Source organism: Fibrobacter sp. (genome assembly GCA_024398965.1).
Classification (GTDB): Bacteria; Fibrobacterota; Fibrobacteria; order Fibrobacterales; family Fibrobacteraceae; genus Fibrobacter.
The window spans coordinates 1-55,647 of sequence record JAKSIF010000018.1; the positions used below are offsets into that span (position 1 = coordinate 1).

Consider the following 55,647-nt stretch of genomic DNA (forward strand, 5'->3'; position numbering starts at 1 on the left):
TGATCTTGGCCAGAGCCTGATACACATTGTAGGTGAAAGAATCGTAGTTGTCAATTAAAACGATCATTTTGCTGCTCCTTACTTTGTACCTTCGAGGACGGCACGAACGGCACCCAGCTTTTCGTTAGTTTCTTCAAATTCGCGTTCTGCGTTGGAGGCGGCCACAATGCCACCGCCGGCCTGCAGGCTAATCTTCTTGCCCTGCTTGAGGCAGCAACGGATAGAAATGCAGAAGTCCAGGTCGCCATCGGATTCGATGTAGCCTACGGCACCAGCGTAGAAACGGCGCTTGACCTTTTCCAGGCCAGAAAGGATTTCGATGGCGCTGATTTTGGGAGCGCCGCTCACCGTACCTGCAGGGAAACTGGAACGGAGCACTTCGATAGACTTCTTGAGGGGGCTGACCTTGCCTTGGACGTCGGAAACCAGGTGGATCACATGGCTGTACTTTTCGCATTCCATGTACTTCACGGTGTCGACGGTGCCGGCAGAGCAGACGCGGCCCAGGTCGTTACGAGCCAGGTCAACCAGCATCAGGTGTTCTGCGCGTTCCTTGGGGTCGGCCTTCAGTTCCTTCATCAATTCTTCATCTTCCAGGTCGTTCTTGCCGCGGCGGCGGGTACCTGCGATGGGGTGGATGGTGGCAATACCGTCACGGACGCGGACCAGGCTTTCGGGAGATGCGCCGATAAACTGGTGGGTGCCGTAATCCAGGTAGAACATGTAGGGGGAGGGGTTCACGGAGCGGAGGCGGCGGTAAATGTCCAGAGCCTCGATGTCGCTAGTGAACTGGATGCGGCGGGAAGGCACTGCCTGAACGATGTTGCCTGCCACAATGTGCTTCTGCAGTTCCACCACCTTTTCGGTGTATTCTTCCTTGGACTTGGAAAGATCGGTAACGGTAACGCCCTTGGCCACTTCCGGTTCCGGAGCCAGGTAGCTGAAGTCCATGTCTGAAAGGCGCTTCTTCACGTTTTCGATTGCGGCAGGCAGGTCGATCTGGTGTTCTTCGTAGTTCAGGGCGAACAGGTGAAGCTTTTCGGTGTAGTGGTCGAATACGATGTAGATATGACCCACCATGAATTCGGCTTCAGGAATGTTCAGTTCATCTACCTGGGGTGCCAGGTTAATGGTATCGCAGCGGGCGCAGAATTCGTAACCCAGGTAGCCTACGCCAGAGGAGGGAATAGGAATCTGGTTAGGGGGCACGGTGTTTTCTGCGGAAATCTTCATGAGGGCGTCCAAAATGTCGCCTTCGCCTTCCTTGAGGAAAACGCTTTCCTTGCCATCGACGACGATGGACACGTCCTTTTCATTCTGGCGGAGACGGAAGCCTTCGTCCACCATCAGGGTGGAGTAACGGCTCTTGCCGTGGGCGAAAGAGGCGGATTCGAAGATAGCCTTTGCTCCCAGCTTCTTGCCGAGAGAGAAGGGTGTATAACGTTCGCCGGGGAGGGCGACGTAGATGCTGTCGGTACGAGGTTCAGTCATTTTTAATCCTTCGTTTTAAACTCGCTGGCCCGAGGGCCAAATTCTTTTTGGCGAGGCTTTACGACCCGAAACAGGGTAGTGGTTCCGACCCGGAGGATTTCAATTTGTCTTGGAAAAATTTAAGGCCTCCAGGGAGTCTGGAAGCCTTGCCGCTTTGCTCTTACGCTTTTGACGCGCGATACAATTTGCAAATACCAGACTCTATGTTAGAGTCCGCGCCACCATCGGCCGTCGAATGCAACTGTAAGAGCATAAATCATTTTCATGTCCAAAATTTATGAATATCCCTACCTGTTGGCAAGGGATTTTCCCCAAAAAGTGGGAAAAATAGCTTGGATTTTGAAACCGTTTACAAAATTGTGGTTTTCTACCGTGAGAATTTGTATGTTCAAGCTGAGTTCGAACGAACCATGTTCGTATATCCCCTGGCCGGGGGCGCTTTTTCAATAGCAAAAAAGCAAAGGCAGAACCTAAGAAGGTTTCTTGTATCTTCGACAGATTTTATTTGCAATCCTGGGGATTTTTTTCCAGGTTTCCATGGTTTTGGCCCAATCCATGGATTTTGTGGATACACCTCTGCAGGAGGTTATTCGCGCTGTTTCCCTTGCCTTTGATACGCCGATCCTTGTGGATGGAAATGTTGAACGCAAGGTGACTTTTCATTTGGATGGTCTTGGATTCCTGGAAGGGGTGACTGCCTTATGTGAGGCGAACGGGCTGGAACTGGTTCAAGATGGCAATGTTTATCGCGTTCGGAATAGGACTTGGCGGGGGGAGCATGAGTTCCGATGGATAGCCCCTCCCGAAGGAACGGCAGATTCCCTAGTGGATGTTTCTGTCAGGGAAAAGGATGTGCGGGAATTTGTCCGGGAGTATGCCCTGAACTCAGGATTGAATATCCTGATGTCGCCAGAGGTGCAGGGCCAGATTTCGGGCGAACTGCACCGGATGCAGCCCCGTAAGGCGTTTGTCAGCCTTATGCAATCCTGCGGTTTCCGTATTCGCGAGATGAACGGCTATCTGTACGTCCAAATGCCCAAAGCGAAAAATTCCAATGACGGCTCCGGGGAAGACAAGGTCCGTATCGAGCGAAATGATTCGTTGTACTCCGCCAGCATCAAGGACGCTCCCTTGATGGATGTACTGGTGGAGTTGTCCGAAGTGGCTGCCTTGAATTTGGCAATGTATGGCGATGTTCGTGAAACGGTGCGCCTGAAATTTGAGGACGTTTCCTTGCAGGTTCTGATTGAAGCCCTTTTCAAGGGGCGTGGCCTCAGTTATGCCCTGGATGGAGGAACGTTGTACGTTTCCGAAGGTGGTTCGCGGAACGCCCTTATGAGTACAAGGCTGTATCCGTTAAAACACGTTCATTCCGAGAAGGCCTTGAATTATCTGGGAAAATTTTCATCGGGGTCCAATTATGTTGCTACGGAAATCAAGGAGCAGAATGCTTTGCTTTTAGGCGGGTCCGCTGCAGAAATCCAAATGGCGGAAGCCATCTTGTCGCAGATAGATGTTCCAGCCCTGCAGGTCACGCTTTCCTGCATTATCGTGGAATTCAAGAAAGGCAATCTGTTTGAAATCGGGCTTCGTGGGGGCGCTGCTAGAAAATCTGCCGCGGGAGATTTAAACCTAAGGGGCTATCTGGATTTCTTGGGGAAGGATCGTTCCGGAGTTGGAGCTGTTGGAAAAATCGGTCTTCTGCCGGACCGCTTCGAGATGGAGCTTGCCTCCATGGAAGAACGTAACGAGGCCGAGATTCTTGCCCGCCCAAAGCTGACCACCTTGAATGGGAACAAGGCGGAACTTAATGTGACCAATACGGTTTATTACCTGGTGAGCCAAGTTTCTGCCGAGGGTTATCCCATTACGGATTATCGCTCCTTCAATGATGGCATTTCGTTGGAGTTGACCCCCTCCGTAACTCAGGAGGGGAGCATTACGCTGGAGGTTTCTCCCGAGATTAAAACAGCGGGGCGAAGCTCTGGCGATGGCCCAAGGGATATTAGCACAAGAAACTTGAAAACGATGGTGCGGCTGAAGGATGGAGAAACCCTGTGCCTAGGAGGATTGATTCGAAAGAATAAATCGGAGGTTCGTTCCGCAGTACCGTTCCTAGGGAGCCTGCCTTTTATTGGAAGACTGTTCAGCTATACTTCCGAGGAAGAGGAGACCAACGAGCTGGCCATTTTCATAACGCCCAAGGTGGAATCTCATGGTGCTCCGTAGAAGAATCAAAGGGGCGAAAGCGAAGATTTTGACTTGGGAGTGGACCACGAATTTTGACGGGATTCCGTCCCAGTCTGTACTGGAAAAGGCCTTTGCCAAGGATTTCCCCAAGACTTGCAAACGTCTGGAGAATGGCGGTAGCTATACGCTTTTACCCATGATCAGTTTCAATTCCCAGGAAGGACGAAAATTCCGCTACATGGTTATAGTCAGGGACAATGACGGAGAAACCTTAGGTGAGGAAAATTCCAGACGTATTCCTTATCAGGCCCAGGTATTCGGGGCGGCTGATTGTGCGATTCGGAATCTCGCCAAAACGGATAATACAGGAAATTATTTTGTCTGGAATCTGTTGGGCGAAGTCCTGTATCTATTGGTGTTTAGTGGTGGTCGATTGGTTCACTGGTCCGAGGAAACCTGGTTCCCGGAACAGGATGGGAGTATGCTGGAAAATAGGCTTCAACGGTTTAGGCGGTTTATGAAAAAGGATGATTTGTTATCGCGAAATGAAAGGTATGAGGAATTGGAACTTTCCCTTGAAAAGGGCACCTCTGATTTTTTGAAGATTGCGGCAAGGGATCCTTTCTGGAAAAATTGCTCAGGGAATGCCGCTAACGAAAATTTTGTAAGGACGTGGGGCTTGTGCGGTCTCCTTGCCTTGGCTTTGGGAGTAGTCGCCTGTTTCTGGAACTGGGATGGGTTCCTTAAGATTCCGGAAATCAAGGATGCAACTCCTGTGGAACTGGATCGGCCTGCCTTGATTTCGGAGCCTGGTGAGGCTGATGAACCTCGGCTTGTTGGCCAGTCTTCAGAAAAAAATTCGGCTGTGAAAAGGTTCAATCAAAGGTGTGATTCCTTGGATGTGCGGATAAGGGGGATTGTCCAGAATAGATTGATTCTAGGGTCTCTCGATGGTAGGTCGGGAAGTTGGCGTTTAGGGGATTCCTTGGGAAAGTTCAGGGTGGAAGAAATAACTAGAGACCAGGCGGTATTGGCGTGCGGATCGGAACGGATGAATTTGACGGTAAGGTAGGGGCGGCGCTGCCCATGGTTCTTGGAATCGTTCTGGCGGTATCGCTGGTGCTTACGTCCTTGACCCACTTGCCAGGAGGGGTGCGTCGGATTGCTATGCGGCTGGAACGGGAACAGCAGGAAATCTACGACGGGGAGTCCGCTTTGCTTGCCCGAATGGAACATCTGCCCGAGGGATATTTTGACAGGGAACCTTGGAACTTGAGGCTGCCGAAGGTTGCGGAAAGTAGCCGCGGCCCCTGGCGGGAACTGACCGCGGGAAGAGTCCATGTGCTAGCGGGAGCCGAACCTTACGAGATGTCCCGAAGGGAGCTTCTCCAGATGGGGGAGGACTTCTCGAAATCGCTGGACGAATCCATCTTGAACGCCCCCTTCCTGACGATAAAATCCGGAAACCGCCGGATGATGGGACCCGCTCGTAGCATGAGCCTTTACGTTCAGGATGGGGACCTGCTGGTAGATTTGGACGGTTCCGCATCCGTAGGGAACTTCAAATCCAGCGGCAGCCTGACGGTTCGCGGGACCGCGGGGTACGACACCCTGCGGCTCTATTCCTCGGGCCCAATGTCTTTGTCAGGCCATGTGACCGCCAGATGGTTGGAGGCCTATTCCGCCGACCGCATTGAGGTGCGTCAGGACTTCGCCTTCTCTGGCGTTATAATCTCTCGGGCTGGCGTCGACTTTCGGGACAAGTCCCGCGGGCTATTTCCGGCGGTAGCCTTTTCCCTCGGGCAGCCTCTTGACTCGGGGGAAGTACGTCGGGCCGGCCGCCTGCCCCAGGCGCCTTATCCGGCTTTTACGTCTGGCAACCTTCAACCCTTCGAATGGAGCATCCCGTGAAAGGCTTTACTCTGATGGAAGTACTGGTGGCCCTTGCTATCCTCAGTACCAGTTCCGTTGTATTCGGGACAATCGTAGGCTTTTTCAATCAACAGCGTTCTCTGGAAAGATCACGGGCGAACGCCTTCGTCTGTGCTGTGGAGACCATGGAGTCCCTGGTAGATAATCCGCCTTCTTGCGAAGTCAGTACGCGTCCATCCTCTCATGGCCCGGCAACATCCCGAAATGTGGATTCAGGAATACCTTGCGATTCTGCAATCGTAACCTTTAGTCCTGTTCCCGGCGTAGTTCCTCTTTCGTGGGCCCAGGTGCAGGTTTCTACGGTGTCCTTCCGGAGGCTTGTCAAATGCGTCAAGTAGTCAAGGGCTTTACCTTGCTTGAATTGATGGTAGCCATTGCGGTTTCTTCCATTCTGATGCTTGTGGCCCTTGGCGCCTTCCGCAGTTATCACAGGATGGCGATGACCTTGTATTCCAGCTATCAAAGGGAGTCTTCTTTTTTGATTGACAAGATGCACTCGGTACAGCCGTACCAGCGCACGACACTCTCGGTTGGGGATTCCCTACGACCGATGACAATAAAAAAACGCCCGCCGTGTGGCGAGCGTCTTTAAAAGTCTTGGCTTGAATTAGCCCTGGCCCTTGTCCACGTCTTCCACGTGGTGGTTTTCGTCCTTACGGGCCTTGTGGACTTCGACCAGGTTGCCCAGGTAGTGCATGAAGCTCAGCACGCCCACAGAGAGGAAACCGATGGAATAGAGGGCGAGGAACGGTCCGATGATGAACTTCTGTGCGCCGATGTATTCCAGCATACCGAAGATACAGTAGACGCCAACGCCAAGTTCCAGGATTGCCTGCCAGGGGAACTTCTGCTTGTAGTGGCTGGTAGCCTTCTTCTTCTGACCCACACCGCTCTTCGGGGTGCGGACGAAGCCGCTCTTGCGACCGGTGATGGCGGCAAACACTGCCTTTGAGTTACTTACTGCGATACCAACGCCCAGAGCCATCAAGATCGGCATGCTGAGGAGGCGAACCTTCCAACCGGTGTAGCCGGAGCAACGCTGAGCAACGAAGTAAAGGACAGAAGGAGCGATTGCAGCAAGGAAGATGAAAGTAAATCCGATGCTGTAAACCCAAGCCGGCAGGTGTGCCACGGGTTCGAAGAATGCCAGCAGGGGCCATGCGCAGAGGGCGGTAAAGAGCATGCAGGGGTGAATAGAATAATGGGTCGTATGCAGGATGGCGCCGATCTTTACGCGGGTCGGAACGTCAGCCTTGAGAACGCGGGGAAGAATCTTGATTGCGGTCTGGATAGAACCCTTAGCCCAGCGGAACTGCTGTGCCTTGAAGGAGTTGATATCGTTGGGAAGTTCTGCAGGAACGATCACGTCGAACACGAACTTCATCTTCCAACCAGCAAGCTGAGAACGGTAGGAGAGGTCCATGTCTTCGGTAAGGGTATCGCCTTCCCAGCCGCCACCGCCATAGATGGCCTGCTTGCGCCAGACACCTGCGGTACCGTTGAAGTTCATGAAGAGCTTGCCCCAGCTACGTGCGGACTGTTCCACCACGAAGTGGCCATCGATACCGATGGACTGAGCAAGAGTAAGACCGGATTCGGTGCGGTTCAAGTGGCCCCAACGACCCTGGACCAGGCCCACCTGTTCGTCCATTACCATGTAGGGGATGGTCTTCAGGAGGAAGTCCTTCTCAGGTACGAAGTCGGCGTCGAAAATGGCAAGGAAGTCGCCCTTGGCTACAGCCATGGCTTCCTTAAGTGCACCGGCCTTGAATTCCTGACGGTTGGTACGATGGATGAGCTTGATATCGTAACCCTTGGCAGCCAGTTCCTCGACCTTCTTCTTTGCAACTTCGTAGCACTCGTCGGTAGAGTCGTCCAGAACCTGGATTTCGTGCTTGTTCTTGGGGTAGTCTATGGCGCACACTGCCTCAAGGAGACGTTCTACACAGTTAGCTTCATTGAATACGGGGAGCTGGGTGGTGACCTGGGGCAGGTCGTCCATGGAATGTTCACGATAGAACTGAAGAATCTTCTTTCTGTCGGTAAGACGGGTTGTGCGGCTGTTCTTGAGGAACAAGTAGATGCTATAGTAGCAGCTGAAACCGTAAATAACGAGGCCGACACCTGCGATCACATAGACCACGAACATGATGTCTAGCAAGATTGTACTGATTGCCATAATAACCGTATAACCTATTTAAAACTCTGAGCTTGAAAAAAGCATTGGCGGCAAATATAGAAACCCTTTGTGATGTTTGCTACATTTTAATGTGATTTTTAACAAAAAAAAGACTAATTATGGCCGATGAAATGCAAAATAGCCCGATTAGGCGTTGGTTTTTTACAAATAAAGGATCCGAGGGGTTTGACGCTGCCTTGCAAAAATTGATGTCCTTTGCCTGTGCGGACTGGATTTGGCGTGAGTCCGGGGTGGTTTTGCCTCCTGAGGAAGCCTTGGCCAAGGTTGTTTCTGTAAAGATTCCAGGAATATCCCTTGGGGAATGGATGGATTCTCCCCAGGAATATCTGGACGAAATTGCTGGTTTTTGCGAAAAATCAAAGATTTTGCCGTTGCCGGAATCCCTGAAGGGTCGCTTTCCCGATGTGCTGGACCTGCGGGGTGTGGTATGCCCCCGGAATGCAGCCAGGAGCCGTCTAGTCATGGCGGGTGCTCCTGCTGGCCATAGACTACATATATATCTAGACGACGGATCTCCCATCGAAAATGTGCCCCAGGCGCTGGTGGCAGACGGCCATATTGTGGAAAATCGGCAAAAAAAAGAAGATTTTTGGGTTTTGACAGTGGTCAAACGAGATGCAAGAGTGTAGATTATGACCAGTGGAAAATCGTATACTCCTCATAGGTGACGAACTTTTTGGCGATCAGGGCGAGGCTGCTAACCGCTTCACCGAGCTTTTGCTGTGTACCGAGGCCAACCGACCTATCCAGTTTTTCATAAACGCGCCTGTCATCTTGTCTATTTCCCAGCTTACCGGCAGGGCCTCCTCCGACATTATCGGGAAAAGGGCTGGCAGAATGATTTTTGGGCTGGGTCTTCGTGAATTGAGACGGAGCGCTGATGCCAACCTGGTCTTTGAGCAGTATGCCGCCCTGGCAGACGAAGTCCTGGGCAATACTATGTCTCCTGTCCATTTTCTGACTATTCCTGCCGAGGCGCTTCCCCAGGCTCCGGAACAGGTGGGGCTGTTTAACCAGCTGGTTATGTCCCTGGAACAAAAGAACCCCAAGCGGGTCAAGGTCTTTGATTTTGCGCTCCATGCGGAGCAGTACAAGGAAAAACAGATGGAACGAGGCAAGTTCGGCCGTAGCCTCTTTACAGAAAAGGGCGCGCCCACGTCCTTGTGCAATATGCTGCTTGCCCTGTATCTGCATAACGAAGTTTTGAAAGAAATAAAATAAGGAAGGTTAATATGAGCTTAACAGACGATCATTTCGCACGTAAAATTGCCGCCCAGAGCAAGGCCTGGGAAGACACCAGCGACAAGAAGAAGGCCCGTGAGCCGCGCGAACCGGCTGTTCCCCAGATGGGTATTTGCGACAAGTGCAAGACCGAAGCCCTTCTCCGTAAGTTCCGTTTCAAGGAAACTTCTGTTTCCAATGGTGCGGCTAGCTTTGGTACAGTGGTCAAGCGCCTTTGCGAAAATTGCGCTCCCAAATCCCGCCGTGACAAGGACGCCGATGTGCCCCAGATGGATAAAAAACAGGTCAAGAGCCTGATGCGCGCCGCAAAGAAAGGCCTTTTGTAAAGCGTAAAGCGGAAAGATTAAAGCGTTAATTAGCGTAAAGCGGAAAGTTTAAAGCGTAAAGAAATATCTTTAACCTTTCTCCTTTAACCATTAACCTTTATCCTTTAACCTAAAAAATCCCCCTTAACAAGAAAGGGGGATTTTTTTAAATTTGGCGCGCTCTTTTAAGAACGGAGAAGCCCAAATGTCTAATATAAACGCCAAGGATTCTATCAAGAATTTTTTGAAGGAATCTGTAGCTACCGTTACCCCTGAACTGGTAAAATCCATCAAGAGGGGATATACCAAGCAAAATCTGATTAGCGACCTTATGTCTGGCGTTATCGTCGGCATTTTGGCCTTGCCTCTGGCAATCGCTTTCGCAATCGCTTCTGGCGTTGGTCCGGAACAGGGCCTCTACACAGCCATTATCGCTGGCTTTACCATCAGCCTTTTGGGCGGCTCCCGCTTCCAGATTGGTGGCCCTACTGGCGCCTTCATCGTGATTGTTTACGGCATTGTGAGCCAGTACGGCTACGACGGCCTGGCTTCCGCTACACTTTTGGCTGGTATCATCCTTATTGTGATGGGCCTTGCCAAGTTTGGCGCCATCATCAAGTTCATTCCTTATCCGGTGACCGTGGGCTTTACCGCAGGTATCGCCGTGATTATCGCCCTGGGCCAGGTGCCCAACTTCTTCGGTCTTCGCTTCTTGGCTAAGGACCCGGCTGATGCAGTTGGTAAGATCAAGCTGTACGCCTCCTCCATGGACACCATCAATATCTACTCCGTGATTATCGGCTTGATCGCCTTGGCTGTTTGCATTTTCTGGCCCAAGATTACCAACAAGGTTCCGGGTTCCCTTATTGCTATTATCGTTGCTACCGTCATCGTGAAGGTCCTTGGCTGGGATGATCCTGTGAACGGCCACGGTGTTGTGACCATCGGCATGAAGAACCACATTCCGTCTGGTTTCCCCACACCGCATCTGCCCAACATTAGCCTTGCCATGATGCGTGAAGTGTTCCAGCCGGCCTTGACTATCGCCATCCTCGGTGCTATTGAATCCCTGCTTTCTGCAGTGGTGGCCGACGGTATGACTTCTACCAAGCACCGCTCCAATACTGAACTTTTCGGTCAGGGTGTGGCAAACCTCCTTTCTCCGGTATTCGGTGGTATTCCTGCAACGGGCGCTATCGCACGTACTGCAACCAACATCCGTAACGGAGCTGTTTCCCCGATTTCTGGCCTCATTCACGCTGTGGTGCTTCTCCTTATTATGCTGGTTCTCGGTAAGTACGCCGAAATGATCCCCATGGCTGCCCTTGCTGCAGTGCTTTTCCAGGTATCCTTCAATATGTGTGGCTACCGCGCTGTGATCAAGATGTTCAAGCTCCCCAAGAGCGACGTGATGGTGATGCTTGTTGCCTTCTTCCTCACCGTGATTATCGACCTGACCGTTGCCATCGAAGTGGGTGTTCTCCTGGCTGCAATCCTCTTCATCAAGCGTATGAGCGAAGTTGCCGAAGTGGATGCCGTTACCGATGCAATCCGTGCTGACGACGAAGAAGTGACCCATACCGAATTTGCACGCCAGGTTCCCAAGGGTGTGGTGGTTTACGAACTTGCCGGTTCCCTGTTCTTTGGCGCTGTAGACAAGTTCAAGGAAACCCTGAACCGCATCGCTGTGAAGCCCAAGATTCTTATCCTCCGCATGCGTAGCGTTTCCAGTATCGATGCTGCCGGTATCAACATGATTGAAGACTTGCTGAACCACTGCAAGGCCGACGGTACCCAGCTGTTGCTTTCTGGTGTGCATGCCCAGCCGGTGGTTGCCTTGACTCGCGCAGGTGTCATGGCTCAGCTTGGTGAAGAAAACGCCCTGGGTAACATTGACGCTGCCCTGAACCGCGCCCGCGAACTCCTGGGCCTGCCTGTGGTCGATGTTTCTGTGGATCCGAACCCCACTGTGAGCTGGGAAAAGGGTCTCGATAAGCCTTGGCTGCCTGAAGAATCCAACGCAGCCGTGGCCGAAGGCACTCCCGAAGTCATCGCAGAGAAGGTTTCCGAGGAACCTGTCTGGAAGATTGAAGACGAAAAGAAATAGTGTTGCGCGAAAAGGGGCGCAGTCGCGCCCCTCAAAGTAACGTTTTGTTAACTGTGACGGCTGTCTCATTGTGAGAGCTGTCACTTTTTATTTGGGTGGCTTAGGGATATATTATGGACATGAAGATCACCCCGACATTCATTCTCAGCTATGCAACCGTCTTTCTGGGTGTTGCCTTGATGCTGACTTCCTTCATGTCCTAAAATCTTTCTATTTTTAGGCCTATGTTCAAGATAGGCGTAATGGCTTCCGGTGGCGGAAGTAATTTTAAGGCGATCATCGACCACATTGGTGAAGGTGATCTAGAAGCACAGTGCAAGTTCCTGATTACCAATAACGGGGGCTGTGGTGCTGTTGGTCATGCAACCACTTACGGTATCCCTGTGTACCATATTTCGGGTAAGACGCATCCCGACGAAGCCGAGTACGAGAAGGCTCTTTGTGCTGTGCTGGATGAACGCCCGGTGGACCTGCTGATTTTGGCCGGCTACATGAAGAAGTTGCCGGATTGCCTTATCGAGAAAATGCCGGACCGCATTTTGAATATTCATCCTTCGCTCTTGCCCAAGTTTGGCGGTAAGGGCTTTTGGGGACTGCACGTTCACGAAGCCGTGCTTGCCGCCGGCGAAACGGAATCTGGCCCTACAGTGCATCTGGTTTCCAACGAAATTGACAAAGGCCGCATTCTTGCCCAGCGCAAGGTGCCTGTGATGCCAGACGATACTCCCGAGGTGCTTCAGGCCCGCGTTCTGGAGCAGGAACACGACATTTACTGGCGTACGATCAAGGAGTACGGGGAAAGTTTAGTTTAAAGCGGAAAGGATAAAGGTTAAAGGGGTGAAGTTTAAACCACCTGCATTTCTTGATGGAATAGAATCTCCTGTAGAGGGGGAGGTTGCTATCCGTGGTAACTTCCCAGGAAAAATTATTGTAGGCATTGACGAAGTTGGCCGAGGCCCCCTGGCTGGCCCTGTGGTGGCTTGTGCTGCTGTTCTAAAAAGCCCCGATGCGCTTTTGACGCTGAATGACTCCAAGAAGCTGACCCGCCCTAAGCGCGAAGCCATGTTCGATGCGGTGAAGGACGCTTGTTCCTGCTATGCCATCGCCAGCGCTAGTGTTGCAGAAATCGATGAAATCAACATTCTTGAGGCTGACTTTCTTGCCATGCGTCGGGCTTTGCAGGCTCTAGGCTTGGCTGGAATCCAGGAGTCTGCGCCGGAAATTCCTGTGGAAGTAAAGGGCTCCTTTGCAGAAGCTGCAGGCCTTGGCACTGGAGAGAATCCCCAGGTTTTGATTGCTGTGGATGGAAATTTGAAAATCCGCGGAATCCCCCAGGATATCCAGATTCCTGTGGTCAAGGGTGACGGGCATATCGCAAGTATTTCTGCGGCATCCATCTTGGCGAAGGTCTTCCGTGACCGCTATATGGATGAACTTGAAAAGAAGTTCCCTGGCTACGGGTTTGATAAGCACGCTGGTTACGGCACCAAGGCTCATCTTGATGCCATCAAGAAACAGGGCTATACCCCTGAGCATCGCATGAGTTTCCATCCTAAGAGTCTCCAGACAGAACTGGATTTCTCTGCCTAAGTTTCCCTAAATTGTAAGAATAAAAACACATTGTACCCGCAAGGCGGGTATTTTTGTAGATTGTGGATACTAGGTTGAAAAACTCTTGATGAAAATATTGCTATCTTATTGTCTATCAACGAGTTACGTATTTTCGAGGACGGACCTCGGGGCGTGGCTTGACCTGGAATTAGTGGGCTTTTCTACAAGAAAACTGGGAGGTTTATCTTGAATAACTCGATTCCTTTAGTCCAAATGGTGACCCAGTCGGACATCGCTACTATCGTTGTCCTTTGCATTTTGGCAATTATGTCCCTGGGCTCCTGGGGCATTATCATTGTCAAGTACATCGTGAACAAGAAGAATCAGCGTGCAAACGTGATTTTCTTCCGTAAGTTCAGCAATGTTCAGCAGTTCGTTGAATTGCAGGCCTTGTGCGAAACTGCAGACGAAAGTGCCCTGCGTCGCCTTACCGACGAAGTTCTTAAGGAAGCCTCCAAGTTCAGTAACTTCGTGAGTTACGACTCTATCCAGCATCGTGCTTCCTTGCTGGAAGACACAATTCAGCGTTCTATCGAAGGCCTGCGCCTAACAGAAGACCGTTACCTCAGCTTCCTTGCAACTTGCTCTAACCTGGCTCCCTTCTTTGGCCTGCTTGGTACCGTGTGGGGAATTATGGTGGCCTTCTTCCAGATTGGCCAGCACGGCTCTGCAGACCTTACCGTGGTTGCTCCCGGTATCGCCATGGCCTTGATCACCACTGTTGGCGGCCTCGTGGTTGCTATTCCCGCTTCTGCCGGTTATAACTACTTTACCTCCCATAACGGACAGAACGAAATCTCCTACTATAACTTTGGTTCCCAGGTGCTGAGCTTGTTCAAGCGCGGCGACTTGCTGGCATTGGAAGAAGTAGCCGGCTAGGAGGCTTGAGTGAAGCGTAGCCGCGGAAAAGAACTTAAGCAGGAGATGAACCTGACGAACATGATCGACATCGTGTTCGCCATCTTGATCGTGTTCATCATTTCTGCACCGCTCATGAGCCAGGGCGTCAAGGTTGACTTGCCCAAGGCTGAAGCGCCCACCATGGAGCAAGAAAAGCTCCTGAAGGTGTCTATCACCAAGCAGGAAGAACTTTACATCGCCGATATGATGGTTGACTTCAAGAGTTTTAACAATGTGTTCAAGTCCTTGTGGAATGGCGAGATGGCTGTGGTCATCAATGCCGACGAGGATGTGAACTATGGCCTTGTGATGAAGGTCGTGACCCAGGTGCAAAAGCTGGGCGTGACCAAGCTTGGTTTCCTTACCATGAACCCTAAGGAACAGCCGGGTAAATAGTGGCAAAAGAAAAGGGACAGGTACAGTATTTCGCCAGTAGCGATAACGGGATGATGTTCAAGATCATCCTGTGTGCCGTACTGTTCCATGCTCTCCTAGTGGGCGTTTGCATCGGTATTCATTATATCGACTTTAAGAAGGAACCGGAGCCTATTCCCGTGTTTGAAATGGTCCAGGTCCAGCAACCTCCCAGGGTGCGTCCGACTCCGCCGAAGCCAAAGCCCCCTGAACCTAAGCCGGAGCCGCAGGAGCCCAAGCCCGATGTAAAGCCTAAGCCCACGCCGAAGCCCAAGGTGAATAAGCAGCTTCCGCCGGACATCAAGCCCGAAGAAAATAAACCGGACCCAGAACCGGAACAGCAGCCGGATCCTGAGCCGCAGCCAGAACCGGAGCCGGAACCGCAGGAACCTGTAGACGATTTTGAAATTGACGATATGGATTTGCCTACGGCTGTGGAAGCGCCTAGCTTGAATCCGGTTGGTTCTGTGGATATGGACCCCTTGATGCAAGTTTATCTGGAACGGTTGAAACAGATTATTATGGGTAATTTCAATCCGCCCAGCAACTTGAAGATCCGTAAGGATATCAAGACCACAGTTCAGTTTACGGTGGACCGCTTTGGTGGAATTACCGCGATCACGTTGAAGCGCTCCTCTGGAAACAAGACCTGGGATCATTTGTCTGTTAGAGCTGTTCAAATTTCCAAGGTTCCGGAGCTTCCGCCCAACTATCGCGCCCCTTCGTTGATTTTGCACTTTAACTTTACTCCTAACTAGGACCTGACTACCGTTTAGAGGATTCTGAATTTTATGTTGTCGAAGATTAAACAGTTGCTTTCTTTTGCATCGCTGGTGCTCTTTGCATACTTGCTGTTCTCGCCGGTAATGAGCTTTGCCGCCATTGATACCATTGCCGTAGATGTGGGTATCTCTGTGTTCAAGACCATGCCTATTGGCGTTGTTCCTTTTACTGAAACCAAGGGAATTGAATGGATTGAAGAAAAGCCTCATCAGATTGTGACCCGTGATGCGGAACTTTCTGGTCGCTTTGAAGTAATTGCCTCTGACAAGTTTAATCTTGCCTTGTTCAGCCGTAGCCGAGCCAAGCATTATATCACAGGCAAGGTGACTCCTGTTGATGGTGGCAAACTGAAGTTGGAATGCTTCTTGTATGTCTCTCAAACCAAGGACCTGCTGTTGGGCGAAGCTTATACCATTACCCAGCAGGACTTGCGCCGTGCCATGCACAAGTTCTTTGACCAGGTGATTTATCGCCTTTGGGGCGAACGTGGTGTCGCCTCCACAAAGCTAGCCTATGTTTCCAAGATGGATGGAATCAAGCAGGTTGTGATTTCTGATTATGACGGATTCCATCGTTCCCAGATTACTCGTGATACGACCATTAGCATGATGCCTGTGTGGATGACGGGTAACAAGGGCTTGATCTATGTGAACTTCAAGACTCATCGCCCGAAGCTTTATTCCAAGATGTTTGGCGGCAGTGAAAAGTCCCTGTTCCCCCAGCTGGATCAGACATACAGCCCTGCGGTGAATCCGAAAACAGGCGAATTGCTTTTCTCTTCTACGGTTGATGGAAAGACTGATTTGTATATCGGTAATCCAGCTACAGGCAAAGCCAAGAAGTTTGCATACCTTAAGAGCAACCAGACTAGCCCTGCATGGAGCCCCTATGCTACCGAAGTCCTGTTTACCAGTGACCGCGGTGGTGGTCCCCAGATTTTTGTAATGGGTAAGGACGGTAGCGATATGCGTCGAGTGACTTTCATGGGACGCTATAATGAACGTGCCAGCTGGTCTCCGGAAGGTGATCGTATTGCCTATACCTCTATGGACAATGGCAAGATGAATATCTACACCTGCGCACTCGATGGTTCTGACATTATTCAGTTGACCAATAACGCAGGCAATAATGAGCATCCTACCTGGTCTCCTGATGGCAAGCTCATCGCTTTCGCAAGCAACCGTAGTGGTACTTATCAAATTTATATCATGAGAAAGGACGGTTCCAATGTGACCCGTATTACCAATTCCGGTGAGAATACTTCTCCCACTTGGTCTTTCTTCTATGATGATGAAAATAAACAACAAACAAAAGAAGGTGCAAAATGAAAAACATCGTAAAACTCGCTTTGGTGGCATCCGCCGCTGGTCTCTTTTTTGCTGCTTGCTCCAAGCCGCAGCCTCCTGCAACAGAACCTGCTGCAGCCCCGGCTCCCGTTGCTGAAGCAGCTCCTGCAGCAGCCCCGGTTGCAGAACCTAACGCAGACTCCCTGGCTGCAGAACAGGCTCGTCTTGAAGCTGAACGCATTGCCCAGGAACGTGCTCGTCTCGAAGCAGAACGTGCTCGCCTGGAACAGCTCATCAACCAGATCATGAGCGAAGATGTGTACTTCGACTTTGACCGTTCCGAACTGACTGAAAAGGCTAAGGAATTGCTGGCTCAGGTTGGCGAACTCCTGATTAAGGAAGAACGTTTCACTGTGACTATTGAAGGTCATACCGATGCTCGCGGTACTGAAGACTACAACTTCACCCTGGGTGCAAAGCGTGCTATGAAGGTGAAGGAATTCCTGGCTGCCTACGGTATCGATGGCAAACGCATGGAATCTGTCAGCTATGGTAAGGAAGCTCCCAAGGCAGAAGGTGCTACTGAAGAAGCTTATTCTCAGAACCGTCGTGCCAACTTCCGCGTGAACATCAAGGAGTAATAAACTGGGTGTTGTGGGCAAGTTTACTTGTCCTTGACCAAGGTTGAATTCTTGAATTGCAAAACGACAACGTGATTTAATTACTGAGGCGTATATGAAACGTTTGGCTAGTGGTTTTATTTGCTTGGCTGCCATTTCCATGGCTTTGACCGGTTGTAGCAAGGTGACTATGCTTCGTACCGAGGAGATGAAGTCCGTCGGAAACGATGTGCAGACAACGGTTCAGCAGAATGCTGCCTACACTGTTGAAACTCTGAGTGCGCAGAATGATTCTTTGCGTGCAGAACTTGATTCTGTCAATGCTCGACTGAATGCTGCATCTCTTGCACAGAAGCGAATGCAGGCTGAAATCACGATGCTTTCTCGTCGCGTATCCGACGAATCCGAACGCAATGACTCTAGACAGGAAGAAATCATCTACCGTCTGGATATGCTGTTAGGCAAGTCCGACAAGATTCTTGCCAAGAAAGTGGTGGTTAGCGGTGCTCCTGCTGCTCCCATGTCCTTGGATAGTCTTGAACGCGAAGCTGAAAAGCTGGTGGAAGCCGAGGCCATGTTCAATACAGCCCGTTCAGATTATCACCGCGGTGAATACAAGCTAGCTTACTCCGGCTTCAAGCAGGTCTACGAACAGATGAAGACTGGCGAACTTGCCGAGAATTCTCTGTACTGGATGGCAATCTGCCTGATTGATGTAAATCAGATGGACAAGGCAAAGAAGGTTTTCGCTCGTATGTCTGAAGCCTTCCCGGACGGTCAGAAGACTTGCCCTGCCATGTTCAAGCTTGCTAACATCTACGGTGATGAATGCGATATCGATATGCAGAAGCAGTATCTGCAGAAGATCCTTTCCAACAAGACTTGCGAGGCATCCGGCGAATTTGAACAAGCTGCCGAAATGCTTCAGGAAATTCTTGAAAAGGAAGAAAAGAAGAATGAGGACGGTACTCCTGCCGAAGTTTGCGTTCCTAAGGAACAGCCTGCAGAACAGAATGCTACGGAAAATGCACCTGCCGCAGCACCTGCTACAGAACCGGCTCCCAATGCAAACGCAACTCCTGCAACAGAAAGTGCCGCTCCCGCTGCTGCTCCGGCTGCAGCACCGGCTACAACTTCTGCACCGGTTCCTGCAAACTAAAACCTCATAGTTTTTTCTAGAAGAGAACAAAAGTGCCGTTGGTCCTAGGATCAACGGCATTTTTATATCGATTTTGCCAGTGGCGGTATCGCGAATTATTTACGGTTCGTCAGCGTCAATGATGACGCGTTCCACCTTGGCACCAAGATTTGCCATCTTTGCTTCGAAGTCTTCATAACCGCGGTCCAGATGGTAGATTCGACTGATCTTGGTTTCGCCGTCGGCAATGAGGGCGGCAAGGACCATGGCCATGCTGGCGCGAAGGTCGGTACCCATGACTTCGGCACCTTCCAGCGGGAGGCCGCCCTTGATGGTGGCTGTATTACCGCTGATGGTTATGTTTGCTCCAAGACGTTCCAGTTCGGCCACATGCTTGAAGCGGTCGTTATAGACGGTGTCCTGGATAACGCTGTTGCCTGGGATGGAAAGAAGGGTTGCCATTAGGGGTGCCTGCATGTCCGTGGGATATCCCGGGAAGGGCAACGTCTGGATGGTGATGGGCTTCAGTTCCTGACCGCGGGCGTCCACTTCGGCCCAGTCGGCGCCTACGTTCACCTTGCAGCCCATTTCGCGGAAGGCGTCCAGGGTGGAGGCGATATGTTCGGGAATGATCTTGTTTACCTTGACGCAGCCGCGGGTAATGGCGGCGCAGCAAAGGAAGGAGCCTGCCTCGATACGGTCTGGAATAGTGTAGCCATTACCGGGGCGGAGGGTTTCGACGCCCTGCACCGTAAGGGTACGGGTGCCGCGGCCCTGGATCTTTGCGCCCATGCCGATGAGGAAGTCCACCAGGTTGTCGATTTCAGGTTCCAGAGCTGCATTTTGCAGCACGCTTGTACCCTTGGCGAGGGTTGCTGCCATCAAGACATTTACGGTGGCGCCGACGCTGGAAATAGGGAAGTGGAACGTACCGCCGGGAAGGCGTCCGTCGCAGGTTGCTTCTACGTAACCGCGGGTCAAAGTAATCTTTGCGCCGAGAGCTTCAAGGCCCTTCAGATGCAAGTCGACAGGGCGGGGGCCCCAGGCGCATCCGCCAGGAAGAGAAACGCGGCAACGGCCAAAGCGGGCCACCAGAGGTCCAAGCACATAGAAACTTGCTCTCATGGTCTTGACCAGTTCATAGGGTGCTTCAAGATGGTCGGCACCGCGAGTGTCGATCTTCAGCGTGTGGGCTTCGCCACTAATGCGGCAACCGATGACGCGAAGCACGTCGGACATTGTCTTCATGTCTTTCAGATGCGGAACATTGGTGATTTCGGAAACACCGTCTGCCAGGAGGGCTGCTGCCATTACGGCGAGCACGGCGTTCTTTGCGCCTGAAACTTCAACTTCGCCGACCAGCGGCTGCTTAACTTGGGGAACAATAAACTGGTACATTTCAAGTCTCTTTAATTTACACGCCCAAATCTAGAAATTTTACCATATCTTGCAGGCTTTGTATATGAGAATAGCAAGCTTAAAAAAGCTTGCTTATAAGGCCCCCTTTAGGGAGACTGTTTTTATGTGGGTCTTGTTCAGCCCCTATTTTAATTTTGCTTTGCTAACGGTAATGACCTTGGCTTCGTGGACAACGCGGGTTCTTGCAACAAAGTCGTGGAGAGCTCGACGCTTGGGGTCCAGAATGACAATAAGGTAGCCCAGTCCGTAGAACATCAGTGTGAACTGGGTAAAAATGCTTGCCACGTAGCGGACGATGGCGGAAAGCCAGGTCAGTTTTTCTCCGTCAAAGGTCTCGATATGAATTCTGAAAAGTCTTTTGCCGGGGGTGGAGGAGGTTAGCGCATTGAATACGATAAAGTAGATTGCCTGGACGATACCCCAGATGGTAAGGAAGAGATGCATACCGGTGGCGCCGAGCAGGTTGTTCAGGGCGGATTCGGAATTGGGGTCGGTAATGTAGGCGTTCATGGCGTCAGAAATTGCTGCCAGATCAACCAGCTGCATCTGGTTCATTACTAACAACATAACAACACCGAAGGCAGACAGGATGAAGTTGTCTACGAAGTAGGCGAGGGCTCGAGTAAGGAAGGTGGCGTAGCGCTTGCCAGTCTTATGCTGGGCAAGGATTGCCTCAAGGGCTGCCTTCACCTGTTCCTCTTCGGTCATGTTTTCTGCGGCGGCTTCCTTGGCTTCTTCGGTTTCTGCCCAGGTGACCCAGGCTTCCATTCCAGAATGCCATACCAAGGTTTCGGGCTTTATGGTGCCGGCCTTTACAAAATCCTTGATTTCATCGATAGAGAAGGGGCCTTTGCGTCGGTCGCCCTCTGTTACGGTTTCGTCTATGTAATACCAAATCATACGAACTAAATGTAGTAAAAAAGCGGCTAGGAACTGCATTGACGTAAAAGCCGAAATTTTGAAAAAAAACTAGATTTGGGGCTTATGATGAACTTTAAGGTTGGCCAACGTTACGTAAGTCAATCGGAACCTTCTCTGGGGCTTGGCATAGTCACAGAGGTGCAGGACCGTATTGTCAAGATTTCTTTCCCTGCCGTGAACGATGTGCGCATGTACCGTTCCATGGGGGCTCCCGTTGATCGTTTTGTTTTGGAAGCTGGCGAAACCGCCAAGAGTGAAAAGGGTGTTTCTTTTACCGTAGAAAAAGCGACCGAAGTGGACGGTATCATGGTCTATGAGGGCCGTGCCGGTAGATCCATGAAGGAGTCTGAGCTGAATGCAAAGATTTCCATTGCAAGGCCTGCGGACCTTTTCCGAGCTTTGACCGAGAATCGCGTATCCAATAGCGAACAGTTCCAGCGTCGCGAACAGTCCATGGACCTTTCCTGCAAGTGGATGTCCTCGACCGTACGCGGTATGATTGGACCTCGTGTCAGCAAGATTCCCCATCAGTATTACCTTTGCCAACGCGCCTGCTCCAGCTCCGCGCTGCCCCGCCTAATGCTTTCTGATGAAGTGGGGTTGGGTAAGACTATTGAGGCGGGCATGATCTGGCATGCCCTGAAGGCCCGCGGTCGCTTGACCCGAACCCTGATTATCGTTCCCGAGACTTTGAAGCACCAGTGGCTTATCGAAATGAAGCGTCGTTTCAACCACCTGTTTACCTTGGTGGACGAAGGCTACCTGAAGGGACTTTTCGTGGCCGATGACGACGATAAGCCCAATCCGTTCTCTGTGGCCAACGATATTATCTGCTCCATCGATTTCCTGATCAAACAGCCTGCCCTTATCGAAGACTTGCTGAAGACCAAGTGGGACATGGTGATTATCGATGAAGCCCACCACCTGGTTTGTGAAGATGGCTTTACCAGCCACGAGTACCTTTTGGCCAATGCGGTTATCCAGCGTTCCAAGGGTGTATTGCTCCTGACGGGTACGCCGCTGCAGTTCCATCCGGAATCCCAGTTCAATCGTCTTAAGATGCTGGACCCGGTTCGTTTTGCCGACTATAACAACTTTATCAAGGACCAGGATGCCTACCGCAAGCTGGTTAATGAACTGAACAAGCTGCCGACGGATCCTGGTCAGCAGATGAGCTGGGACGACCTGAACGAAATCGTTCCCAAGAAGTCCATGATCCGCCCCTGGCTGGAACAGGAAAGTGCCAAGTCCATGTCTGCGGACGAATGGATTCGCCGTATCGTGGACGCCGTGGGCACTGGTTCTGTGGTGTTCCGCAATACCCGTAAGGGTGTGGGCGGATTCCCCAAGCGTGTTCTCGACGAAGTTGCCCTGGAACCGGACCTTGAGTATCGCGACATGGTGAACGCTGCTGCGGAGCAGGATCTGGATATGTCTACCGACATTCAGGAAAACGGCCTGCTTTGCACGTCCTATTCCGATGCGTGGGCTAGGGACGAACGATACGTCTGGCTCAAGAAGTTCCTTAAGGAACATAAGAACGACAAGGTTCTCCTGATTTGTGAATCTATGCAGGTGGTGCTAGCTCTTGAAGCGCTCCTGACGGAATACATGGGCGAGGGCGCCTTCTCCATGTTCCATGAGAACATGACCATTATGGCCCGCGACAAGGCTGCCGCCAACTTCAGTAGACCCGATGGTGCCAACCTGTTGATCGCTTCTGAAATCGGTTCCGAAGGCCGTAACTTCCAGTTTGCCCATCATCTGATTCTCTTTGACCTGCCGTTGGACGCCTCCTTGGTGGAACAGCGTATTGGCCGTCTGGACCGTATCGGTCAGACAGAGGACATTATCATTCACGTTCCTTATGTGAAGGGCTCTGGTCAGGAAGTCATGTTCCGCTGGTACCACAACGGCTTGAACGCCTTTGGTACTCCTATGATGAGCGGTGGCGAACTGTTCATGAAGTATACCGACGAACTGATTGCCTCTTTGGCTGAACCTCAGGAACTGCTCCAGAATTTCATCGACAACGTGATTCCCAAGGTCAAGAAAGACAGCGATGCCATGCGCAAGAACATCGAGAAGGGTCGCGACCGTCTGTTGGAATTTAACTCCCGCAATCCGGCCAAGGCCAAGGAAATTACCGACGAAATTGAACGTATCGATGCCGTTCCCGATCTGCAGACCTTGGTGTTCTCCTCTTTGATGGACCGCGGTCTTGAAATTGAGAAGAGCAAGATCCCCGGCTGTTTCGTGATTACCATGGGAACCCAGGTGGAAGCTGGCTCCGTTCCGGGCATGCCTGAATCCGTGGGCGGTATTCCGGGAAGCAGCAGTGCTGGCGGTCGTGTGGTCCAGGAAGTGGGAACCTTTGACGAAGGAACCGGTGGCGGTGACGAAGATGCCCGCTACAGCGATTCCTCCAGCTTGACCGTGACTTTCGACCGTAAGGTCGCCATGATTCACGATGAAGTGGACTTTGTCAGCCTTGAACATCCCTTGTCTCAGGGTGTGATGGATTTTGAAACCACGCTGGACAATGGCGCTGTAGCTTGCAACATCTGGCCCAACTCTGGTATGCGCGGCCTTTTGATGCAGTACAACTTTGCCGTAGACTTTTCCATTTCCGAGGAATGGGGCGTGTCTGATATTGCTGGCCCCAAGTACCTCAGCGTGTTGGTAAGCCCTACCGGCGAAGACATGTCTGCCAAGTTGGAAGATCTTTCCAAGGCTTCTTTCAAGGACGTTCCTGTGCCTCAGGGTAATCCTGCCGTAAATATGACCCTTAAGTACTTTGGTAAGGATGGCCTTGCCATTGCTCGTCGAGTGGTTATGACCCAGGCTAAGGAACTGGCTGAAGTTGCAGCAGAAGCCGTGGAAGCTAGAGCCGAACAGGAATACCAGCGAATGAACCATTTGCTGATGATGCGCGGCAAGGCGGGTAACAACGAACAGTTGAAACAGCTCCGCAAGAACGCCCAGGAATGGAAGAAGATTATTTCCAACCCGCAGCTCCGCTTGGATGCCATCCGTCTTCTGGTTTGCCGCTAACCTTTAAACTTTAACCTCTCCGCTTTACGCTAATTATGAGTGAATTAAGAAAGAACATTTTGAATGAAGCCCATCGCATTGTGGTGAAGATCGGTTCCCGCATTTTGGTGGATTCCGAGAAGGGTGGCGTCCGTACCCGTTACATCCAGAAACTGGCTGATTCCGTGGCTCGCCTTATGGAAGCTGGCAAGGAAGTGGTGATTGTGACTTCCGGTGCTGTAGGTACCGGCATGAGCCAGCTGGGCTACAAGGAAAAGCCCACGGTTATCGCCGAGAAGCAGGCTTGCGCCGCTGTGGGCCAGATCGACCTGATGTACGCTTACCGCGAAATGTTCCGCTGGTGTCAACTTTCCGTTGGCCAGATTCTTTTGTCTGCCGAGGACTTCCGCGACCGTAACCGCTACAAGAACTTGCAGAACACCATCAAGGCCATGCTTACCCGTAAGATTGTTCCCATCATTAACGAGAACGACTCCTTGGCGGTTGCCGAAATCAAGGTGGGCGATAACGACAAGCTGTCTTCCGACGTTGCATTGTTCCTTGATGCCGACTTGCTCTTGATCTTTACCGACGAAGACGGCCTCTTCGATGACAATCCCAAGAAGAATCCCAACGCACGCTTGCTGCGTTTCGTTCCCGAGATTACTCCTGCGGTTCTCGCCTTGGCAGGCAAGCCCGGTGAAGCGGGCTCCGCTGTAAGTACCGGCGGTATGCGTAGTAAGCTTGAGGCCATCCGCAACGTAACCAAGAGCGGCTGCAATGCGTTCCTTGCTTGCGGTATGCGCGTGCTGCCCCACGAAGTGATTCTGGAACAGGCCGAGGGAACTTTGTTCGTAGGTTCCAAGAAGAAACTTAACAGCCGTCAGCGTTGGCTCAGCTTTATTACCACTCCCCGCGGAAGCGTGGTGGTGGACGAAGGTGGCGTGAAGGCACTCCGCGAAAAGCATTCCAGCCTGCTGCCTGTGGGTGTTGTTTCTGTGAAGAAGCATTTCGACAAGGGTGACCTGATTGAAGTGCTCTGCGAATCAGGCGAAGCCGTAGCCCGCGGTGTTGCCAAGTTCGATAGCGAAACCCTGAAGCTGGTGCTTCACAAGAAGACCGCGGAAATCCATGCCTTGCTGGGTAAGGACGTTGCCGACGAACTTGTACACAAAAACGACTTGGTAGTATTTTAAATGAACAATGTATAAATTCTTCATTTTTCATACTTAATTTTTAACTGGTAAGATTATGGCAGAAGATCAGAACATCGATGATTTGGCCGAAGAATCGGCGGAACTCCCGAAAGTTGAAAGCCAGGAAGATCTGGCTCGCATTATCCAGGCATTGGTTTTTGCCTCTCCGGATATTGTGACTTTAAAGAAGCTGCGCGAAATCCTTGGCGATTTTTTGGATGCTCGTCTGGTGTCCGATGCCTTGATTGCCGCCAATGATTCCCTGAACAAGATTAACTCTCCCTTTGAGATTGTGGAACAGGCTGGCGGTTATCGCTTTAGAACTCGAGCCAAGTATTATCCCTGGGTACGCAAGCTGTTCCCCGAGGCAAATGCCCGCCGCTTGAGCCAGGCCGCTTTGGAAACCCTGGCCGTGATTGCCTACCAGCAGCCCATTACCAAGGCCGCCATTGAACAGGTCCGTGGCGTTTCTTCTGTGGATGGTCCTATCCGTAACCTGCTGGACAAGGGCTTTATTGCTCTGGGCTCCCGCGCCGAAACGGTGGGCAACCCTTACACTTATGTTACCACTCAGGAATTCATGAAGTATTTCGGAATCAACCGCATTCCCGAAGACTTGCCGCGCTTGCGTGAATTCAGTGAACTTCTGGAAGCCGGAGCCTTGGTGCCCCAGTACGCCAAGCCGGAATCCATTGCCGCCGAAGAACCCGTTGAGCCGGAAGAAAACCCGGATCAGGTTGAACTTTCCATGGGAGATCTGTAATGGCCTGCACTCCCTTAATGCAACAGTATTACGATATCAAGGCGCAGAACCCTGGTTGTATTCTGTTCTTTAGAATGGGTGACTTCTTTGAACTTTTCGAAGAAGACGCTGTTATCGCTTCTAAGATTTTGGGCATTACCTTGACCAGCCGCAATAACGGCGCGTCCGGTGCAACGCCCCTTTGCGGCTTCCCGCACCACGCTGCTGAACGTTATGTTCCCAAGATGGTTGCTGCTGGTTACCGTGTGGCTATTTGCGAACAGGTGGAAGACCCGAAACTCGCCAAGGGGATTGTCAAGCGCGACATTGTGGAAATCATCAGTGCCGGTACCGCTATGAACGAAGCTAACCTGGATGCCAAGGAAGCAAACTACCTTTGCGCCTACATTCCGGGAACCTTTGAAGAAAAATCCGAAGGCAAGGGCGCCGAAGAAGCCGCCGTGTTTGCCATCGCCGATGTGACCACCGGTTATTTGGCAACTTGCAAGAGTTCTGTGCAGGCTTTTGAATGTGAATTCTGCCGTCGCATGCCCAAGGAAATTCTCGTTCCCGAGGGAACCAAGATTCCGGCAGGCGTCATGGATCTGGTAAAGTCCGAAAATATTTTGATTACGGAGTTGCCTGCTTTCCAGTTTGGGGAAGAAGCTGCCCGCGATACTTTGTTCAGCCACTTCAAGGTGGAAGCCTTGGACGGCCTCGGTCTGGATGGCCGCCCCGAAGAAACTTCTGTGACTGGCGCCATGCTTCAGTACCTTATGTACCAGAAGAAATCCGAGCTGTCTCATTTTACAGCTCTCGAGATTTTGAATCTGGACGACTACATGACGCTGGATCCCAGCACCTTGCGTAACCTGGAACTGGTGCGCCCGCTGAACGCCGACGACATCAGCAGCACCCTCTGCTATGTGCTGGACTTTACCGTTACCGCCATGGGTGGCCGTACTTTGAAGGACTGGGTCAGCCATCCGCTGATTTCCGTGGACCGCATCAAGGAACGCGAAGAAGCCGTTGACGAACTGGTGAACAATCCTGTTGCCCTTGACGAACTGAAGGAATCCCTCACTTCCATTTTGGATATGGAACGTTTGATGGGCCGTGTAGGCTCTGGCCGCGCCAACGCTCGTGACTTGGCTGGTATGGGCCGCTCCCTGGCTCAGGCTTCCAAGGTGGCCGAAGTTTTGGAAGGTTTGCGTTCACCCATTTTCGAACCTATGCGTGAGGCTTTGATTCGCGCCCAGGGCAGGGGAGAGGAACTTCTCAACCAGTTTAACGAAGACCTGCCTTTGACTGTCCGCGAAGGCGGCATGATTCGTGAAGGTGCCAACGCCGAGTTGGACGCCATGAATGCCGACATCAAGGATCGTCGCCAGTGGATTGCTTCCCTTGAATCTCGCGAAAAGGAACGCCTGGGAATCCCCAGCCTGAAGGTGGGGTACAACAAGGTCTTCGGTTACTACATCGAAGTGACCCGCGCCGCCATGGCCAAGGCGACGAATCCCATTCCCGACGAATATATTCGTAAGCAGACCACGGTAAATGCCGAACGCTACATCACTCCGGAAATGAAGGAATGCGAATCCATCATCAGCAACGCCGAAGTGAACATCCACGCTCTGGAATACAAGATTTTCTCTGAACTCCGTGACCGCGTCAACTCCTGGCGTGCAGAACTTCAGGAAATTGCCAACGCCATTGCCCGCGTGGATACGCTGTACAGTTTCGGCCGCGCCGCCCGCAAGTACAACTACGTCTGCCCCGAAGTTTTCGAAGGCTCCGGCATCGAAATCAAGGGCGGTTTCCATCCGGTGATTGTTGCTGTAAATCCCGACCTGGACTTCATCAGCAACGACGTAACGCTGTCGCCGGAAGCTACCCGACTGATGCTTATCACCGGCCCCAACATGGCTGGTAAATCTACGTACCTGCGTCAGACCGGCCTCATTGTGCTGATGGCGCAAATCGGCTGTTTCGTGCCTGCGGAATCTGCCCGCATTGGCGTTGTGGACCGCATCTTTACCCGTGTGGGTGCCAGCGACCGCCTGAGCCGCGGCCTTTCTACCTTCATGGTGGAAATGATCGAGACCGCAAATATTTTGCGTAACGCCACCGCCCACAGCCTGGTGCTGCTTGACGAAATCGGACGCGGTACCAGTACCTTCGACGGCCTCTCCATTGCCTGGGCTATCGTGGAGACTTTGCACGACGAGCCGGCCCGCGCTGCCCTAACGCTCTTTGCCACCCACTACCACGAATTGACTGGCCTGGTGGAAGATCTGGAGCACGCCGGCAACTACCAGGTAGCCGTTCAGGAGAAGGGCGACAAACTGATTTTCCTGCACAAGATTCTGGAAGGCGCCTGCGACTCCAGCTACGGTATCCATGTGGCTGAAATGGCTGGCCTTCCCAACAACGTGCTGCGCCGCGCCCGCAAGATCTTGATGCGTCTTGAAAAGCACAAGATTGACCCCAGCGACGAAGCCGCCAACAAGAAGTTGAAGGAAAAGCCTCAGGTTGATCTGTTCGCTCCTCCCGACGAAAGCACCATGCTCCTGAAGGAAGAAGTTCGCCGCCTCCGTCCCGAAGAAATGACCCCCATGCAGGCTCTCCAATACCTCATGGACTTGAAGGAGAACTACGGGAACAATTAAAAAGTGAACAATGAAAAATGAACAATGAAAAGAATGCGAGCGACGCTCGCTACATTATGATGCGGCGAAGCCGCGTGTATAAACATTGTTAACTGTTCATTATAAATTCCCTATGATCGATTTCGCAGCATTACAGGACTACGTTTTTGAGGACCGTATTTACGATTCCGAAATCCACGGGCTGGCCCATTGGCGCCAGGTGGAGTTTAACGGCCTATTGCTTGCGAAAAAGACGGGTGCCGATATTACGGTTGTGCGCTTGTTTGCGCTCTTTCACGATTCCAAGCGGGAAAGTGATGGCTACGACGAAACCCATGGTGGCCGCGGCGCGGAATTTGCTAAGAAGTGCCGTGAAGAAAAGCTTTTTGAAATTACCGATGAACAGTTTGAAAAGTTGTATCATGCCTGCACACATCACACTACGGAACGACACAACGGTGATATCACCATTGACACTTGCTATGACGCTGACCGCCTAGACCTAGGCCGTGTTGGCTTTAACCTTAATCCAGTGAAAATGGCATCGACTGTCGGCGCTTTTATTGCAACTCAATCTCGCAAGAAACAAATCCCGCCTAATAAAATGCGGGAGTGGCTTCAAAAATTTGAATTCTAAAAATGAAAACGCCGTTCTAAGCAGAACGACGTTTTTTCATATAGGTTGATTGCGATTCTCGAATGCGATAATACTACGGTTCGATCCAGTTCATACGTCCCTGGAATTTAGCCTCGCTCTTGATAACTTGGAAAGTACAGCTGATTTCCACGCCTGCATTCTTGGGCAGTGCGGCTACGCCAACTGCGGTGCGGGCGTGCTTGCCGTTATCCCCAAGAATCTTTACTGCCAATTCACTGGCGCCGTTGAGAATTGCCGGCTGTTCCTTGAAGTCGGGGGAGGATTGGACAAAACCCTGCATTTGCACTAGCTTCAATGTTTCGCCATCTTCCAGCATGCTCATGGCTGCGGCTATGTTGTTCAACAGGCAAATGGCGGCGCCTTCCGTAGCCTTCTCCTGAGAAAGGGCCGTGGGCACGATGCCTGTATATGCAGAAAAATCACCGTTTACGGAGGGCAGCTGTCCCGAAACAAAAACAATGTCGCCTGCGCGAGTGGCGGGAACGTATGCGGCCAAAGGTGCTGCAACGGCGGGCATTACCAAACCCAATTCTTCAACTTTCTTGATTATGTTCTGCATAAAAAGACCTTCTTGTTTTCGCTTAATATACAATTTAAAAAAGCTCCCGACAATTTGTCGGGAGCTCTTAATGATGATACTTTGCTTTATTTCTTAGTTCCGTCTACCAGTTCGATGGCCATTTTCTTCATGTTGGTGAAGTCCCACTTGCCGGAACCCAGCTTGGGAATATTGTTCACCTTGAACACGGAACCCGGAATCATGAGCGGCGGAATGCCGGACTTGCGGATCTTGCGAGACAGATCCTCTTCGTCGAAGTTTCCGTTGACGAGAAGAACGATGCGTTCACCCTTGACGGAGTCTGGTACTGCGGTAACGGCGAATTCCATGCCTTCCAGCAGCTTGGTTTCTGCAAGGCGAAGTTCCACGGCAGTCAGGGAAATCATTTCGCCGCCAAGCTTGGCGAATCGGCTGTATCGACCGAGAATCTGTACGAAGCCGTCGGGGGTGTGGGTGCCCTTGTCGCCGGTTTTGTACCAGCGGCGTCCATCCTTCTCGAATACAACGCTTGCGGTCTTTTCGGGATCCTTCAGGTAACCCTTCATTACCTGGGGGCCGCTGACCACAATCATGCCTTCGGAGGAGGGATCCAGGAACTCATTGGTTTCCGGGTCGATAATTGCAGTAATGGAACCAGGAATAGCCATGCCGATACTGGATGTATCGTTGCACTTGCCCATGGTCAGGAAGTCGTCCAACAGCACGTTGGGAGCGTTCAGGGTGGCCAGGGGAGAAAGTTCTGTACAGCCGTAGGCTTCGTAGATGTCCTTACCGAACTTCAGCTTGAAGGCTTCGCGCATTTCGGGGCGGAGTTTTTCTGCGCCGGCAACAATGTATCGCAAGGTGTCGAGACACATGGGGTGAACCCAGCGGTTGATGGCGATGGCGCGGAGGAAGGTGGGGGTACCCATAAGGATGGTTGTCTTGTACTGGGCGCAAACACGTGCCAAGGTCTTGATATCGGTGGGGTCGGGGCAAAGCACCATGGGAACACCGTCAAGCATGGGGGCCATGAAGGTCATGGTGAAACCGAAGGAGTGGAACAGCGGCAATAGAGATGTCATTACGTCACCGCGGTGCAGCTTGATGATATAATCCATCTGCTGGGCGTTGGCGACGATGTTCTTATGAGTCAGCTGTACACCCTTGGGAGTACCTTCGGAACCCGAGCTGAAGAGAATCAAGGCGTCGTCGTTAAGTTTGCCGGATTTAAACCACAGGAACTTCAGCAATTTCGCCGGGAAGAACTTAATCTTGGCAGCATCCAGCAGGCGGCCGATGGAACCGAGATTTTCTTCTTCCTCGTCAAGATAGATCATCTTGCAGCGTTTGGCGATTTCATCGAAGGCCGAGTTCTTGCTGGAAAGTTTTGTGAGGAAGGCGCGGGTGGTAACCACCGTAGAAACGTCGGCCTTCTCGATACATCCAAGGACGGTGTCCACAGGGGCGGTGTAGTTCAAGTTTACGGAGGTCTTGCCGGTACCGAGAATGGACATGATGCCGAGAGCTGCATCGCGACTGGTGGGGAGCATGAAGCCTACGCGGCGTTCGCCCTTGGCGACAGAGTGAATCTTGTCGCCAAAGCGGTGGCAGAGGCGGAGCATGCCGTGACCAGAAACGTGGTTGCCTGCGGGATCAATCAAAATGGGACGGTTGCGACGCTTGCGCATTGCCCTAAACCAGAGGGGAACGATGGGCTTGGAATGATCCATAGCCATGTTCCAAACGTCAGCACTCAGTGCCTGCAAATCAGCACGGATTTGTTCCTCAGAGTCCGTTACGGGACGAGCCTTGGAGAAACCTACGCTAACGATACGATTGTAATACTGGGGACGATTGACGGACTCGGAGGCATGGCTGTAACGGCTGCCCCAAAGGCCCTGAATGTAGAAGGGAATAATCTGTGCGCCGGTGTCGTTAACGGCTTCGGAATAGCTGAGGGAGAACTTTGAAATGAAGGGTGACTTGGATACTTCACCTTCGGGGAAGATAACCACCACTTCTCCGTTGAGCAATGCTTGGTGGATTTCGTCCATGGCGGGCTTGGGATCGCGGCGGTTGATGGGAATCAGGAACTTGCCGTGGAACAGCCAACGCTGGTACCAGTCTGCAAAGGTGTTGCGGTTGCTTGCAATGCGAAGAGGACGGGGACTTGCCATCTGGAGCACTGCCCAGTCGATGTAGCTGAAGTGAGGACCAATCAAGAGGGCAGGACCACTTTCGGGAATGTTTTCGCTACCCTTTACGATTACGCGGTAACGGAATACAAAGCTGAAGGCAAAGCGGAGGCCTGCGCGTAAAAGAGTCATGTGATTACTTCTTAGAGTCAGGATGAAAGTCAAGGTGAACATCACTGCTAGAATTAGGAAACAGTGACGTACTTCGCACCTTGTAAAGATGAGCAGCAGGGTCTGTCCACCCATAAGAATGGAAAGAACTATCATCTGGATCATGTTCGATACTGCATGAATTCGCCCAGCCGTATTGGGCTTGGTCAAATTCTGGATTGTTGCACGAAGAATCACGAATGCAGCACCGGTGCTGATGCCAAGAATACTGTAAAGAATAGCCTGCAGCCAATCAATCTGTACAAAGGGAATCAGATACATAACCAGGGCGGAGGCGATGGCTGCAAAGGGGATAAGCCCAGTTTCCACAAAGCCCTTGGAAGAGGCGCTGGCAATGATCGCTCCGATAATAATGCCTGCTCCTGTAAGGGTTACTGTAACGATAAATCCTGCAGAGGTAAGGCTGAAGGTGTTGTCAACACTGTGGCTTGTCATGTGCTGAGCTAAAAGCATCAGAATCTGCATTACACCCCAGAAGGCAGACAATCCCAGAATGGCAAGCTTTGCGCTGGGTATCTTCCATGTGGCACTGAATACGCGACGTGCAGAACGATACTTTGCTGAATCATCTCGCTTACCAACACGGCTAAAGAAGCTGAATATCGTGGTAGCCACAGCTGCGCCCAGGTATATGAACAGGATCTGGTTGAATCCGGTGAAGCCTAGGTAGGCTGCCAGGGCAACTCCCAGCACGTAGTAGATCATGAACCAGGCGTTGGCCTTTACCAGATCACTCCCGTCAAAGATTTCCTTCATGGCACTAAGTCGTGCGGGAACGTGCAAGGCGTAGGCAAGACCGTAGACGCCAACTAGCCCGAAGGCGACCCAGTTGCAGTCTGTCACATAACAGACCGAGATGGCAATAAGGGCTGCTACGGCAATGATGCCTGACCATCCCATGGCTCGGCTCTTTGATTGCTTGCCGACAAAGTAGCTGGCAATTGGCATCATGATGATGCTTGGCACGAACATGGCCACCTGTAGTAGGAAACTTCTCCAAATGAAGGCTGAATCCTGGTAGTTGGCGCTAAGCCAGGTCTGGAAGTGGACAAAGATTCCCATCTGGGTGAATGCCCCGAAGAACACAGCAAAAAAGAAGGGAATGGCTCCGTGGTACTTATACAACTTCATAAAAACTCTAACAAACGAATCGTTATTTCTTCTTGAAGACCTTGCCAAAGCAGAATGCGCAAAGGCCAACAATGACAGTCCAGGAGCCGACCATGAAGATGATTCCACCAATAGAAAGTTCCATGACTAGGCCTCCTTGACCTTAGGTTCAATAACATCGGAATCGCCGACGGGCATGTTCTGCTTGTGAGTGGGGGTGGGGGGCTGGTCAGCGGGATCGCCCTTGCGCCAGGCAAGATAGATCAGCACGTTCAGGAGAACGGTGCAGAGCAGCAGGAAGATTCTCACTCCCCAGGTAAATGAAATCTGGCTCATCTGGTGGCCAAGGAAGGTCACCATGGCGTCGGCAGGAACTCCCTGCAGGCTTACAACGGCCCAACCGTCATGGATAAGCCAAGCTACCAGCACGATGGCCAGGTATGTTGGGCAGACATAGCGGATGATGAATCTAAAGAACTTGGGAAGCTTGAGGGCGGCGCCCTCGTTCATCAGGGCGAATGCCTCGGATTCTTCTGAGCCATCGTCAAGCTTGACTTTACGCTTACCTAGGATGAAGGAGAAGATGAATGCCTGGATCGTTCCGATGAACACCAGGAGGAAGCTTCCTCCCCAGAAGTCGAATTCGTCAACGGCGCCGGCGGCGAGGCCGAAAATGCCTACAAGGCCACCAAGGAAGGTGACGATACTGACGGAAGTGATGGCGCCCTTGCGGCTCTGCTTCAGGTCGTCTTCGCAGAAACTGATAAGGGGTTGGATAATGGAAATAGCGCTAGTGACGCCGGCAATAAATAACATGCCGAACCACAAAGTCTGGAAGAATCCGCCAAAGGGCAGCTGGCCGAATACGAAAGGCATGGTCTGGAAACCAAGTCCGAAGGTGCCAAGCTTGGCGCATTCCTCGATGTTGGCTCCGGCGATAAGAACAGCCATGGGAATCACGATGGTGCCGCCCAGGATGATTTCTGCGAAACCGTTGGTAGAGGCTGCTGTGAGGGAGGAAAGAACCAGGTCTTCCTTGGGCTTAAGGTAGCTTGCGTAGCAGAACACAATACCCATGCCAAGGCTCATGGTAAAGAACACCTGGCCCGAGGCGGCTAGCCAAACGGTGGGGTTGGTGATTTCAGAAAGGTTGGGGTTCCAAACAAAGGCAAGACCCTTGCCGATGCCATCGATAGTCAGTACACGTCCAACGAGAATAAGTCCCATAACCAAGAGTATCGGCATGGTAATCTTGTTGACGCGTTCAATGCCCTTGCGGACACCGAAACTGAGCAGGCCCATGTTGCAGGCGAAGGTAATGAGGAAGAACAGGATTGCTGCGGGGAAGGGACCAATTTGGGTGTTCAGCATAATGTAGTTGCCGAAGAATTCCTTCATGGGGCCGTAGCCGCCAGCAACAACTTCCATCAACTTTCCGGTTGCGGAATAGTATGTGAATGCAAGAATCCAGGACTGGATGAACATGTAGTAGAAACTGATGAACAGCGGGGGCAGAATACAGAGGGAGCCCAGGTGCTTTGCCCAAGGCTTCTTTCCCAGGATATAGTGGAATCCGCCCGGAGCCGTTCCGTGACGCTTACCGCCTGCTGCACGTCCCAAGGTCCATTCCATCCAGGAAAGGGGAATGCCCAGGAGCAGGAAAGCTATCAGGTAGGGGATAATGAAGGAGCCGCCGCCGTTTGTGGCTGCCTGCACCGGGAATCGAAGAAAATTGCCAAGACCGACGGCAGACCCTGCCACCGCCAAAATGACTCCAAGTTTGGAGCCCCAGTTATCGCGATTTTTATTCATTGTTATTCCAATAGAATATTTTCGCAGAAATTTAGAAATTGCTGTGAACAGGATTTTTTTTAGTCTTCAAAAAGGACTCGTAAAGGGCGCTAAATGGGGCTGTTACGGCTGTAACCAAAAAGATTTGGGAAAATACGCTCATTCGTACTTGAAAAGGCTATCTTATTCGTATAACGCAACCGAAGTTGCAAAGGATTGGAAAATGACTGACGTTAAGGGCAAATGGACCTTGATTACTGGCGGCTGCCGTGGTGTAGGTCGCCTCACCGCCATCGAAATGGCAAAGCTTGGTGCAAATATCATTCTGCAGGGACGTGATAAGGCTCACGCTGAACCTGTGATTGCAGAACTTAAGCAGTATGGTGTAGAAGTCCGTGCAGTTGGCTGCAATTTGGAAAATGAATCCGAAATTGACGCCGCTTTGGCCGAAATCGACTCCTGGGGCATCCAGGTAGACTTTGTCTACAATAACGCTGGTCTTATGAGCCATTATTTCCAGGATTATTTGACCAACACCATGTGTGATTTCCGTCACGCCATGGAAGTTAATTTCTTCGCGCCCGTAAAAATTTGCTATCATTTCTTGCCGGGTATGGTAAAGCGTGGTTTTGGTCGCATGCAGCTTACTACAAGTGGCATCGCCAACGAACCGGAACTTTCTGGTTACGCAGCAGCCAAGGCAGCCCTCACGAAGTTTGTTCAAGATTTTGCATGCAAACTAAATGGGACTGACGTGATGATGAACCTTATGGACCCGGGTTGGCTTCGTACCGATCTTGGTGGTCCTAACGCTCCCAACGCACCCGAGACGGTTATTCCGGGCTCCATGATGGGCGTTCTTCTGGACGACAAGAAGAGTGGCCGCTGGTTCTCCGCTCAGGAATTTACCGGAATGAGTTTGACTGACGCATTGGCAAAGGCTGCCAAGGTTCAGTAAAAGGATCCTCCTAACCCCCAAAAGCTGGTGGTGGCTTCGGCTGCCACCAGTTTCTTTATGTTATATTTAATGCCATGAATAGCAATTCTTCTCGTGCAAAGCTCCGCGACGAAGTCTACACCCAGATGATGGTGGCGCAGGCTCGTCTTTCTAAAGATCAGAACACCCAGATGGGCGCAATCCTCGTGTCTGCTGACGGCCGAGTCATCAGTACGGGCTACAATGGCGCTCCCGCTGGTTTTGACGACGAAACCGTTCCCTATACCCGCGAAAAGCAGCTGTTGGCCTACGACCTTCTGGATGCCGATTCCGGGGAACTGATCAGCCATCACGAATTCGAGGCCAACAAGTATCCCTTCATGGTTCATGCCGAGATCAATGCCCTGCATTACGCCCGCGGCAAGGTACCTGAAGGATCCAAGCTTTATGTCATCGGCTTCCCTTGTGAACGCTGCGCTTTGGATGTGAGCCTTTCCGGCGTATCCGAAGTGTTTGTTACAAAGGATGATTACGATCCCAAGTCCACCTTGAACAACAGCCGCGATACCGCCTACTACATGTTTGCACAGGCAGGTATTGTTGTTACCTTGTGCGGTAAGCGCGTTCGCCCGGTGGTGAGCAAGCCCAATAAGTAAAACCTGCTGGCTTGGTTGAATGTCAAAGGGTGCCTCATACGAGGCGCCTTTTCTTTACTTCTTTTACAGGGCGATATTAGGGAAAAACTTTGCGTTTTTAGCACAATAGAGTATATTTCTTACGGGTTAGTATAAAATAGCAAGGTGTTTAGGATTATGGAGAAAAAGTTCCTTTTTGCGGGGCTCGCCCTGTGCGCAGTCCATGCTTTCAGTTCGGTTTATTATGTAGCAACCGATGGTAGCGATAGTGCAGTCGGTTCCAAGGAAAAGCCTTTCGCTTCCCTCAACAAGGCGAATGCCGTTGTGCATGCTGGCGATACGGTCTGGATTCGTGGGGGCGTGTACGACCTGAACGACACGGTTTACTACAAGCGCTACGAGATGACGGCGGGCATTCTTTTGACCGCCAGCGGCGAAAGCGACAACAAGCGCATTTATTACTTCGCATACCCTGGGGAGCGCCCGATTTTTGACGGCACAAATCTCCCTATCGGTCAAGCCTGCAGGAACAAGGGAACCATCGACAGCGTCATGACGACGTCTCCCATTGTGGTGGCGGCAAAATACCTGCATCTGAAAGGTTTTGAAGTCCGTAACACTCCCATGAAGTGCAATTCCAATTCCGGAATTTTCCTTTACGCCAGTAAGCATATTATTCTGGAACAAATCGACAGCCATCATAATGCGGGCCCGGGAATTTTCATTCATGACGGAGCCTCTGGAGGCGGTGGCCATCTTGTGTTGAACTGCGACGCCCACGACAATTACGACCCCACGGGCTGGCAGGGCGATGGCGAAAACGCCGATGGCTTTGGCGTACATTATCAGCACGACGGCGATACTACAAGATTTGTGGGATGCCGTTCCTGGTGGAACAGCGACGACGGCTATGACGTTCTTGCGCAGGAATTCCCTGTCATTGTAGAAAACAGCTATGCCATGGGCAATGGTTATATCAAGTATGGAACTGCAACGCCTCCGGGAGTAAATGGCCACGGCTTTAAGATGGGTTACAGTCGCACAGGTGCCGGCCATCATATCATTAAAAATTGTGTGGCCTGGAAAAACGTAGCTAACGGTTTCTATTCCAATTATACCAATGCTGGCTGCACTTGGATCAACAACACCGCTTATAAAAATGGAGACCGCTCATTCGGTATGGCCTCCACTACTTATGATGCAGATCTGAATCGCACCGCAGATGTGATGCCCTTGTTTGGCGATAACGCCCACGTGCTGAAGAACAACATCGCCATCCCGAATAAGAATTCCCAGATTGGATCTTGCTGGATGAAGGATGCAACTCATGATGAGTATGTGGATTGTCCTACCGGCGAAAACAACACCTGGAACTTTAAGCTGGATTTGACGGAAGACGACTTCATGAGTCTCGATGATCCCAGCTTGACGGTGACGGGCGAGGACCTCTCCAAGATTCCTGGAATTTTAGGCCCGCGAAATCCTGATGGTAGTGTTCCCGATTTGAACTTCCTGAAGCTGAAGGAAGGCAGCCGCGCCATCGACAAGGGCGAAGACATTGGCCAGTCTTTTGTTGGCGCAGCACCTGATTTGGGAGCCTATGAATTCGGAATGATCAAGTCCAGCAGCTCCGACAACACAACTTCCATCAAGGCAGATTTCGCCGCATCTGTGGAGGTCTCTGGGGAAGTATCCGTATTTGACATGCAGGGGCGTTTCCTGGGTTCCTTGCGTGTAGAACAGTTTGGAGGAATAACGGTTGCCGACGTCTTAAAGGCTAAATTCAAAACGCCAGGACTCTATCTGGTTCGAAAGGGAAATCTTTCTCAGAAAATTGCTGTAGGGTTCTAGACACTCTCAGGTAAGATAGTTGTATTTTAATTCACCCCATGACACAAATTGTCATGGGGTTTTATCTATATTAGTGCACATGGTAGCAGTAAATAAGTCTAAAGCAAAAAAAGAAATTGAGTTCCTTTGTACCGAGTGCGGAAACACGACTCCCAAGTGGGCGGGCAAGTGCCCCTTCTGCGGGGCATGGAGCAGCCTGAAGGAGCATGTGGTTGAACCGGTGGATCCATCTGCCGGCCGCGGCGGGCGAGGGCTGGGCGGCCCCGTTCATAAGGTGGTTGCGTTAAAGGATGTGGCAACGGAAGACACCAAGCGCCTTAGTACCGCTAATTCCGAGTTTGACCGTGTGTTGGGAGGCGGATTTGCTCCAGGTTCGCTGGTGCTTATTGGTGGTGACCCGGGTATTGGCAAGTCCACCCTGGTGCTTTCTACCTTGGCTACCATGAACGCTGCCGGAGTCAAGGCTTTGTACGTCAGCGGCGAAGAAAGCGCTGTACAGGTCAAGCTTCGTAGCGAACGCTTGAATGTGGCTGGTTCCGACATGCTGCTGCTGTGTGAAACAAACCTGAACAAGATATTGCAGATGGCGGGGGAAGTCAAGCCCCAGGTTTTGGTCATAGACTCTATCCAGACTGTTTATAAGGACGATCTTACGGGCACCCCGGGAGCAGCTAGCCAGTTGCGAGAATGTACGCTGGACCTGATGGTCTTTGCCAAGAATACGGGCTGCATAACCATTGTCATTGGTCATGTGACCAAGGACGGACAGATTGCAGGCCCCCGCATTTTGGAGCACATGGTAGATACCGTCGCCTACTTCGAAGGCGACCGAAACCACCAGTACCGTCTGCTGCGCACAATCAAGAACCGCTTTGGGGCCACCGACGAAATCGGGGTCTTCGAGATGACCAGCCATGGCCTTTCGCCCGTGGCCAACCCCAGCAAGGTGTTCCTGCAGGAGAATACTCCGCCTACGCCGGGCAGTGTAGTCTGTTGTACGCTGGAAGGTTCCCGAGCCCTCCTGTTCGAAACACAGGCTTTAGTGAATCAGACCACGTTTGCGGTCCCGCAGAGGGTGGCCGCGGGTATCGACCCCAAACGTCTCACCATCATTCTTGCCCTGCTGGAGAAGTTCGGCGGCATCACTATCGGCGCATCCGACATCTTTGCCAGCATTGCTGGCGGTATGAAGGTCAACGACACCTCCTCTGACCTGGCCCTGGCGCTTGCTGTGGCCAGCAACCACCTGGGCATTCCGCTTAGCCGTCAGACCATCGCCGTAGGTGAACTAGGCCTTTCTGGCGAGATCCGCAGCGTAAGCCTGCTGGACCAGCGACTTAAGGAAGCCGCCCGCCTGGGAATGACCGAAGCCATAGTGCCGGCCTCGGGTAACCTTCCTGAAAGGGCGGGAAACATGAAGATTACCCGAGTCCATAACCTAGGGCAGGCAATCGCCTGGCTGATGGACAAGAAGTAGGAAACAAAAAAGAGACGCTCAAGTGAGCGCCTCTTTTTAATAAATCCGTTATAGGGAAGATTACTCGTCGTCGTCTTCTTCAGCGGCTTTCTTCTTCTTTTTCTTCTTCTTCTTCGGCTGATCTTCATCGTCGCCGTCGTCGGAACGCTTCTTCTTCTTGCCTTCGACCTTGATGTCGGCAGCCTTTTCACCGCGCTTGGTGAAGCCGTACTGACGAGGGTCGAAACCAGACGGGAAGGTGGTCTTGTTATCGTAGATAACCTTCTTGGCGGTGAACTTTTCGATCTTAGCGCCTTCCAGATTTGCACCGGAGAAGTCAACGTCGTTCATCTTGGTGTCGGCGTCGATCTTGATGCCCTGCATGTTGGCGTTGGTGAAGTTAACCTTTTCCAGCTTTGCACCGGCGAAGCTTACACCACCCAGCTGAGCCAGGATGAAGTCGGAACGTTCGATGGTGGAGTTGGCGAAGTTTGCCTTGGTAAGGTCGGCCTTGTCGAAGATGTTCTTACGGACGTAAGCACCGTCGAAGACTGCCTTGAGGAGTTCTGCTTCCTTGAAGTCGTTCTTGCTGACTTCGGTATCGAAGAAGGATGCCTTGGAAAGCTTGGTCTTCTGGAATTCGCTCTTGGAGACGGAGCCCTTATCGAAAATCACACCAGTGAGGTCCTGGTTGTTGAAGTTCATGTTCTTAAGGGTGGACTGAGCGAACTTGGCCTTCTGGAGCTGGGTCTTGGAAAGGTCAACGTCGTTAAAGGTGGTCAGAGAAAGGTCTGCTTCCTGGAGGTTGACGTTCTTGAATTCAACACCGCCAAATTCCGCCTGGGAAAGACCGGCCTTGGCGAAGTTCACGTCGATAAGGTCGTTGCCCTTGAAGTTTGCTGCAATCAGGTTACAGGCGGTAAAGTCGGTCTTGACCAAGGTGGCCTTGCGGAGGTCGCTGTTTGCCATCAAGGAGCGAGAGAAATTTGCATTGGTCAGGTTTGCCTTGCTGAAGTCAGCTGCGGTCAAGTCTACGTCCATGACGGATGCCATGGTGAGGTCTGCCTTGCTGAAGTTTGCCTGGTCGGAAACCTTCATGGCGTCCAGACGGGCATTCTTGAGGTTGGCCTGGGGGAATTCGCTATCCAGCAAGGTTGCACGGTAGAGGTTTGCACCTTCCATGTTTGCACCCTTGAAGGAAGAAGAACGGATGTCGGCGCCGCTAATGACAACCTTTTCGAGGTTGGCGTTCTTGAAGCTTGCGCCGCTGATCACAGCGTTCTGGAAAGAAACTTCGGGGAGCTTTGCACCGGTGAAGTCCGGGCTTTCGCCAGTAGCACGACGGAAGTCGGTGGTGTTCTTGACAGCCTTGGCGTTGCTGAAATTGAAACCGTCGATACGCTTGTTACTAAAAGAAACGTTCAAGTCCTTGCCTTCCCAGTTATCCTGAGCGAAGACGTTCAGCGCAAGGGCGCTGATAAGGCAGAGACCAAACTTGGATACTCTCTTCATATTCATATACAATTTTCCCTTTAAGGATAAACCAAATAACGGATAGCCCTAAAATAACTAAAAAAAATGAAAAACTACAACATATTTAAAAAAAGTCTATAAATAAAAGCTAACTTATAGTCGAAATGAGTTTTTTTGCATCAAATCAGTATGATGTAGTTGTTTGTGGTGCCGGTCCCGCCGGCCTCATGGCCGCTTGCACCCTTGGACGTTTGACCGCCGGTGCTAGACGGGTCCTGCTTTTGGATAAGAAGGAACCCTGGAAGGAACCTATTTTCTGTGCCGAGGCCGTTTCTGCAAGGCGTTTTAGGGCTTTGTGGCCCATAGATCCGTCTTTTGTCCGTGGTAACCTTTCCGGCATATATTTTACCTCGCCAAAGCGGTTCAAGGCTGAATTCTATAGTAAGGACTGCGGTTTGCAGTTGAATAGGGCCGTTTTCCATAAGAGCATTGCTGACGCCTGTGTCCAGGCCGGGGTGGAATGCCGCTTTGATTCCGTAGTCCAGAAGCTTTCCCGTGTAGATGGCGGCTGGGAGCTCAAGGTGGGCGTGGGTGATGAAGTGTTCGACCTGAAGTCCACGTTGGTTATTGATACTACGGGTCCTGGTGCAAAGCTTACCCGCGGCATCGAGTGCCTTCAGGGTATTGAATCTGGCGATACTGATCTGGAACCGGCCATTTTTGCTGTGGCAGAGGGTATTGAACACAGCCGTGAGCATATTGATCTGTTCTTTGGCAGTGAGTTCAAGGATGGCTACGGATGGATTTTCCCCCGCGATGGCAAGGAAGTGAACATTGGTCTTGTCTTGGGCAAGGATGTTAAGCTTGATAAGCCTATCCGCCAGATTCTGTTGGATTTTATAAAGAAGGATTACCCGAAGGCTACAATTAAGGCCATCTATGGCGGCAAGATTGCCTGCGGCCAGTCCGAAAAGCCCTTGGCCAAGTGCGGTTTGTTTAAGGCAGGCGATTCCGCCAGCTGCGTGAACCCCATTAGCCGTTCTGGCATTACGGAATCCTTGCTGTGCGGCAAGATTGTGGCAGAAGCTGCTCACAAGTGGCTTCAGGATTCTGGTGAAAATCGTGAGGCAATCGAAGCGGAGGTCTATACCCGCTGGATGGCTGAGATGGGCAACTCCCATAGGCAGATTGCTCGAGCCAAGGTTGGCTTTAACAAAATTACCGATGAACAGTTTGATAGGGCTGCCGAGAAACTGTCTAAGCTTCCCCGTGAAAAGCAGACTATATTCCGTATCTTCTTTACGGTTCTCTGGGCTTGCCCGTCCCTCATTTGGAAGATGCGTTCCTTCTTGCACTGGTAGGTTGACTGAGCATGTCTAGTATCGTAGAACGTCAGAATCTGATTCGCGAAAAGTTCGGGAGTTTTACCGATCCCGATGATAAGTGGAAGTTCCTGTTGGATCTGGCCAAGGCTCATCCTGGAATGGATGCAAGTCTCAAGGCTGAAAAGTTCATTATTGTTGGCTGTGCTTCTACCATGTACCTGGTTCCCAGCTTCGATGGCCAGGTAATCCATTTTGAGATGGACGTGGAAGGCGGTACCACGAATCCTCTGATCAGCCGCGGTCTTGGAGCCCTGGCTCTCAAGGTCTATAATGATATGGCTCCTGCTGAGATCCTTTCTATGGATCCGGCCTTCTTCCAGGATATCGGTTTGAACGTTGGCCTTTCTCCTACAAGATCCAACGGTTTTGCCAGCCTGATCAAGCAGATTTATTTGTACGCTAGGGTGTACTCAGCCCTTGCAAAGAAGTAATAACAAACGGAATAATAAAATGGCATTTAGTTTTTTGAATGGTAAGAGCCCCTTCGATGAGGCTGAAGAACGTCTTGAAGCTGGCGAAGTCGTTAACGGCAAGCCCAAGCTGCCTACTGCGCCTGTGATGGGCTGGCAGGATGGTGTTTTCCTCCTGGTCATTATCGGCTTGATTGTTGGTGGTTACCAGTACTACCAGTATGCCAAGCGCTCTAGCGCCGAAGCCTTTACTGCTTGCGATGCCCTGTATGTGGCCGCCGGTCAGGATGCTACCAAGTATGTCGAAGTAGAAAAGTGCTACGAGGCTACCTGGGATCTGGGCTTTGTAAGCGATTCCATGGAAGTCCTTCGCCAGAATCGTCTGGGCGAAATCGAAGACATGCGTAACCAGATGAAGGATCTTTATGCAAATGTCTCTGCTGCCTTGAACAAGCAGGACTCTGCTACCGCCCTGAAGATTGTCGGCGACTACAAGGGCGCTGTGCTTCTGTATGGTGGCGAAAAGGAAGAATGGGAAGAACTGGCTGTCATTGCCAAGTCTCGCACAGCCGAAGTTCCGGCTGCAGATAGCTCTGCTGCAAAGTAATTCCTTGTAATAGGTCAAAAGAAAGCCTCTCGGTTGAACCGGGAGGCTTCTTTTTTAAAGTTTTTCCAGGATAATCTCTCGCTCCGTTTCGGATAGAATATTGATGGTTATCCTATGGGTAATGCCTGGGTCGTTGTCTTCCAGACGCTCGGGCCATTCGATGAGGCTGATGCCTTGGGCGAGATAATCGGGGTCCAGACCGACTTCATAAAGGTCAGCGCCTCCTTCTAGGCGGTAAAGATCAAAGTGGAAAATGGGCGGGTTGTTGGGATACTCATGAAGAATTGTATAGGTGGGAGAGCAAACGGAACCGCTAAATCCAAGCCCTTTGCACACGCCGCGACTGATGACGGTCTTGCCAGCGCCAAGGTTTCCGTACATGGCAACCTTATCGCCTGGCTTCAGGGTCTTCCCGAATTCAATCGCCCAGTTGTAAGTATCTTCTTCTGATGTAAACTTCATATCAATTAACAAATAACAATTAACAATGAACAATGAACAATTTAGACAAAGGCGCTTCGCGCTCAATATAGAACGGCGAAGCCGTGATTACAATTAAAAATTAAGAATTAAAGATTAAAAATGTAGATAATGGCGCTTCGCGCTTATTATAAAACGGCGAAGCCGGATTATTATCATTTTTCATCCTTCATCCTTCATTATTTAAAGTTTGTCCTTGAACTGCTGGTAGGTGAACTTGTGAAGCAGGTGGAACTTGCCCTGTTCGTCGAACTTGCCGATGCTTGGATGACGAACACCATTAAAGAAGGTTGTCTTCACCATGGTGTAGTGGATCATGTCCTCGAAGATGATCTTTTCGCCTACTTCAAGGGGATGGTCAAAGGAGAAGTCGCCTAATTGGTCGCCAGCCAGGCAGGAATTGCCTGCTAGTTTGTACGTAAACTTCTTTTCGCCGGGCATGCCTGCTCCGGTAATGGCGGGGCGATAGGGCATTTCGAGGCAGTCGGGCATGTGGTCGCTGATGGAAACGTTCAGTACGGCGATATCCATTTCGTTGTGGACGATGTCGCCGACGGAAGCCACCAGTTCACCGGTCTGCCAACCTACGGCTTCGCCCGGTTCCATGATGACGGTCAGGTGGGGGTAGCGGGCCATGAAGTCTTTCAGGATGCGCACCAGTTCGTCGCGGTGGTAATCCTTACGGGTGATATGGTGCCCGCCGCCGAAGTTCACCCATTTCATCTGGGGGAGGTACTTCCCGAAGTGCTGCTCGAAGGCGGCGAGGACGCCTTCCAAGGCGTCCGCATCCTGTTCACAGAGGGCGTGGAAGTGCAAACCTTCGATTCCGTCCAAAAGTTCCGGCTTGAATTCGGCCTCGGTAACGCCCAGACGGCTGAACTTGCCACAGGGATTGTAGAGGTCCGTGTCTACCGTAGAGAACTGGGGGTTCACGCGGATGCCTGCGGAGACACCTGCCTTAAGGGTCTTTTCCTTGAAACGCTGCCACTGGCTAAAGCTGTTGAAACTGATGTGGCCTGCGTAGGAGAGAATTTCGTCGATTTCGTCGTCTTCGTATACCGGGGCGAAGACATGGACTTCCTTTCCCATTTCTTCTTTTGCGAGCCTAGCCTCGTTCAGGGAGCTTGCTGTTGCCCCTGCCAGGTATTGGCCGACCAGGGGGAAAGATCTCCAAAAGCTGTAGCCTTTCAGGGCGCAGATGATCTTTACGCCTGTTTTTTTCTGAATATCGTCAAGAATTTCCATATTTCGGCGAAGACGGGCTTCGTCCAAAACATAGCAGGGGGAAGGAACTTGGGTATAATCGAGCATAAATCCAAAGATAGCCTTTTTTTTACGTTTTTCTCAACCTTTTTTAAAATCCTTTAACTAGATTTAAGTTGATGAGTTTCTCTACGTATAAGCATGTTGTTTTGTCGGCTTTGTCCCTGGCTTTCGTTAGCATGGCCATGGCTCAACCGGCAGCCCAGGCTCAGCCTGCTCCTGCTGCTGCGGTTAGCGCTCCAGCTCCTACTAAAGTTGAATCCCAGGTGGTGGCAGCCCCTCGCGGAGCTTCTACCCTTGACGACATGATTCAGGCAAAGCTTGATTCCATGAATCGAGCAGTTCCCTCTGCTGGCCCCCGCAACTCCGATAGCCTAGCCAAGGCTCAGGCCGATAGTGTTCGCAGCCTTATCCAGCAGGGTAAGTACGTTCAGCGTGCCAAGTACGATAAGAAGAATTTTGACCACTGGAATGTGGATACCACTCTCCAGAAGACCATGAAGGAAAAGCTCTTTGGCGTATGGCGCACTCCCATTGTTGCCCACGGCCACGCTTTCCGCGATGCTGAACTCCGGTTTGGCATGAACGACACCTTAGTTGGCGTCACTCGCACTTATTCCGACTCTGGTCGTTACCAGATGACCGGTGAGTATACCTTCAAGGCTCGCTACCGCTTTGATTCCGAAACAGCCCTGGTTAGCCGTGAAGTGTTCAGCGATCGTAAGGTTATCCGTTGGGACTTTATCACCTTTGATGTAGTCAACGATTCCTTGGTATACAGCCTCAACAAGTTGGAATTCCGCGATCTTAACGATAACTGGCTCAACGCTCTTCAGGGCTTTGACAACGTGCCGCCCGAAGTTTATCGTCGCGACGACAAGGGTTCTGCCGAGATGAAGCAGGACTTCGAGAATAGCAAGAAGAAAAAATAAGGACTGAGCCAATGCCCAGTCGTCAAATTCGAGCAAGAGTCTGCTTTGTTGTGCTGACCTTGCTCGTTTTTTTATTCATGGCACTTACCTTGGGCGCCGGTTCTGTGGAACTGGATGGCTCCGAGATGGCTCGTCGAATCTTTTGGGAAATAAGATTCCCGAGAATGATGGCAGCCTTGCTTTCTGGTGTAGCGCTTTCTGTGTCCGGTCTTGCACTGCAGACCTTGTTTAGAAATCCCCTGGCGGGTCCCTTTGTTCTTGGCATCAGCAGTGGCGCAAGCCTGGGTGTTGCGTTGTCCCTTTTGGCGGGTTTAAGCTTTGGACATCTTGGGGTTCTTGGGGCAGCAGCTGCTGGATCCCTGGTGGTGACCTGTCTTGTTATGATGGTCGCAGTACGGTTCCGCAGTTCCTCTGTACTTTTGATTGTTGGTTTGCTGACAGGATATTTTATCGATGCCTTGATCAGCATGCTGATTGTGAATACGGATGCAGAGGCTCTAAGGGTCTATGTCAGCTGGGGTATGGGTAGCTTTGGACGGTTAACCTACGATGGTGTTGCTCTTTTTGGAGTTGCAGTGGCTGCCGGAGTTTCTTTGATTCTAGTTTCAGTCAAGTATTTGAATGGAGTGCGCCTAGGGGAGGACTTTGCCAAGGGCCTTGGAGTCAACGTAAAACTTGGACGTAGGCTTGTACTGCTGGGGGCTTCTATTCTGGCCGCTGCGGCAACGGCATTCTGTGGACCGGTTGCCTTTGTGGGTATCGCGGTTCCTCATCTTGCCTATATGCTTTTTAGAACTTCGAATCATCGGGTGCTTCTGCCTGGTGCTAGTTTGTGTGGAATGGTTCTTTGCCTCGTTGCCTCCTTGTTCGGTACAGTGCCGCTGAACGCTGTCCTTAGTCTTGTGGGTGTTCCCGTAATATTATGGGTTATTGTTCGTGGCCATGGAGGCTTGAAGTGACTTTGCTGCAGTGTACTGGGCTCGCCTTTGGCTATGGTAAGGCTTTTGCTGCGCCCTTTGATTTTTCTTTGGACGAAGGACAGGTTGTTGCTTTGATGGGCCGCAATGGTTCCGGCAAGAGTACCCTGTTAAAGACTCTGGCAGGAATTATTCCGTTGTTGGAAGGTTCGCTTGAAATTCAGGGCACGCAAATCAAGAGCTTGCCCGCAAGGGAGTTGGCAAAGAGGGTTGCCTATATTTCCATTAGCAAGGCTGCCCCCGACCGCATGACGGTTCGCGATTTCGTAAGCTTGGGACGCATGCCCTACAGCGGCTTGTTTGACGGACGGAATGAAGAGGACGAGAAAATTGTTGATGATGCAATCTCATTGATGCAGTTGGATCGATACGAACAAAAACTCGTAAGTGAACTTAGCGACGGTGAACGAACTCGTGTCTATTTGGCAGAAGCTGTTGCGCAGCAAGCGAAGATTCTTTTGCTTGATGAGCCCAATGCATTTCTTGACATTCCCTGGAGCCATTCTCTTTTCAGAACGTTGCGTCAATTGGCTGCAGAAAAAGGGATAGGAATTATCGTGTCCACACATTCGTTGGAATATGCATCCAGATATTGTGATCGATTCCTGGTTGTTGCGAACGGTGCTTTGAATATGGGCTCCCTGGATGAAGTGAAAAAACAGGGTGGACTGGATTGGATCAATGAAATTGCTTAGCCTTTTTTCGGTACTGCTCCTGGTTTTGGTGGGATGTGCGGGAACTACTCTTCAAAAGGACGAATCTCTTCCGAATGTTCCCGAGGTTGGAAAGCATTTCTTCTGGCAGGTGTCGGACGATAATTCTAGCGTTTGGATTCTTGGTAGCGTACACTTTGCGGATTCTACGTTCTACCCTTTGGATTCCGTTATTGAAACGGCTTATGTGAATGCTGAGGAATTGGCTGTAGAAATTGACTTGAGTGATGATTCCGTCAGTAACGAGGTTGCCACGAAGTCTTTGCAGCAGGGAATGCTTCCGGCGGGAACCACCCTTAACCAGGTGCTGCCTCGAGCTATGTGGAATACCTTGGATAGTATTTGTGCTGCTTGGAATTTTCCTGTTATGGGACTAATGCGTCTGCGTCCCTGGTTCGCAGCCACAACATTGTCTGTGATCGCCTTGCAACGTGCAGGAATCAATCCGGAGTATGGCGTGGACGTGGTCATGATGGATCGTGCTGCCATAGACGGCAAGGCCATTGTTGGCCTGGAAACTGCGGATGAACAGGTTGGAGCCTTGGCTGATACCAGCGACTCGGATTCTGCAGGAATCTACTACCTTAAGACAACTTTGAATGAAATTTCAATGTTGGATTCCATGGTTGCCCAAATGATGCGCGCATGGAAAACGGGCGATGAAGAACTTCTTCGTAGCGTGATGGATGATGACCGCGGAAAGCCTTCTGATGAAGGGGAAGAAAAAATTCGAAAGGATATGGAAGACAGGGTCTATACAAGTCGAAATGGGAAAATGGCAAAATCCATTGCCCGCTTCCTTGTGGAAGATAGGAATGTCTTTGTAGTTATTGGTGCCGCCCACCTGGTTCTTGACGAAGACAACGTAATTGAACAATTACGGAATAGCGGCTATAAGGTAACTCGTTACTAGATTTCCTTGATACTAATGCCCAGTCGGGTAAGACGGTTGTAAAGAGCCGTTCTCAGCATTCCCAAATTGGTCGCAGTCTGGCTTATGGAATTATTGTTTTCGTGAATTTTTGCCTTTAGGAATTCTCGTTCCTGGTCAAGCTGTTTTTCACGAAATTCCTCGTAGAGATCTGCATCGGGATAAGTGCAGCCCCTTGATTTTTCAAAGTTCGCAGCCGATTCTATGTTGGGGGCTTCATAGAAATTGCTTCTGGGCAGAGATTCTCCCAGAAATTCGCGATCTATTTGGAAATCTTCGGGTTGTAGGATGCCTGAGTTGGTAAAGCAGAGCGTGCGCTGGATAACATTCTCTAGTTCTCGGATGTTGCCGGGCCAGCTGTGACTTTGAAGGTGTTGCAAAGCTTCCTTAGACAAGGTGTAGCTTTCGCCTTCACCCTTGTATAACTGAATGAAGTAGTTTGCCAGGTCTTCGATATCCTCTGTACGCTCTCTTAGGGGGTGCACTGAGAGAGGAATGACGTTCAGACGATAGTATAGATCTTCGCGGAACTTTTTTTCGAGGACAGCCTTCTTTAGGTCTCTGTTTGTTGCGGCAATGATTCGCACGTTGATGTGCTTGCTCTTGTTGGCTCCAATGGGGCGGATTTCTTTGTCCTGTAGGACGCGGAGAAGCTTGACCTGGGCATGTAAAGGCATGTCGCCAATTTCATCCAGGAATATGGCGCCTCCATCTGCTGCTTCAAACAAACCGATTCGCTCGTTCTGGGCGCCAGTGAAGGCTCCGCGGGTATGGCCGAAAAGTTCGCTTTCAAAAAGATTGTCAGGAATAGCGCTGCAGTTTACCGTTATAAGCTTGTCGTAGGTGCAGGCAACGGCTCGAGCAATTAGTTCCTTGCCAACGCCAGTTTCTCCTTGGATCAATACCGGTCCGGAGTGAATCATTGCCTTGAGAACGTTGTTTCTGAGTTGTTCCATGGCGGGGCTTTTGCCCACCAGGTGGCTCATGCTCTCCTTGAAGGTTTGCCTTGCAGAAATGATTCTCTTCAACTTGGCTATCTGACTCATGAGATGAACTCGCACAGCGGCGGAATTCATGCAGATATCCAATAGAGGGCTGAGGTTGTTGTAATTTGTAATGTCTTCGGCGTAGGCGAAGATCATTATGTCGGGCTTGATTTGTTTAAGAACCTTTAAATGAGGCTCATTCTCGGTTCCGAATGCGTCAAGATCCCACAGGGCGATGTTGGAAAGGTCCTGTACAGGAAGCATTTCCTTGCCAAGATAGTATCTGCTAGGATCGTAGATTTTTACATCATAATTTACAGTAGAAAGCACGTCCACGATGAACGAGGACATGTTTGATTCATGGGCGAAAAAATCTATACGCATAATTTAGTTAAGAATTACGAATTACAAGTTACGAGAATTAATCGTTTTATAGTGGGACTGCTTGTCGAAAAAAGATTCTATTATCTCATAATTCATAAATCATAATTCGTAATTGCAAATAAGCGGAGCTTATTTGCCCAGTTCCTTGCTGCGTTCGGTGCCGGCAACCACAGCCTTCATGACGGTGCTGCGGAAGGCGCCTTCTTCGAGAGCGTTGATGCCTGCGATGGTGGTTCCTGCAGGAGAGCAGACCATGGCGCAGAGGTCAGAGGGGCTCTTGCCGGACTGCTTCACCAGTTCCACGCTTCCTTCGATGGTGCCGAGGGCGAGCTTCAAAGCTACATCACGGGTAAGGCCTGCTTTCACGCCGCCGCGGGTCAGAGCTTCGATGAATTCGAATACGTAGGCGGGAGCGCTGCCGGAAAGACCGGTAACTGCGTCCATGAGGCTTTCTGCAACGCGGCAGGTAACGCCGATGTTGCCGAAGATCTTTTCTGCGGTAGCGAGGGTGGCTTCTGTAACGCCGTCAGTAGCAAGGCCAACGGAGCCCTTGCCCACGGTAAGGGGCAGGTTGGGCATGACGCGGAGAACCTGGTTCTTGTTCCCGAGAACTTCAATCAAAGCCTTGCGGGTAACGCCAGCCATGATGCTGATGAAGGTCTTGGAAGTCTTGATGGACTTAACGGCGTTCTTCCATTCGGCGGCTACCAGCTTGAATATCTGGGGCTTTACGCAGAGGAAGGTGACGTCGGCCTTCTTGACACCTTCGGCAAAGTTCTTTACGCGGACGCAACCGAGGGCGGTTACTTCTGCGGCAGCCTTATCGCTGGGGTCGAAGAAGAAGATGGACTTGGGATCGTTACCGGCCTGCAGAAGACCGCGGAGAATTGCACCGCCCATGTTGCCGGTGCCAGCGAAGAAAATTTTTTCAGACATTTTAAACCTCGAATAAAAACTTAGTGTAATGAAAAATGAAAGATGAAGGATGAAGAATGCCTATGATTGCGGCAATGCCGCCTAATTTCAATTTTTCATATTTCATTCTTCATCCTTCATTGATAAAATCGTTTTGCGATTGTAATCGCAAAGCGATTTTATCTCACGCTGTCCTTTGCTTTTGCCAAGAAGGAAAGCAGTTCGTCGTTGGTCTTGTACTGCTTCATCCACTTGATCAGCTTGTCCATGATGCCGTTTTCGGTATCGTTCTGCATACCCTGGCGAACACTCCAGATGATATCCTGTTCGCGGAGGGAGAGCAGGCGGTCTTCCTTACGGGTGCCGGACTTGAATACGTCAATGGCGGGCCAGGTGCGCTTTTCTGCCAGTCGGCGGTCAAGCACCAGTTCCATGTTGCCGGTGCCCTTGAATTCTTCAAAGATCACTTCGTCCATGCGGCTGCCGGTTTCAATCAGGGCGGTACCGATAATGGTGAGGGAGCCGTTCTTCTGGACGATTTCGCGGACGGGTTCGCCAAAGATGGTCTGCACGATCTGGCCGTTGGAATCCTTCTGGAAGTCGCCCAGCTTGTCGGCAATCTTACGGGCGGCGCCGAAGAACTTCTTGGGGAACTGCATGGCCATGGCGTCCACACCGCCAGAAAGAATCTTGCCGGAGTGGGGGATGACCACGTTGTTTGCGCGGGCAAAGCGGGTGATGGAGTCCAGGAGCACTACGACATCCTTCTGCTGTTCTACCAGGCGCTTGGCCTTTTCCAGAACCATGGTGGCTACGCGGGCGTGATGGTCAGGAGGTTCGTCGAAAGTAGAGGCTACGACTTCTGCCTTGAGGGCCGGGTTCTTTTCCACCAGCTTGCCCACGATTTCGCGCATTTCCGTCACTTCTTCAGGGCGTTCGTCAATGAGCAGCACCATGATGATCACTTCCGGGTGATTCACAGCGATGGCGCGAGTCATATTCTGCAGGAGGATGGTCTTACCGGTACGGGGAGGAGCGAGAATAATGGAACGCTGACCCTTACCGATGGGGCTGAACAAGTCCATGACGCGGGTGGTCAATTCTTCCTGATCGTGTTCCAGACGGATCTTTTCGTTAGGGTGGATCGGAGTCAGGTATTCGAAGGCCACACGGCGCTTGATCTTTTCGGGATCGTCAAAATTTACTTTGTCTACACGGCGCAAGGCGTAGAACTTGTCGCCATCGCGGGGCGGGCGTGCAAGACCTGCAACGGTGTCGCCAACCTTCAGGCCGAAACGGCGGATCAGGTTCTGGCTCACGTAAACGTCATCGGGGCCCTGCTGGTAGTTGAATTCCGTATTGCGGAGGAAGCCGTGACCCTGGGGGGTGACTTCCAGGAGGCCTTCGGCGTAGACGATGTTGTTTTCGTTTTCCAGACTCTGGAGCAAAAGACCCAGGGATTGTTTGCGGTAACGGCGGAAGTCCAGGTTTTCCTTCTGACTTGCCAGTTCCTGCAGGTCGCTCATGGTCATCTTGCGGTACTTGGCCCAGCAGTCGCGAGCCTTGCACCAGGCTTCGGAATCCGGTTCCGGCAGCGGAACGGCGTCTTCCTGCTCTTCCTGCTGCTGGCGGTTGTTATTGTTGTTGCGCTTGTCGAACTTGTTGAACTTATTGCGCTTGTCGAATTTGTTAAAGCGTTCGCGCTGCTGACCGTTGTTCTGCTGGTTGCTTTCGCCTTCGGCAGCCTGAGCATCTGCAGATTGATTTTCTACGGAGCCTTCAGAAGGCTGACCTTCGACGGATCCTTCGGCTGCGGTGGCTTCTGGCGTTGCTGTATAGGCAGTTGCAGTTTCGCTTGATGTTGCGTTAATGGGTGCGTCTACGGGTGTTTCGTTGCCAACTTCCGGAGCTGAGACTGCCTCGGTATTTGGTTCTGCATCAGGACGCTTATCAAACTTCTTCTTGAACTTCTTGTCGGGTTTGCCCTTATGTTCCACCTGGGCTGCGGAAACTTCTTCAACAGAACTAGCTTCGGCTACATCCGTCTTGGCTTCTGCCTTGGGGGATTTGGGCCTTCCCGGTCGCTTGGCCTGCTTGGGGGAGGATTCGCCTTCTGCGGCTATGGTCTGTTCGACGGGTGTTTCAACGTTAAGGTTTTCTTGTTCTGCCAAAGAATTGTTCTTGCTGTTCTTTTTTGTGGTCGCCACGATGGTTTCCTGTGAATATGTGAGATATATAGTAACCGGTTCGATTTTACTGCGCAGACGCGAGTGTCGATTGAAAGTTTGATTTAGAAATGCAGGTAACAGGTGGCGTGCTTCAAGCAGTTTACCCTGTAAGCAAATGACTTATAACAGCCTAGAAATTTACCTGATTATATATAGGGAATAACTGTCTCATCGAGACGGGTCATAAGATAACTAAAAAAAACGTTTTTGTCATAGAAAATGGGGTTTTGACTGAAAAAAAGTCAAAAAAAGATGCTTGTCATTTTAGTGTCATTTTGAATAGTTATATTTAGGAAGTGGATTCATTAGAACGTGTATTTATCGCCCTGGGCTCCAATCTTCCAAATCGCTATAAGCATCTGGAAGAAGGTCGCGACATGCTTCGCAAGATCTCGGCGGGCGGGTGGCTGGAAAGCCCCATATACGAAACTCCTCCGGTTGGTCCGGAGGGGCAGGGTCCTTATTTTAACCAGGTTGTCTCGTTCTGGTATTCAGGAACCTCTACACGTTTGCTCAATTACTTAAAAGGTGCAGAATTTGTCCTTGGGCGCAAACCCCGTGGTCATTGGAATTCCAGGGAAATCGACTTGGACCTGCTGTACTTTGGCAAGGAAATCCGCCAGGGGAGGCCCAACCTCCCGCATCCCCAGATTTTGAACCGTCAGTTTGTCCTTGTGCCGTTGAGCGACATTGCTCCGGAGTGGGAAGACCCGAGAACCGGTTCCAAGATCAAGGATTTGCTTTTGAATCTCCTCGCTAAGGAGGAGAAGATTCCCTTCCGCGTAATCACCTCGGAGGAACCTTAGTATGATGATAGACATGAGCCAGTACGGGAAGAAACTGACTGACAACGGTGTCCATTTCCTGGCCATCGAAGGCGTCATCGGTGTGGGTAAGACCACCCTGGCCAAGATTATCGCTGAACGTTGGAAAGCCATGTTCATCGAGGAAAACTTTGCCGAGAACCCCTTCCTGGAAAAATTCTACCAGAACAAGGAAGCCTACGCCTTCCAGACCCAGCTGTTCTTCTTGCTGGATCGTCACAAGCAGTTGCAGCATTCTGCTCTTCAGAGTGACTTGTTCCATGACCTCCTGGTCAGCGACTACACCTACGAGAAGGATCAAATTTTTGCAGCCCAGAACCTGGTCGAAAACGAATACGCCATGTATGATCAGGTCGCAAAGGCTCTGAACAAAGGTATTCCTCATCCTGACCTGGTTGTGTATCTCCAGGCTAGCGTGCCCACTCTGCTGAATCGTATCAAGGGCCGTGGTCGCGCCATGGAACGTACTATCGAAGGCTCCTACCTGCAGTCTTTGATGGACCGTTACGATAGGCTGTTTTGGAATTATCCCTATGCGCCGGTGTTGATTATCAATACCGACAACATCGATTTTGTTCACAACGAATCCCACCTGCAGCTTGTGCTAGACGCCATTGCGTCCTGTCCCAAGCAATCGACTTATTTTGTTCCAGAAGGTAAATAATGCAAATCATTACTACAATCGATTCCCTACGTCAAGCTCTTAAGCCGCTGGCTAAGGAAGGCAAAACCATCGGTCTCGTACCGACCATGGGTGCTCTTCACGATGGTCACGGCTCTTTGATCAAGGCCTCGGTACGCGATTGTGATGTGACCGTGGTCAGCGTATTCCTGAATCCCATCCAGTTCGGCAAGAACGAGGATTTGGACAAGTATCCCAAGCGCCTGGAAGCCGACGCCAAGTTGGCTGAGTCCATCGGTGCGGATTTCGTGTTCGCTCCCTCCGTTGCAGAAATGTATCCCGATGGCGATCCCCTTACCATGGTTCGCGATGAAACTCTCGAAAGCATGTATTGTGGTGCTTATCGTCCCGGTCATTTCCGCGGTGTTCTTACCGTGGTGTCCAAGCTGTTCCTGATTTCCGGTGCTGATCATGCCTACTTTGGCGAAAAGGACTATCAGCAGGTGTTCCTGATTGAGCGCATGGTGAAGGACTTGAATTTCGATATCCAGATTCACCGCGTGAAGATCGTCCGCGAGGCATCCGGTCTTGCTCTTTCTAGCCGTAACGAATACCTGAGCGAAGAAGAAAAGGCTCGCTCTCTCGGTATCAGTTCCGGCTTGAAGCAGGCCAAGGACGCTTACGACGCTGGCGAACGCAGCGTTGCAAGAATTCGCGATATGGTGGTAAAGTCTATTTTGGCTTCCCGCGGTACCGTACAGTTTGTAGAAGTCGTCAACCAGAAGAACCTCCAGAAGTTTGCTGCAGGCATGCTTGCTCCTGAGGACAAGGTCGTAATCTTGGTGGCTGCATTCTACGGCAAGACTCGTTTGATCGACAACATCGAATTGAATTAAGTAAAAGCCGGCTTCGCTGGATATTTAAAAAAGACCTCGGTAAAATGATGTGAACCCCGAAAGTTGGACACAACTTTCGGGGTTTTCATGTATAAAGA

At 51.2% G+C, this 55,647-nt stretch carries 49 protein-coding genes; 36 read left to right on the forward strand and 13 right to left on the reverse strand.

Annotated elements, in window-relative coordinates:
• Window positions 1-78: 78 nt before the first annotated feature.
• Window positions 79-1,491 carry a chorismate-binding protein gene (locus MJZ26_08645; protein MCQ2105845.1) on the reverse strand — a complete coding sequence of 471 codons (1,413 nt, stop codon included), beginning with the start codon at window positions 1,489-1,491 and terminating at the stop codon, window positions 79-81.
• Window positions 1,492-2,028: 537 nt separating this feature from the next.
• Here MJZ26_08645 and MJZ26_08650 point away from each other — a divergent pair.
• From MJZ26_08650 to MJZ26_08670, 5 genes are read left to right on the forward strand one after another with little or no spacing between them, the layout of a single operon-like run.
• On the forward strand, window positions 2,029-3,720 hold the full coding sequence (locus MJZ26_08650) for a type II and III secretion system protein (GenBank protein MCQ2105846.1): 1,692 nt from the start codon (window positions 2,029-2,031) through the stop codon (window positions 3,718-3,720).
• Window positions 3,707-4,753 carry a hypothetical protein gene (locus tag MJZ26_08655; GenBank protein MCQ2105847.1) on the forward strand — a complete coding sequence of 349 codons (1,047 nt, stop codon included), beginning with the start codon at window positions 3,707-3,709 and terminating at the stop codon, window positions 4,751-4,753. Before MJZ26_08650 ends, MJZ26_08655 begins: the two co-directional genes overlap by 14 nt.
• 14 nt (window positions 4,754-4,767) lie before the next feature.
• Window positions 4,768-5,592 (forward strand): hypothetical protein, encoded by an 825-nt coding sequence (locus MJZ26_08660; GenBank protein MCQ2105848.1) that lies wholly within the window; start codon window positions 4,768-4,770, stop codon window positions 5,590-5,592.
• The gene (locus MJZ26_08665) at window positions 5,589-5,951 is read left to right on the forward strand and encodes a prepilin-type N-terminal cleavage/methylation domain-containing protein (GenBank protein MCQ2105849.1); all 363 of its coding nucleotides are present in this window, start codon (window positions 5,589-5,591) and stop codon (window positions 5,949-5,951) included. Before MJZ26_08660 ends, MJZ26_08665 begins: the two co-directional genes overlap by 4 nt.
• Window positions 5,939-6,205: a prepilin-type N-terminal cleavage/methylation domain-containing protein gene (locus tag MJZ26_08670; protein MCQ2105850.1), complete on the forward strand. Its 267-nt coding sequence runs from the start codon at window positions 5,939-5,941 to the stop codon at window positions 6,203-6,205. The genes MJZ26_08665 and MJZ26_08670 overlap by 13 nt, the downstream gene beginning before the upstream one ends.
• Before the next feature lie 15 nt (window positions 6,206-6,220).
• Here MJZ26_08670 and MJZ26_08675 read toward each other — a convergent pair whose 3' ends face one another.
• The gene (locus tag MJZ26_08675; GenBank protein ID MCQ2105851.1) at window positions 6,221-7,792 is read right to left on the reverse strand and encodes a glycosyltransferase; all 1,572 of its coding nucleotides are present in this window, start codon (window positions 7,790-7,792) and stop codon (window positions 6,221-6,223) included.
• A 209-nt stretch (window positions 7,793-8,001) separates the two neighbouring features.
• Between MJZ26_08675 and MJZ26_08680 the strand changes: the two genes are divergently transcribed.
• The 12 genes from MJZ26_08680 to MJZ26_08735 all read left to right on the forward strand — a co-directional run bounded on the left by MJZ26_08680 (window position 8,002) and on the right by MJZ26_08735 (window position 18,240).
• The gene (locus MJZ26_08680) at window positions 8,002-8,442 is read left to right on the forward strand and encodes a sulfurtransferase TusA family protein (GenBank protein ID MCQ2105852.1); all 441 of its coding nucleotides are present in this window, start codon (window positions 8,002-8,004) and stop codon (window positions 8,440-8,442) included.
• 10 nt (window positions 8,443-8,452) lie between these two features.
• Window positions 8,453-9,034: a hypothetical protein gene (locus MJZ26_08685; protein MCQ2105853.1), complete on the forward strand. Its 582-nt coding sequence runs from the start codon at window positions 8,453-8,455 to the stop codon at window positions 9,032-9,034.
• Between the two features lie 11 nt (window positions 9,035-9,045).
• A complete protein-coding gene (locus MJZ26_08690) occupies window positions 9,046-9,381 on the forward strand; it encodes a hypothetical protein (protein ID MCQ2105854.1) in 336 nt (111 codons plus the stop codon).
• Between the two features lie 184 nt (window positions 9,382-9,565).
• Window positions 9,566-11,467 carry a sulfate permease gene (sulP, locus tag MJZ26_08695; GenBank protein MCQ2105855.1) on the forward strand — a complete coding sequence of 634 codons (1,902 nt, stop codon included), beginning with the start codon at window positions 9,566-9,568 and terminating at the stop codon, window positions 11,465-11,467.
• Between the two features lie 224 nt (window positions 11,468-11,691).
• Window positions 11,692-12,279: a phosphoribosylglycinamide formyltransferase gene (gene purN / locus MJZ26_08700; protein ID MCQ2105856.1), complete on the forward strand. Its 588-nt coding sequence runs from the start codon at window positions 11,692-11,694 to the stop codon at window positions 12,277-12,279.
• A 58-nt stretch (window positions 12,280-12,337) separates the two neighbouring features.
• Complete coding sequence (locus MJZ26_08705; protein ID MCQ2105857.1) at window positions 12,338-13,057, forward strand: ribonuclease HII; 720 nt, start codon at window positions 12,338-12,340, stop codon at window positions 13,055-13,057.
• A 234-nt stretch (window positions 13,058-13,291) separates the two neighbouring features.
• Window positions 13,292-13,957, forward strand: coding sequence for a MotA/TolQ/ExbB proton channel family protein (locus MJZ26_08710; protein MCQ2105858.1), 666 nt, complete (start codon window positions 13,292-13,294; stop codon window positions 13,955-13,957).
• A gap of 9 nt (window positions 13,958-13,966) precedes the next feature.
• Window positions 13,967-14,374: a biopolymer transporter ExbD gene (locus MJZ26_08715; protein ID MCQ2105859.1), complete on the forward strand. Its 408-nt coding sequence runs from the start codon at window positions 13,967-13,969 to the stop codon at window positions 14,372-14,374.
• A complete protein-coding gene (locus tag MJZ26_08720) occupies window positions 14,374-15,150 on the forward strand; it encodes a TonB C-terminal domain-containing protein (protein ID MCQ2105860.1) in 777 nt (258 codons plus the stop codon). Before MJZ26_08715 ends, MJZ26_08720 begins: the two co-directional genes overlap by 1 nt.
• Window positions 15,151-15,183: 33 nt before the next feature.
• Window positions 15,184-16,503, forward strand: coding sequence for a translocation protein TolB (locus MJZ26_08725; protein ID MCQ2105861.1), 1,320 nt, complete (start codon window positions 15,184-15,186; stop codon window positions 16,501-16,503).
• On the forward strand, window positions 16,500-17,102 hold the full coding sequence (locus MJZ26_08730) for an OmpA family protein (GenBank protein ID MCQ2105862.1): 603 nt from the start codon (window positions 16,500-16,502) through the stop codon (window positions 17,100-17,102). Before MJZ26_08725 ends, MJZ26_08730 begins: the two co-directional genes overlap by 4 nt.
• Before the next feature lie 94 nt (window positions 17,103-17,196).
• Window positions 17,197-18,240 (forward strand): tetratricopeptide repeat protein, encoded by a 1,044-nt coding sequence (locus MJZ26_08735; GenBank protein ID MCQ2105863.1) that lies wholly within the window; start codon window positions 17,197-17,199, stop codon window positions 18,238-18,240.
• 99 nt (window positions 18,241-18,339) lie between these two features.
• On the opposite strand, the gene murA is transcribed toward MJZ26_08735, so the two are convergent.
• The gene (gene murA / locus MJZ26_08740; protein MCQ2105864.1) at window positions 18,340-19,617 is read right to left on the reverse strand and encodes a UDP-N-acetylglucosamine 1-carboxyvinyltransferase; all 1,278 of its coding nucleotides are present in this window, start codon (window positions 19,615-19,617) and stop codon (window positions 18,340-18,342) included.
• Window positions 19,618-19,761: 144 nt separating this feature from the next.
• Window positions 19,762-20,538: an RDD family protein gene (locus MJZ26_08745; GenBank protein ID MCQ2105865.1), complete on the reverse strand. Its 777-nt coding sequence runs from the start codon at window positions 20,536-20,538 to the stop codon at window positions 19,762-19,764.
• A gap of 84 nt (window positions 20,539-20,622) precedes the next feature.
• On the opposite strand from MJZ26_08745, the gene rapA reads away from it, so the two are divergent.
• The 5 genes from rapA (at window position 20,623) to MJZ26_08770 (ending at window position 28,815) form a co-directional block, all read left to right on the forward strand.
• Complete coding sequence (gene rapA / locus MJZ26_08750; protein ID MCQ2105866.1) at window positions 20,623-23,613, forward strand: RNA polymerase-associated protein RapA; 2,991 nt, start codon at window positions 20,623-20,625, stop codon at window positions 23,611-23,613.
• A 35-nt stretch (window positions 23,614-23,648) separates the two neighbouring features.
• Complete coding sequence (proB, locus tag MJZ26_08755) at window positions 23,649-24,788, forward strand: glutamate 5-kinase (GenBank protein ID MCQ2105867.1); 1,140 nt, start codon at window positions 23,649-23,651, stop codon at window positions 24,786-24,788.
• Window positions 24,789-24,843: 55 nt separating this feature from the next.
• Entirely contained in the window at window positions 24,844-25,551 is a 708-nt protein-coding gene (scpB, locus tag MJZ26_08760) for an SMC-Scp complex subunit ScpB (GenBank protein MCQ2105868.1), read from the forward strand.
• Window positions 25,552-25,568: 17 nt separating this feature from the next.
• A complete protein-coding gene (gene mutS / locus MJZ26_08765) occupies window positions 25,569-28,199 on the forward strand; it encodes a DNA mismatch repair protein MutS (protein ID MCQ2105869.1) in 2,631 nt (876 codons plus the stop codon).
• 112 nt (window positions 28,200-28,311) lie between these two features.
• Complete coding sequence (locus MJZ26_08770; protein ID MCQ2105870.1) at window positions 28,312-28,815, forward strand: hypothetical protein; 504 nt, start codon at window positions 28,312-28,314, stop codon at window positions 28,813-28,815.
• Window positions 28,816-28,888: 73 nt separating this feature from the next.
• Here the strand turns inward: MJZ26_08770 and MJZ26_08775 are convergent, their stop codons facing one another.
• From MJZ26_08775 to MJZ26_08785, 3 genes are all read right to left on the reverse strand, one after another.
• Window positions 28,889-29,395, reverse strand: a complete 507-nt coding sequence (locus tag MJZ26_08775; protein ID MCQ2105871.1) for a RidA family protein — start codon at window positions 29,393-29,395, stop codon at window positions 28,889-28,891.
• 86 nt (window positions 29,396-29,481) lie between these two features.
• A complete protein-coding gene (locus MJZ26_08780; protein ID MCQ2105872.1) occupies window positions 29,482-32,874 on the reverse strand; it encodes an MFS transporter in 3,393 nt (1,130 codons plus the stop codon).
• Between the two features lie 126 nt (window positions 32,875-33,000).
• Entirely contained in the window at window positions 33,001-34,665 is a 1,665-nt protein-coding gene (locus MJZ26_08785) for a sodium-dependent transporter (GenBank protein MCQ2105873.1), read from the reverse strand.
• A gap of 202 nt (window positions 34,666-34,867) precedes the next feature.
• Here MJZ26_08785 and MJZ26_08790 point away from each other — a divergent pair, with 202 nt between their 5' ends.
• The 4 genes from MJZ26_08790 (at window position 34,868) to radA (ending at window position 39,544) form a co-directional block, all read left to right on the forward strand.
• A complete protein-coding gene (locus MJZ26_08790) occupies window positions 34,868-35,602 on the forward strand; it encodes an SDR family oxidoreductase (GenBank protein ID MCQ2105874.1) in 735 nt (244 codons plus the stop codon).
• Between the two features lie 74 nt (window positions 35,603-35,676).
• The gene (locus tag MJZ26_08795; GenBank protein ID MCQ2105875.1) at window positions 35,677-36,237 is read left to right on the forward strand and encodes a deaminase; all 561 of its coding nucleotides are present in this window, start codon (window positions 35,677-35,679) and stop codon (window positions 36,235-36,237) included.
• A 156-nt stretch (window positions 36,238-36,393) separates the two neighbouring features.
• Entirely contained in the window at window positions 36,394-38,067 is a 1,674-nt protein-coding gene (locus MJZ26_08800) for a right-handed parallel beta-helix repeat-containing protein (protein ID MCQ2105876.1), read from the forward strand.
• A 79-nt stretch (window positions 38,068-38,146) separates the two neighbouring features.
• Window positions 38,147-39,544 (forward strand): DNA repair protein RadA, encoded by a 1,398-nt coding sequence (gene radA / locus MJZ26_08805; protein MCQ2105877.1) that lies wholly within the window; start codon window positions 38,147-38,149, stop codon window positions 39,542-39,544.
• Between the two features lie 60 nt (window positions 39,545-39,604).
• Here radA and MJZ26_08810 read toward each other — a convergent pair whose 3' ends face one another.
• Complete coding sequence (locus tag MJZ26_08810; protein MCQ2105878.1) at window positions 39,605-41,041, reverse strand: pentapeptide repeat-containing protein; 1,437 nt, start codon at window positions 41,039-41,041, stop codon at window positions 39,605-39,607.
• A 119-nt stretch (window positions 41,042-41,160) separates the two neighbouring features.
• Here MJZ26_08810 and MJZ26_08815 point away from each other — a divergent pair, with 119 nt between their 5' ends.
• The 3 genes from MJZ26_08815 to MJZ26_08825 are packed head-to-tail and all read left to right on the forward strand — an operon-like array spanning window position 41,161 to window position 43,398.
• On the forward strand, window positions 41,161-42,357 hold the full coding sequence (locus tag MJZ26_08815; GenBank protein ID MCQ2105879.1) for an NAD(P)/FAD-dependent oxidoreductase: 1,197 nt from the start codon (window positions 41,161-41,163) through the stop codon (window positions 42,355-42,357).
• Between the two features lie 11 nt (window positions 42,358-42,368).
• Window positions 42,369-42,812, forward strand: coding sequence for a SufE family protein (locus tag MJZ26_08820; protein MCQ2105880.1), 444 nt, complete (start codon window positions 42,369-42,371; stop codon window positions 42,810-42,812).
• 19 nt (window positions 42,813-42,831) lie between these two features.
• Complete coding sequence (locus MJZ26_08825) at window positions 42,832-43,398, forward strand: hypothetical protein (protein MCQ2105881.1); 567 nt, start codon at window positions 42,832-42,834, stop codon at window positions 43,396-43,398.
• A 54-nt stretch (window positions 43,399-43,452) separates the two neighbouring features.
• On the opposite strand, the gene tsaE is transcribed toward MJZ26_08825, so the two are convergent.
• Both tsaE and nspC read right to left on the reverse strand, forming a co-directional pair.
• Window positions 43,453-43,860 (reverse strand): tRNA (adenosine(37)-N6)-threonylcarbamoyltransferase complex ATPase subunit type 1 TsaE, encoded by a 408-nt coding sequence (gene tsaE, locus MJZ26_08830; protein MCQ2105882.1) that lies wholly within the window; start codon window positions 43,858-43,860, stop codon window positions 43,453-43,455.
• A gap of 201 nt (window positions 43,861-44,061) precedes the next feature.
• A complete protein-coding gene (nspC, locus tag MJZ26_08835; protein MCQ2105883.1) occupies window positions 44,062-45,189 on the reverse strand; it encodes a carboxynorspermidine decarboxylase in 1,128 nt (375 codons plus the stop codon).
• 71 nt (window positions 45,190-45,260) lie between these two features.
• Between nspC and MJZ26_08840 the strand changes: the two genes are divergently transcribed.
• The 4 genes from MJZ26_08840 to MJZ26_08855 are packed head-to-tail and all read left to right on the forward strand — an operon-like array spanning window position 45,261 to window position 48,676.
• A complete protein-coding gene (locus MJZ26_08840; protein ID MCQ2105884.1) occupies window positions 45,261-46,073 on the forward strand; it encodes a hypothetical protein in 813 nt (270 codons plus the stop codon).
• 11 nt (window positions 46,074-46,084) lie between these two features.
• Complete coding sequence (locus MJZ26_08845) at window positions 46,085-47,032, forward strand: iron ABC transporter permease (GenBank protein MCQ2105885.1); 948 nt, start codon at window positions 46,085-46,087, stop codon at window positions 47,030-47,032.
• A complete protein-coding gene (locus tag MJZ26_08850) occupies window positions 47,029-47,745 on the forward strand; it encodes an ABC transporter ATP-binding protein (protein MCQ2105886.1) in 717 nt (238 codons plus the stop codon). The genes MJZ26_08845 and MJZ26_08850 overlap by 4 nt, the downstream gene beginning before the upstream one ends.
• On the forward strand, window positions 47,732-48,676 hold the full coding sequence (locus MJZ26_08855) for a TraB/GumN family protein (protein ID MCQ2105887.1): 945 nt from the start codon (window positions 47,732-47,734) through the stop codon (window positions 48,674-48,676). Before MJZ26_08850 ends, MJZ26_08855 begins: the two co-directional genes overlap by 14 nt.
• Here MJZ26_08855 and MJZ26_08860 read toward each other — a convergent pair.
• The 3 genes from MJZ26_08860 to rho all read right to left on the reverse strand — a co-directional run bounded on the left by MJZ26_08860 (window position 48,673) and on the right by rho (window position 53,186).
• Window positions 48,673-50,031, reverse strand: coding sequence for a sigma-54 dependent transcriptional regulator (locus MJZ26_08860; GenBank protein MCQ2105888.1), 1,359 nt, complete (start codon window positions 50,029-50,031; stop codon window positions 48,673-48,675). The genes MJZ26_08855 and MJZ26_08860 overlap by 4 nt on opposite strands.
• Before the next feature lie 162 nt (window positions 50,032-50,193).
• The gene (gene proC / locus MJZ26_08865) at window positions 50,194-51,000 is read right to left on the reverse strand and encodes a pyrroline-5-carboxylate reductase (protein MCQ2105889.1); all 807 of its coding nucleotides are present in this window, start codon (window positions 50,998-51,000) and stop codon (window positions 50,194-50,196) included.
• Window positions 51,001-51,158: 158 nt separating this feature from the next.
• Complete coding sequence (rho, locus tag MJZ26_08870; protein MCQ2105890.1) at window positions 51,159-53,186, reverse strand: transcription termination factor Rho; 2,028 nt, start codon at window positions 53,184-53,186, stop codon at window positions 51,159-51,161.
• Window positions 53,187-53,503: 317 nt separating this feature from the next.
• Between rho and folK the strand changes: the two genes are divergently transcribed.
• From folK to panC, 3 genes are read left to right on the forward strand one after another with little or no spacing between them, the layout of a single operon-like run.
• Window positions 53,504-54,013: a 2-amino-4-hydroxy-6-hydroxymethyldihydropteridine diphosphokinase gene (gene folK / locus MJZ26_08875; GenBank protein MCQ2105891.1), complete on the forward strand. Its 510-nt coding sequence runs from the start codon at window positions 53,504-53,506 to the stop codon at window positions 54,011-54,013.
• A 1-nt stretch (window position 54,014) separates the two neighbouring features.
• A complete protein-coding gene (locus tag MJZ26_08880) occupies window positions 54,015-54,695 on the forward strand; it encodes a deoxynucleoside kinase (protein ID MCQ2105892.1) in 681 nt (226 codons plus the stop codon).
• Window positions 54,695-55,549, forward strand: coding sequence for a pantoate--beta-alanine ligase (gene panC / locus MJZ26_08885; GenBank protein ID MCQ2105893.1), 855 nt, complete (start codon window positions 54,695-54,697; stop codon window positions 55,547-55,549). Before MJZ26_08880 ends, panC begins: the two co-directional genes overlap by 1 nt.
• The last annotated feature ends 98 nt before the right edge of the window (window positions 55,550-55,647 follow it).

Coding starts and splice junctions, on each gene's coding strand:
- MJZ26_08645 (MCQ2105845.1), bottom strand. CDS start 1,491: ATGACTGAACCTCGTACCGACAGCATCTACGTCGCCCTCCCCGGCGAA.
- MJZ26_08650 (MCQ2105846.1), top strand. CDS start 2,029: ATGGTTTTGGCCCAATCCATGGATTTTGTGGATACACCTCTGCAGGAG.
- MJZ26_08655 (MCQ2105847.1), top strand. CDS start 3,707: ATGGTGCTCCGTAGAAGAATCAAAGGGGCGAAAGCGAAGATTTTGACT.
- MJZ26_08660 (MCQ2105848.1), top strand. CDS start 4,768: ATGGTTCTTGGAATCGTTCTGGCGGTATCGCTGGTGCTTACGTCCTTG.
- MJZ26_08670 (MCQ2105850.1), top strand. CDS start 5,939: ATGCGTCAAGTAGTCAAGGGCTTTACCTTGCTTGAATTGATGGTAGCC.
- MJZ26_08675 (MCQ2105851.1), bottom strand. CDS start 7,792: ATGGCAATCAGTACAATCTTGCTAGACATCATGTTCGTGGTCTATGTG.
- MJZ26_08680 (MCQ2105852.1), top strand. CDS start 8,002: ATGTCCTTTGCCTGTGCGGACTGGATTTGGCGTGAGTCCGGGGTGGTT.
- MJZ26_08690 (MCQ2105854.1), top strand. CDS start 9,046: ATGAGCTTAACAGACGATCATTTCGCACGTAAAATTGCCGCCCAGAGC.
- sulP (MCQ2105855.1), top strand. CDS start 9,566: ATGTCTAATATAAACGCCAAGGATTCTATCAAGAATTTTTTGAAGGAA.
- purN (MCQ2105856.1), top strand. CDS start 11,692: ATGTTCAAGATAGGCGTAATGGCTTCCGGTGGCGGAAGTAATTTTAAG.
- MJZ26_08710 (MCQ2105858.1), top strand. CDS start 13,292: ATGGTGACCCAGTCGGACATCGCTACTATCGTTGTCCTTTGCATTTTG.
- MJZ26_08725 (MCQ2105861.1), top strand. CDS start 15,184: ATGTTGTCGAAGATTAAACAGTTGCTTTCTTTTGCATCGCTGGTGCTC.
- MJZ26_08730 (MCQ2105862.1), top strand. CDS start 16,500: ATGAAAAACATCGTAAAACTCGCTTTGGTGGCATCCGCCGCTGGTCTC.
- MJZ26_08735 (MCQ2105863.1), top strand. CDS start 17,197: ATGAAACGTTTGGCTAGTGGTTTTATTTGCTTGGCTGCCATTTCCATG.
- murA (MCQ2105864.1), bottom strand. CDS start 19,617: ATGTACCAGTTTATTGTTCCCCAAGTTAAGCAGCCGCTGGTCGGCGAA.
- MJZ26_08745 (MCQ2105865.1), bottom strand. CDS start 20,538: ATGATTTGGTATTACATAGACGAAACCGTAACAGAGGGCGACCGACGC.
- rapA (MCQ2105866.1), top strand. CDS start 20,623: ATGATGAACTTTAAGGTTGGCCAACGTTACGTAAGTCAATCGGAACCT.
- proB (MCQ2105867.1), top strand. CDS start 23,649: ATGAGTGAATTAAGAAAGAACATTTTGAATGAAGCCCATCGCATTGTG.
- scpB (MCQ2105868.1), top strand. CDS start 24,844: ATGGCAGAAGATCAGAACATCGATGATTTGGCCGAAGAATCGGCGGAA.
- mutS (MCQ2105869.1), top strand. CDS start 25,569: ATGCAACAGTATTACGATATCAAGGCGCAGAACCCTGGTTGTATTCTG.
- MJZ26_08770 (MCQ2105870.1), top strand. CDS start 28,312: ATGATCGATTTCGCAGCATTACAGGACTACGTTTTTGAGGACCGTATT.
- MJZ26_08775 (MCQ2105871.1), bottom strand. CDS start 29,395: ATGCAGAACATAATCAAGAAAGTTGAAGAATTGGGTTTGGTAATGCCC.
- MJZ26_08780 (MCQ2105872.1), bottom strand. CDS start 32,874: ATGAAGTTGTATAAGTACCACGGAGCCATTCCCTTCTTTTTTGCTGTG.
- MJZ26_08785 (MCQ2105873.1), bottom strand. CDS start 34,665: ATGAATAAAAATCGCGATAACTGGGGCTCCAAACTTGGAGTCATTTTG.
- MJZ26_08790 (MCQ2105874.1), top strand. CDS start 34,868: ATGACTGACGTTAAGGGCAAATGGACCTTGATTACTGGCGGCTGCCGT.
- MJZ26_08795 (MCQ2105875.1), top strand. CDS start 35,677: ATGAATAGCAATTCTTCTCGTGCAAAGCTCCGCGACGAAGTCTACACC.
- MJZ26_08800 (MCQ2105876.1), top strand. CDS start 36,394: ATGGAGAAAAAGTTCCTTTTTGCGGGGCTCGCCCTGTGCGCAGTCCAT.
- radA (MCQ2105877.1), top strand. CDS start 38,147: ATGGTAGCAGTAAATAAGTCTAAAGCAAAAAAAGAAATTGAGTTCCTT.
- MJZ26_08810 (MCQ2105878.1), bottom strand. CDS start 41,041: ATGAATATGAAGAGAGTATCCAAGTTTGGTCTCTGCCTTATCAGCGCC.
- MJZ26_08815 (MCQ2105879.1), top strand. CDS start 41,161: ATGAGTTTTTTTGCATCAAATCAGTATGATGTAGTTGTTTGTGGTGCC.
- MJZ26_08820 (MCQ2105880.1), top strand. CDS start 42,369: ATGTCTAGTATCGTAGAACGTCAGAATCTGATTCGCGAAAAGTTCGGG.
- MJZ26_08825 (MCQ2105881.1), top strand. CDS start 42,832: ATGGCATTTAGTTTTTTGAATGGTAAGAGCCCCTTCGATGAGGCTGAA.
- tsaE (MCQ2105882.1), bottom strand. CDS start 43,860: ATGAAGTTTACATCAGAAGAAGATACTTACAACTGGGCGATTGAATTC.
- nspC (MCQ2105883.1), bottom strand. CDS start 45,189: ATGCTCGATTATACCCAAGTTCCTTCCCCCTGCTATGTTTTGGACGAA.
- MJZ26_08840 (MCQ2105884.1), top strand. CDS start 45,261: ATGAGTTTCTCTACGTATAAGCATGTTGTTTTGTCGGCTTTGTCCCTG.
- MJZ26_08845 (MCQ2105885.1), top strand. CDS start 46,085: ATGCCCAGTCGTCAAATTCGAGCAAGAGTCTGCTTTGTTGTGCTGACC.
- MJZ26_08855 (MCQ2105887.1), top strand. CDS start 47,732: ATGAAATTGCTTAGCCTTTTTTCGGTACTGCTCCTGGTTTTGGTGGGA.
- MJZ26_08860 (MCQ2105888.1), bottom strand. CDS start 50,031: ATGTCCTCGTTCATCGTGGACGTGCTTTCTACTGTAAATTATGATGTA.
- proC (MCQ2105889.1), bottom strand. CDS start 51,000: ATGTCTGAAAAAATTTTCTTCGCTGGCACCGGCAACATGGGCGGTGCA.
- MJZ26_08880 (MCQ2105892.1), top strand. CDS start 54,015: ATGATGATAGACATGAGCCAGTACGGGAAGAAACTGACTGACAACGGT.
- panC (MCQ2105893.1), top strand. CDS start 54,695: ATGCAAATCATTACTACAATCGATTCCCTACGTCAAGCTCTTAAGCCG.